A 48,415-nucleotide genomic window follows, 5' to 3' on the forward strand; every position below is an offset into this window, starting at 1 on the left:
ACTGTCATCTCCTGCTCTTTGTTTTATTTTGGAAAACTGAAAAATATAGGGTTTAAACGGTGATGATATTTAAATTTAGTAGGTTTAATAATATTCATATCAATCATTTCATCGATGGTCTGATAAAAGCAGTCGGGTGTGATATGTATCCATTCTTGCTGTGCAATATACGTAATACGATAAAAATAAGGAAAAAAAATGCTCTGTCTGGCGTATGCGAAGCGGTTAATGTAAGCAACCAGAATACATTGTAAATAGTATTATTCATATTCAGTCTTTCAACAGAAGATTTATTCTTTTGAAGAAAAGTGGAGCGTTTTTGTTTCATAAAGAAATCCTTTTTTTGGTTAAATTTATTACTCGTGTGGAGAAAAAAGTTACCATGCTGTAATGTTTTTAAAATGGAATTCCGTCTGCAGGATATTTTCTTCTGGAGTTTTTAACCGGCTTTGTTTTACTTCCTGCACGATAAAAGTTAAACGAATTGGAAAAGTCTTCTGTCTCCAGTCTGGACTTTCTGAATTTATCCATCAGATCTTCATTGAAACGACGAGGGATTCCCTTAACGCATAAATTTGAATTCAGGTATACCTCATTATCTATGGTGTCACGAATAAGTATTTTCCTCCCAAATAATTCTTTAAATGCACGTGAAACATTAGATTTATTAAGTCCAAGCTCTCTGGCTGTACGAGACTGTGAAAAATCAGGAATAATATTGCCATAATCAATGGCTGAGAAGAGATAAAGAACAATTCTAAATGCTGTGGGCGTCAAATCCATTCTGGCGAGTGTCGCCATATTACCTTTAAAGATCATTGAGAAATCGTCCCTGAAGGACGTCTTTTTATAGCTGGTTGCTTTAATTTTTATTTCTTCCAGATCTTCGGGCATAACCTCTAATGCTTCTGCAATAATGGATTTTTGTTCTTTAGTTAATACAACACTTGTGATTGACATAATGGCTCCTTTTTTATTGTTATGATTACAGATATGGCATATTTAATTTATTTGTCAACGGCTTTGGTAGTATTATTTTAATTATATTTTATTTGAATTTTTTATCCGTTATTTGGTGGTGGTAATAGGTTGTAAAATTTAAAACAAGGGGTGCTAAATTTAACCATCACCTGTTATGTGATTGATAATTTTTGGTGCTGAAATTAATAACGGCAGATTTTGTGTAATTATATGATTTTATTTGGTAATTTTCGATTTTGATCTGCAAGATAAAAGAGTGATAAAGAAATAAGAAACCACAGTTTTGCATTAGATCGATACTCAAGGCCTTGGTGTACCTGATGAAAACACTTTTATTATTGCTTTTCTTAAATAATATCATTTCTTAAGTGAAGCCTGCGCAACTGTGTGTTGCGCCATTGGGCTTCAGAACATTGCTATAGTGTTTTCTGTTAGTATAAATACGCTTCGCGCACGAGTTCACAGTACTGAGGTTAACTGTCATTACAAATACGCTTCGCGCAGAAGTTCAGACGAATGGGGTTAGCTGTCAGCACAAATACGCTTCGCGCAAAAAAATCAGGAGGCTGAGTTGATCGGGAAAGCGAACACAGATACATGATTTGCCCGTTTGCTGACTACGGCTCACGCCGGGACCCTTCGGAAAAACCCTTTCTGCTTCAGCGAGTGAGTGCTGCGTGCACTCAGCGGCGCTGCCAGGGAGATAAAATTACGGTTTTTCAACTGTTTGGTAAAAATAATTAAGATTTATCGGTAGTCGGGGCGTAAGCCAGTGCGTAGCAAGCTCTCAAAAAATATTCCTGTGGGTTTCTTATCTGCAATAGGGAAATAACTTAGATAATTGAAATATGAAATAGTAATACAGTCGGGAAGACACAACATTAGCACAGTAAAAGCTATTTTTATTTATGGGGGAATAAAATATATATCAATAATAAAATATTTTCATTTTACTATTGATTTTAATTTTTAAGATGATATTACTTAATTATAAAAACAAAAGTATGGAGGGAATTATGAGTGCTATTAATGTTTTATCTCAGGAGGAAAAATTTATACATATTGTTGATAAGTTTATAACCCATAATCACAACAGCGTTAATAACAATGTCTTTTATAAAAAACTTTATGTTCTCTTCGCAGGGTATCATCTGAAGTATTTTTATTCACGGGCGCAGTACCGCAATTCATGTTATCACGTTGATAATATTATGCAGATGTTTACAGGAGTCGTTTCAACCCTGAACACAACTCTGCTCAGGAAGCTTGCAAATAGCGACACGTTGCTGCATTGCCTGAATTCACTCGTGAATTATATTTCAGGCAATCTGGATGAAGCAGAGCATATTTATGCTGATTTGCTGGCACAGTATGAAAAGAAACGCATTACAGGCTCTCTGGCTTATACTCCTCCTGGCTCAGTGATCAGGAAAAGACTTTGACAGCGACAGCGGCGTGGATAGACATGGGATACTGGAGATAAATGGAGCAGGCGTATCCGGCAGGACACCAGATGCAATAAAAAAGGCAGGGCCATCCATTCGGTGTCCCGCCTGTCGTGATGGTTTTACGGTGGGTTTACTTATCAACGATCTGCCAGCCATCATCCGTTTTGACAAGGGTTACAGCAGCAGTACGCTTTTCGTTATCGACAATAGCTGTCACATTGCATTTATAGCTTTTATCAGATACTTCTACGCAGTCATGCTTTTTGACTGATTTTAATTCGCGCAGTGCGTCTTTTGGGACATCTTTGCCTGCTATAGATTTCACGAAAGCATTCGTCTGTTCCACGACCTTATTCATGGCCGTGTAAATATCCTGTTCGGAGGGTTCGCTGTTACAGCCACTCAGCAACAATGCAGCGGCAACAAGTGTGATAACGGCATAGATTTTCATAAATAGATCCCTGGCTGTAAGGTGAGTTATTGAATCAGACCCGTATTCATTCTGCTTTTATTTTCAGAGAACGACCACTTGCTGACCGTTTCTCCTTTAAATTCTATTTCCAGCGTTTTGGCTTGCGTCTGTGAGCCTCCTGTCAACAGCCCAACAACGGGAATGAATGTGGTGGCATCAAACTGATTGTTATCCATTGAATAAGTCCATTCTTCATTACCACTGTCCAGGGTAGTTCGGGTGTTCGGTTCACCTAAGCGGGCAGTAATTTCAGATTTCGTCGTTTTGTTTTTAATGATTTTTGATTGCAGACTTTGTGATGTTTCATTTTTAAGAATCTGGTTTCCTGAGTTAGAACAACCAGAAATAAAGAAAGCAGAAATAAAAAATGCTGTAGCAATGAATCTGTGCATAAACTCCCTCATTTTATTGTTTTATAAAGCGTTAAATCAATCTCGTTGAATAAACAGAATTCTGTCTGCATAAACTTTTTTAAGCTGGTACTTAAGAATAAATATACTGCCAAAAAAAACGATGACAGAGACGATAAAATTTTCAGTCCATGAGCCTGCGAAGTAAGCCAGGAGCATCACAGCGATCCCGAACAGAATGGCTACAGTGACAGGGCATTCACCGTAAACCACTTTTGCATGGCACCCGGTGCAAATTTTTACACCGTGAGGACTTTCTTTAAAACAAAAGGGGCACTGGACGATATGGTTACTCATTGCGACTCCCGGAGTTGATTTAAGCTGATGTCTTTTTGAGCATTTTCGATGAAAGAATCGCTTTAGTAAAATTGCTTGTACCGATCGATGATTGTTGTGTGATAGGTGGTGGCTATCATATGCAAATTATCGATCTATAAAAACGATCAATAATTTATTGACTATCATTGGGTTATGGACTAGCAAACTTTATGGTGTGAGAAGCTGGTTATTGCTAACTGATTGTTCCTGAGGAGAATGAGATGCTGTCACAGGAACAGGTGTCAACAGTTGCAAATGAAGAATCCTGCGAAAAGGATGGGCAGTGGCATGCAGCAGTGACATTCCTCTGCGTCTGAGAAGTACAACAAGATGGCCGAGCAATATAAGCCACGAATACAGACGACGCTGGCGGGGTATCTTACGAGCTGTATTGTGCAGTTTGCTCCTGAGCTGGATGAGGCCCACTGTCTCCTGTTGTCTTTCCAGACTAATTTTTTCTTCAAGCTGATGGATTTTCTCCAGAATCGTTTCCCGGTTTGCAACCTGTTCTTCAGACTCGCATGATGGCACTGGCACTGGCACTGGCACTGGCACTGGCACCGGCACCGACGCAGTTGTGGGTTCTGTTGGCTTCCGTGCTTCTTTCAGTAAAGTCAGATGTTCCGGCGTAAAATCAACCAGTGCTTGCAGGGAAGACCAGCCATATTTTTTACCCAATTGAGAGGCTTTAAAGGCGATGCCCTGGTACTGAAATGAAAATCCATTCATTTTACCCGTTGTGGCGATATTGGGTTTGCAGCTCACGCCTTCCTGTTCCAGTAAGCGGACAAATGTTAGTAAATCGGGGCGGTGGGTTAATGCATTGTCGATAAGGGCCTGCAACTGTGACTTAGGGCAGGGAGCCGCAGTTCGTTCAGCCATCATCAGTTCGTTGCGGGAGGGCTTCCTTTTATCCTGACGGCGACTACCGGTTACACCCGTAGTTTCGGTGAGACCGTGTACTCTCTCCAGCTCGCTGATAATCCGGGTACTGATGAGGTTTTCATTTTTACCAAGGTATAATTTCCCACCGACCATGTTAATTCTGTTAGCTATTATATGGATATGCTGCCCGTCAGAATCATCGTGCATGATATAGCAGCGAAGATGGGTTTCAGTGAATCCCATGCGGGTCATATAATCGTCAGCGAATGCCGCCCATTGTCTGACTGACAGTGTTTCTCCCTTTGGCAGACGAAGCGAATTATGCCAGACAGGTTTGGCGACATCGGGACGCAGCAGTCGGGTGCCTTCAAATTCACTGATAAGCTCAGCAGCAGTGCTGCCCGTCATATTGCCACCGATAACATAAGGCGTAATTTTGTGGTGAGAACCTGACTTCAGGCTATAGAGAACCACACCTGTGAATTGTTTACCCCTTTTTATTTTCTGCATGCCTTTCATCGGCCTGGCTCCAGAAATGTTGAAGGAATAAGGTGATCCCTGAGAGTTTTGATTTGTCTGCGCAGGGCGAAGAGTTCTGTACGGGTCAGCTCGCTGTCAGGGCTTTTGCTGTCGAGATGATTCAGCAGGTGGTTTAAATCCTGTGAAAGGCTGCCAAGTTTAATCCATGCTTCACGATTGATTTCTGGCAGAATCGGCGGGAGTTTATTCAGGGAAGCCATCCTGAGCCATTCTCCTTTTTTATACTGACCTCTTTTACTGTCGAGAATAATTAACTCTTCTTCATTTAATCTGACACTGATGCAGTGATGTCGTATTTCATTCTCAGGAAGGTTGTCAGTATGGAATTTTCCGCGTTTTGATACTCTGGTTATATCATCATCATTACTCATGTCACTGTTCATAGTTATCCTTTTATTTCATCTTTATTACTATAGATAACCGATGAAGTGAATAAGTCAAGTTGTTACGGGGTAAATAATTTAATTATTTGGATTAAAAAAGGTATACCATTTGACAAATAGTATACCCACGAGGACATATCAGATTAGTGGTCATTAAATGAAACCTTTCAGACTAAGAAAAGGGTTGTTTACTCCAGAGTTTTAGAGTCTTTTTCGCACAGGTGCACGGGGGATCTCAGGCTTCATTTCTTTTAACAGGTCTTTTTTCTCTCTTCCTGCGATATAAGAAAAAATCTTATCGGAGTCAGAACGCTGTCTGAGTATATCGTCGTCCATTCGGATTCCATTTCGAATAAACCATTTCACTCTCTCTATGCCGGTGTAGATACCAATATGCTCATTGCGACAATTATAAAACTGTGTGTGCTTGATTTCGATATGTTGTTTTATTTCGTTAAAGATTGATCTCATGTCTTTAACATATAATTCAACTGTACAATGCTCTGCAAGCATGAAATTAATACCATTTTGTTTGAGGAATTTAATAAGCTCTAAAGAGTCATAAGTGATATGTCTGATTAAAACAGGTGTGCTATCGATTTTTTCTATATGTCGGATAAGAGCACTGACGTTTGATTTGTAATGCCACTTTCCATTGTCCACAGACAAATCGAGTACTGATTTACCATTATGATCAGTGTGATTAATATTACAGCCTTTTTCTATCCAGTAGTCAAAAGCATCTATGGAATAGAGGTTGTAGAGTACAGTCTGGCCTTCAATATCAATACTGTTGATATCAGCACCTGCATTAATAAGAATTTCTGCACATTTTATATTATAGCGTTTCTGGTGAAGGCAGGATTGGCCTTGATTATTCTTGTGCTGAATATTAATGCCTGAATGGATTAACAATTCCAGAACGTTTGGATTAGTGTTACAAAACAGTGCATTATTACCATAACTGTCTATGTGGTTTAGTTCTATGCCTGCTTCAATCATTGCTTTGACAGCGTCTAATTGGTCGCAATAGAAAAGGGCATTTCTACCACAATAATCAACAGCATTAATATTTATTCCTGAATTTATGCAATTCATAACTTCCTCTCTCGTCTCACTTTGGATTAATATGTTTATCATTTGTTTAGTCATGTTTCTCTCCTTTTTAGGCTGCGAATTTGTTATAAATTTCATTGTTAGCACTATACTCTTTGATTTTTACGATATCGTCATAGATCCGTGAGAATGAAAACCATGAGATCTCTTTAACTTCTCTCTTCTTGTTTTGATAAATGATATTGCACCCGCGAAACTGAAATGCATTGTTGAAGGTGTCATTGTTTGCGTTTCTGAGAAAATGTACAAATGATTTAATTGTCTCTTTCTTGCTTACGTTGTAAGAGAGAAAGGTATGAATAGAAAAGAGGGTTAAGATATTTCTCTGAGTAATCATATGCCTGGAAAAGTAACAAAAGTAAAAATCCCGCTCTTCACTTACTGGTTTTCCGAATACAGAAAATTGTGGGTTATATAATCTATAGAGATCTGCATTCTTTTTGGTTTTGGCAAGGTAGTTTGTCAGTGTTGGGTAATTGTGTTTTTTCATTTTTATTCTCCTTTATTGTTTTGGTGAAATGAATATATATTATCAAATAAATATAAATCAAATTTATTTTTTAATGATGAAAAATACGCAAGCGTTTTCTTTTTATTTAATTAATTTAATTTGATGTTTTATATAAGGAATATAATATTTGTCAAAAAGTGCTGTTTTTATTTATCATTAATAAACTTGTTTGTTTATGGGTGAAATTACATGATTGTCAGGAATAGAGGCTGAAAATATCAGGTGTTGATAGGAGTATAAATTGTGGTATATGCTCTTCAGAGAGCGGGGTAGTATTTTTTCGAGATTTTATATTGCAGGAATATTTTCAGTAACAGTGTTCCATCAATAAAAAATTGCTTCAACTCTATCCATATTATGATTGTTAGAGTGAGGAGGGAAACTGGCTCATATCATCTCAGTTATTCTGTGCTCAGGTATAACTTTTAATTCGAATCAAACTATTGTTCATAGGTGTACCAATAAAGCTAAGAAATTCATATCTGAGAAAACATTTACGGCCTGCTTTCTCCGCTGTTCTGATCGATAGTTGATTTTCAGGGACAATAGTTCCTATAAAAAAGGAGGTATTTTCGGCATGCTGGCAAAGAGTCTACTCCCTTACTCGCGTGTCCAATATTCGCAGGTAAGATCAGTCTCAGCCCGGAACAGTTTGAAAGTCAGAACCTCGCTTAGGGCCGCGTACACATTATGTGGATAGGATCAGAGCACCTACTGGCTCGAAAGAAAAGCGGCGATCATCACGTGATTCTCGCTCAATATTCGTAACCAGTAAGCGCATGCCCTGAATCACTTCAAAGTGTAATTCTCAGGGAGCGAATGACTATATCTCGCTTACATCAGATCTTCAGCTCACTAAGCTTGTCCGCTTAGTGCCAAGAACAGACGTTCACATAAATTTAGTTCCAGATATTCTCAATAGTCAGTTTAAGTATTGACAGCACCACTACTATTTATCCGGGTAATGGCGCTGTTTTTTATTTATTGATATTTCTATATTTTTTAGCTCGGCCAATGTGGCCAGTAGCAAAAATTCAAGTGTATTTGTTAATGGGTTATGATAGACTTGATGGAAGTAAAATTCAGACTTATTATGCTTTTCGCATAGTAAAATTATCATGTTAATTATTTGATAAATATCTTCAAATGATGTTTTTGCGCCAAAACAAATGCCTTTAAGTGCGGAAAATTCATATTTCAACTTTCTGTATGTTGGGCTTGATGCATCGGGTAGTGAAGGGTTATAAACGATTCGATATTCATATTCCTCAGCCCAGTCCTTCCACTTTCGTGTTAATCGAACATCTAAATCATCCCAGTATTTATCTCTTGTGCAGTTACTACCATAACCACGGCTTGCAGTACTTATACGTTTATTTCTGTCAGTAAGCCAATTATAGTCAAGTTCTGAACGAGTTAAATGATATAAAGTCTCGAAAAAATTAAGTTCGACGGGTTCATTTTTATACTCAACTTTTTGAAATTTAGCCCGCCATTTACGACTTCCCAATCCATCAGGTTTATCCCAAGGGACCGTAAGCATAAGACAAGGTTCATTATCATCATTGGGTATTGTATCAAAAATCAAACAAGCACCTTTGTGATTATCTCCATAAGAGCCCCAAATGGCTGAGTTTTTACAAGAAGACATAAAACAAGCGACATACCACGGGCTATGTGTAAGATTAGGCAACTGTTCTACATATAAACTGGGGAAGTCTATGAGTTGCGAGCATTGATTACCCGACCGTTTTTCCACTATACTTCTTTTAAATAGTTCATTTTTATATTTTTGCGCGATAAGAACAAATTTCAATTCAACTTCATCAGACGACTGATTATATTTATTATTATATTTTTGCAATTCTAGAAGAGTTTCGGAAAATTGGAATTCTTTACCCTGAATGATTGACTTGTATTCAGGTACGATCCTATGCTTTGCAAAGACAAAAAACAACCTATCGGTTATAAACGAGTGCATTGCTACAAATTGACAATGTAGCTCTTCTTTAGTTACCTTTCGTTCTTTATAAGAAAGTTCTCGAATGTGCGCTTGTAGCCTATTATTAGCAAGAATCAGCTCTGATACTTCTTCATATACGCGCACTAAAAATTCAGGTGCGCGAGAAAGTACTATGGGGATTGGTTGATGTTCTACGCCTCCCATTCTTTCAATTTGGTGAGTTCCTAAGGCATAGATATAATGCTTAAAGAGGTTAGCCCAAACAATCTCATCACCAGCCCAATAAAGTTTTGTGTAACCTTCGAATGGATCGTTTAAATCTTCTGGGCAAGAGGCAAAAATATAACCTTCTTCCAACTCACCTAGAATAGCTTGTCTAGCTGGCTCTAGACATGTTCCATCTTCGGAAAATTTTCCGGGGGTGGCGGGTTGGCCTAGCAACCGACTAATAGGGCGGAACCTATAAAAAACTCTGGGAATATCCATGCTCATATGTCCACTTTACCATACCAAGAACGCTAGCATTTCAATGTATCACAATCATGCATTTATGGCAGCGCAAGCAAATCAGGCAGTAATAAATTTTGGGCTTCCGCATCTCGCTCACAGCAGACCTTCAGCTAAGTAAGCTCGTCCGATTAGTGGCAGGAGCGGACGTTGCTCATACCCATCGATGCAATGAAAACTAGTACTCATGGGGAAGGCCAGAATGTCCCTGCGTTTTTCAAAGAACGCAGCTAAGAGCACGTATCACCCCAAAAATCTCTGCAAGTGTGACCTTATGAACTGAGCATATCTAAACCTTGCTCTCCACATACCCTTTTCCAATGGACTTAGGCTTTGTTGATGAAATCAGATTCTGAGCGAACATCTCTGTCGCTGGTTGAGTTTTCAGGCAATACATACTCTTTCAGGCATACCTGCCTTTTTCATTTTGTTCTGCGCATGCACCATGGCCATTGCCCCCTCAAACCGGCTATCGGAATCACTCAGCATTTGTAGACCACTGAACAGTTGTTTTACCTTGTATATCAATAATGCCAAATCACACACCAAAAAAAACTAAAAATTAGATTGATAGGAAGTATTCAATGAGAATGGTCTTAAATGCCTTGACTGCCAGTGAGGTTTGGTTTTATATGAGGATCTACGAATTTAAAAGGATAAGTTGAAATGAGCGAAAGGAAAAAAATCGAAGATCAGGCTCTTCTCTATCATTTAACATGTATGGATAATCTCCCTAATATTTTAGACACAGGATTAAGATCCCGTGCGTCAGTAAAAGGCGAGTTTGTTGATGTGGCCGACGGAGAAATAATAACAGGTCGCGAAGCTTAAATTTGCAAACAATGGTTCCCTTTCATTTTTTTACTAAAAATCCATTTGATGGAAGAGTTTTGAAAGACCATAAAGAAAAATCATTTTGCATTATTTCGGTTAGACGAATATTTGCCAGTAAAAATGGTTGGAAAATTATTCCTAAACATCCATTATCCGCCAGTTCTGCTGTCAGCCTCTTAGATTATGAACAAGGGATGACTCAAATTAACTGGGAGCTTATGAATACAAGGGATTATAAAAATGCAGAATGCAAATCTGTATGTATGGCTGAGTGTTTATCAAGTGTAACGGTCGAGCCGGAAAATTTTTGCTGCATCTATGTCAAAAATGACGACGAAAAAAAATATGTTGAAGACTTGATAAAAAAACAAGGGTTAAGTATATTTGTAACAGTCAACTCTTATATGTTCTAATTTTATGATTAAGTATGCAAGCGGAAATCTTCTAACTTCTACATCGCAGGCTCTTGTGAATGCTGTAAACTGCCAAGGAGTCATGGGAAAGGGTATTGCTTTGGCTTTCAAAGAAAGCTTTCCCAATAATTTCGAAGTTTACAAAAGAGCTTGTGGCACTGGTACAATGAAAATTGGACAGGTTTTACTTGTTGAAGAAAAGGGAAAGATAATCGTAAACTTTCCCACTAAGGATAGTTGGAGAAAAAAATCAACATATGATTTTATCTCCCAAGGCCTTGAATCTTTAACAAAGTCCATAGTCGAAAGAAAAATCACATCAATATCAATACCACCTTTAGGGTGTGGTAACGGGGGCCTCGCTTGGAATAAAGTTGAAGCTCTTATTTTGAAAGCTTTTTAAAGTTTAGATAATGTTGAGGTGGTAATTTACCCGCCTGCAACCAATAATCAACTGTCAAAAAATAAAAACATTATTAATGCTAAACATCTTTTGGTTCACTATGCCTATGGGAAATTAAAAGTTAAGCAAAAATTCTCCCTTTATACAGTTTTTTATATTTGCGAATGTATTGAGAAAGCAAATCTTTTCTTATTCGATTTTAAACATGGGCGGCCATATTCTTCTGAGTTAGAAAATGTTATGAAGGATATAGCAAACCTTAAAGTCGAGTTGCAGGACGATTTTGACTCTTTTATTGAAGAATATATTAATACTCATCAATCCAAAGAGTTACAAATCGAGTTTGGTAAGCTAATTTCAACTTTAAAGCCAAGTATCAGTTTGCTCAATGAGCTTAAAAATAAGGTTGATTATACAGATAGCGTACATGTGATCACGAGAATTGCCAATGAAAAAAATCATGGCTTGCACATTGATGATTTCAATGAAAATAAAAATATTGTGCAACAATTAATTAAAAATGGATTAGTAACCGAAGATATCTTTAACGAACTAAAAATAAAGGGAAGTTAGTAGAGCTCTTTTCTATTTTTTTGCTAAAATTGCGCAGCACTTCCTCTTTCGCATTCACTGACAACACAGGCACTCTTACTATAATTTTCCTATCAATTGCGGCGCCATGACTTGTTTGTATAAGTGGTATCATGCTGAATAACTGGGATTGACCTGCTCCCCGTTCATTAATACACCGTGATGTTAATAATGTCTTCTTCAATAACATAAGCACATTCCCATGAAGAAGCTTTTTTCCGACGAACAGATCACCAGCATCCTTTGAGAAACCGAAGCCGGGGTTTCTGCCCAGCAACTCTGCCCAATACACACTATTTCGGACGCTACTTTCTACACTTGGCGCAAGAAGTTTGACGGCATGGAAGTCTCCGAGGCGAATCGGCTCAAGCTATAAGTATCTCAGAAAATCGCGCCAGTAACATTTGAAGCTCCCCTGGTAATCTTATTAAGTCCACTTCCGCTCCTCGCTCATTGCAGACCTTCGGCTCCAGCAGATCGTCCGCTTCGTGCCAGAAGCGGAAGTTGCTTCGTGCTGGGATAGGATGATTACGGAAATGTGTTCATGAGTATTTCATGACGCATGAATTGAATTATAATTCAATTAGATATACTATATTTATAATTAAAAATAGCATTGTAATATTTAAAAGATATATGTTATTGACACGCACTATTTATTCTTTTAAATTTACAAGTGAGGTTTGTATGCGTAGAGTAGTAATTGACACAAATATTTTATATTCCCTGACTGGAGTTTCTGTGAATGAAAAGGTGGTAACTTCGAGTCTTAATGATTTTAAGCTATCCATAACCACCCCATCAATTATAGAGATGGTTGTTAAATTTCAATATGATTTAGATACAATAAAGAAATGCCTCGAACCTATCATAAATGAAAGCATTGAGCTCATTAGCATAGGTCATGCCCCAATTTCGAATGAATATCTTTACATGTTACACTTCGCGAAGGAAATAGAAGAAGTTGCAGATCTCATTGATGAGATTAAAACGTTAAAAATCTCCAGGGAAGCTGAATTCTACAGGTTTATACTTATATTAGTTGTTTCTGGGTTATTTGAGGTTATTAGAGAGGATGGCTACAAATTTTGTGATGAGACACGAAATCAAAAACAATTAATGATGGTGCGTTCTTTATTTGAGTCTAACATGGATCTAATATTAGATTACTTTAAAGATGAAATACGTAATGGATATATGAATGGAAATGAACAACAAGCTGCCCTAGATGCTTTCCAAAGTAAAATAATCATGTTATTAAATGTTTTTCATATAAATTATCACATGATTAAAACCGATACATTTCCTTATAATGAATCCTCGGTGAACCTTGAGAACTTAATCATTAGTTTAGATAGTGATAACTTTAACATAAAACTTAAAAAATACATCGACAATCCTTTATCTTTTGCATCTAAAGCAAAATACAATACGATAATAAATAATTATATGGCAGAAATGAGAAATGGAATGCTAGATTTGAGTGGGCTCACTGAGAAGTCTATGGATTTCCTATTGAATAAGATTGACAGTGCTTATAAAAATGGCAGGAAGTTGCGAAAAAATGACATATTTGATTTCCTGATTGTTATTTCCTTAAACATGCCAGACACTTTGATTGTTACACTTGATAAAGGTTTCCTGAAAGATCTTGAACATCTTGATTATAATAGCTACCAACTTTGTCAAAAGTTAGGCTATATAAAGTGAAACTTTCAGTGAATGTAATGAAACCATTACACCAACTTTTAGATTACTCTGGATAAGACAGCAGTAAGAATAATTGCAGAGGTCCTCTTTTCGCTCATTGCTGCCGGTTAAATACCTCGTATTCAGTATGAGAGGTGATAGTCATAATTGCTGATGAACTGAATTGGCGTAGTGTTCAGGTGTAGCGGGGAATTAAGCGAGGGGCAGTACACTGGCCGCAGGCGCGATCTCACCAGTGGTTAGAACTCAAATGGGGCTCTCCGCCTTTTTTGCGTGAAAACCAAAGCGGTCCTTCGCGTTGGTCGGTCGGCAATCGCTCAATAACTGTCATATACGAAAGCCGATTCCGACCTAGGGAGTGTGCCCTCATCCTTAGTGAGCCATCTCAAATCTCACTCTGAAACAGAATATCTGTGCCCATGAGACATGAAAACTTAAATTGACAATCCCGGCACTCTGCCTTAGAAAAGAGGGAGGGCAAGTTGCGCATTTAAATCTGAAACTAGTCGTTGGCTAGAGAGGGCTCGCTTTCGCAGGAGTTATTTCTGCTGATGTAGACCTAGATGAAATGCTTGAGCCTGCTAAATGAATGCACGAATTTACTGTTATAAAAATATTAATCTTACGCATCCTATGAAAGCCGCATCTTATGATTGACTGCCACCACCTCAAACCAGCTTGTGAGTTTTCTCCCAAAACATGGACGGCTCAGTCGTAGTCAAAGTAAATGGTTTCCTAATCCGCGAAGTGTACACGCCTAATAGCATTTATCTAAAATTTAGGGATAATTATGGAAGATGTCAAAAAGTTGCTCATAGATAATGGGTTGGAGATTTGCTCTAACCCGGTTGACAACGGCCAAGTTTTGAAAGTGTATCATAATGACATATTATGCAAAATAGCAAAGATCGATTCTCATCCAGCGAGGCTGACGGCAGGCTATCAAGGAATGCTCAACGACGTTTATAAAATACAAGCTTATGCTGAGCTCGGTAGCAAAATAGTTAACGAGAAACTGCAAAATGACTCACCGGTTAGAGAGTTTAGATTCGATGATCAAAATCATTTAATTTGTAGCAGCTTATACCTATCAGCAATCACACTATACGGAAAGTGCTTCACATCTGCCGACGGAAGAGTTGCCCAGCTACAAGAAACTCAGGTGTTGAAGAGGATGTCTGAATCTCAGCAAAAAAAACACATGAAATTTATGGATCTTCGACACAACTGGACCGGGCACGGCGGAAAGAGTAATCACGAATTGATGTGTGGGATAGTGGCTTTTTTGCCTAACAACACAGCCCAACCCATTTACCCAGCTTTGAGCATTGGTTTCTCTGTGGCAGGAATCTTCGAAGAGCTTTCGGAGTTGTCCTCTGTTCTGGCTGATGAAATCCAATATCGAAAAGACCTACATTCGGCTGACGTATTTAAGAATGTGGATCAGAAAGAGTATCTGCATAAATTACGGGATGAATCTGATTTTTCTCTTTTTATTGAAACTCCTCAGCCAGAAAAAAAAGTAAAAGTTAAACGAAAATAAAACAAGCGTACTTAACATTTAGGTATGCGTCCGACCAATTCACCCTGTAAGAGACCGTAAGCCTAAAGCGCCCCTGATTTGCTGCTCACAATCAACTCCCAGATTATTGTAGACAATCCAACGCTGCTACTGTCCATCGAGCCTGATACAGGCTCGATGATTCTGCTGCCCAAAGACAGGCACCACGGGTACCAAGTTACCATGCCGAGGCCGAACCGTGTAGACCTAGCCCCATCGATTAATACACCTCAATGTTAGTCATGTTGTTGGAGTTGCGAACTTCCGCTCTTCGCTCACAGCGGACCTTCAGCTCAGTTAGCTTGAACGCTCCGTGCCAAAGTCGACCTTTCTATAGTAATCTGTCACAAAACATTGGGCGCAGTTCAATGGATATGTGCTTACTGGGTCTGGCTGTTCTTTTCTAACCGAAGGGCTGAAAAGCAAGAGGAACTCGGAGAAGCAAGCGCAGCGGCTTCGTAGAGTTAGCCCTTGCTTCTCTTATAATTGGCATTATTCATTCAAGAACAAGAGGATCTTCGCTTGTACAAGCGAAGCTATAATAAAAACAATCAATTAATTATTTTAAAAGTATTACACAAGAACCTATTGACATTCATAAAATACAAGTTATTTATAATGTATGCCATAAATAAAAAGTTTTATGTCATATGTATCCTGCACTATGTGCAGTTAATGTACTACTTGTCCCATATATGGGGATATTGGAAAGGTTACTTTGTTTTGAAGTAGCCTTTCGTCCTTCAATATTAACGATTACTTATTGCTATTACCAAGTCCAGTCGAATCGAAGAACATCTTTTATCTGAAACGACTCCTAATACCCGGTTAAAGCCACAATATCTCTCGCATACGTAGACCAAAGAAAAATTATGATATTAACTATGTGATTTTTTTAGTGTTAAGTTGAATAATTAAATACTGGAGAGTTTTCTGTGCACTACCAATTGCTGGTTCATCTGTTCTGCCGCTGATGTTTCTGACTAATCTCCTGGTGACACAGAACTGTCCCTCTCTACCAGCCTTTATTCGACTCAATGTCCGGCTGCTGATACGCAGTTATCCCTTCGTATCAATGACTGACACTTAAACGTAATGCTTTAGTTGCTGGCGTATCTGACAGCTTCTTCGGCGTGAAGGTCGTTGTGTAAGTATACTTCTTGGTTTATTTAGGCTATATAAAACCATGACTATGACTTGCTGTTTTCAATAAGAGTCTTATCGTCCAAAGAATTTATTCTAGAAATTCTTTTTAACTCATTAAGATAATCAACCTCGTTTTCTAAGAACCAATGAAGAACTTTAGAGTTGCCAAGTAATTTATTAATATATGACTGGATTATAACGAATTTCAACATATCTGAACCATACTCGGTTTGAAGCTTTTTCGTTTCTTCCGAAGTTGTTGCCATTTCTTGTTCCAGACGAAGTATGGTTTTTTTTATGTCCTTTTTATAGGGAGTGTTTTTCCCTTTATTTACTATCATCGATGCCGGTGTTGCATCCAAGATGCTCATTGCAAATTTTTTACTATAATTATCAAAATTAATCATTGTACCGACTGCTTCAATTTGGCGAATTGGCTTCATTTTCCTCAAAACGTCAAATGTAGCCTTAGGTATAGGTTTATCAGAAAGTTTCGCAATTACACTTGGATCTATGCCGTTCATCACATTAGCTTTATCTTTTATGGCATCAACAGATATGCCCAAAGCAGCACTAAGTTTTTCAATTGATACTTTTGCCAGAGACTTAATTATCATTCTATGTTCTTCTACTACATTTATATGATTCACTTGTTTGTTAGGAGTGAAAGCATCATCTATGCTCGAAAGTATACATGGAGCTTTTTCTATACCTAAGTCTTTTAAAGCCTCAACCCTCAAATGGCCATCAAGTATCTTAGTGACATCTTTATCTTTGTCATAGAACACTATTATTGGTTCAATAATACCTAAGCTTTCGATAGAGGTAACTATTTGATAATATTTATGGCTTCGCTTTACGTTTTCTAATAATTCCTTAGATGGAATTAACTTATTAGTTTCCAGGTAAATAAAATTATCGCCAAAACGTATCTGAATCATTTTGATACCTCTTTGTTTACTGGGTTTAATATCTGAGATGGTAGTTCTGAAAGATTCTCTTGTTCAAGTATATGTTGAAAGCTTTTATTCATCATTATGATGTTAAAAATCTCATTTACTATTAGTAGATTGGTTTTTATGAATTTTGAGTTGTTATAAACAGATTTATGTTCAGCGATACTATTTTCATAAAGCTCAATCAACTCCTCTGCAGTCATCCTTTTTGATGGTTTGTGATAATAAAATCCGGCTGCTTTTGCACCTTTATTCCCAACTGTTCTTTGATTTAGAATGTGTTTTATCTTTATAATGTCCCGACTTTTTATTAATTTTTTATCATATGCTTCGGTAAGAATATCTTGTGCTTCCTCAGTTTCACATCTTGCAAATTGCACTGCGAGATATAGAGGCAAATTACCCCGTTCGACTGCTGAGAGAAGTTTATGCTCTCCCTTATCAAGTAGCATATTAATACTGCTCACCCAGTTCGATGAATATCCAGTAATCTCACTTATTTCGGAGTCTGAAAGTCCTCTGATTTTCATGTCTTTAATCACCTGTAATAACTCATTAGAACGTGGTCTTCTCCTTGCAATGTTTTCAACTAAACTCATAACGTAAGCATCTTCTTCTGATACATCTCTTACAATTGCTGGAATAATAGTTTCACCTAATGCAACGAGAGCTTCTATTCTCCCTTGACCACAAATTAAAGCATATTTGAAATCGTCTTCATCAATAGCTCTTACGCTTATAGGTTTGCTTAATCCTCTTTTTTTTATGCTTTCCTTTATTTCTTCATGCACTACCTTATTTCTTGTTCGTGGGTTAAGAAATTTTATTTTTGCAATCTCAATTTGAATTATTGGGAATTCATTTTTTTCAGGCAGCATATAGTTCCCTCACTTTCATGCGAGTAATAATTTGTAGAAGTTTATCAAGATTATCAAATCTATAGAGATCTAATCGAATGTTGTTTGTTTCCGTCATGCACATTTTACTATATTCGTTTTCAATCTTTGGTATGATATAAAAATCAAGAGGTGAAATATTTTGTGAATTCATTCGTATAACAATTGTTATGTCTGCTTTCTGTGAGTTATCAAACCGGACTTTCCATCTAAGTTTACCTGATTTCATATGTATGCATTTAGTAACAAGGACGGAAATTAAAAACTCATCATTGATGTAAAGCATTGGGGCATATTTATACTCGTCTATATGACAGTTACTTTTTAAAATTTCACCTTTAAAATCCTCAATTATCTCTGAGTAAAATGATCTTAGTGCTTCATTTATTTTGAGATAGCTGTAATCATGTTCTGGCTTATAACCAATCAAAGTATATGCTCTTAAAAGACCACCAAATCGCGTTCTATAAACAGAAGATGAAGGGCCTGTATCATCTTCATCAATGATAAAGCCTGATAGTTTTCCATTAGATTCTAATTTTTGTTTTAGTTTTTCTAATAGATCTTCATTAGTCAAATGAATGGATCGGAGCTGAATTATTTCTTGAGCTTTATTATATTTTTTCTTTGAAATAATAGGTTTATATGCCTTGTCACATCTAACCCATTCATGTTTGGGGTTTTTTACAAGCCTACTTTTTAGTTTGGATGAGGTTTTGTTATATATGTTGTTTCCAATATATTTTTCATTTGTCAAAATTTGATGTATTTTTGCACGAGTCCATAATGTTCCATTTTCTGCAGGAATGTTCTGTTCATTTAATCTCTCAGCAATAATAAATTCTGGAACGTTATTATCTATAAAGAGATCATAGATTCTATTTACAATTTTTATTTCATTTTTTGGTCCCGGAATTAATATTACCCTATCTGTTTGAATGCTCTTTCTTTTGCGGAAACTCAATATTTCTTTAGCTATGCCATTTTCGTCTACTAAAAGACGTCTCAGTCCATAACCAGCCATACCGCCTTGATGATAACCAAGCTTTATTAAATTTACTTGCCCTATAAATACCTTTTCAGATAAATTCCTGCTGTGATATGCAGCACTAGATCTTTTTATATTGAGTATAACAGAGGACTCTAAAGGGAAATCTTTAGTGGGTATAGGTTCGGAACAATATATAAGATCTACACCATTTCTCTCAAATAGAAAGGAATAATATGCAGCTTCATCACTATTTTGAAAACGACCAAAACGGCTCACATCATAAAATAATACAGCCTGTATATCTATTTTCTTTTGTTCTACATCGTTAAGTAACTGCTGCAAAGAATGCCTGCCTACGATACTGACTCCGCTCTTACCTGCATCATCGTAGGTATAAGCGATTTCCATATTGTTCTTTTCAGCATAATCTTTGATATATTCGGACTGATTATGTAAAGAATATTGCTGATGGTCGGTAGACATCCTCAAGTACTGTGCGACCCTAACTCTATGATTTTTGTCATTTTCGCTAGCCATGCACGAAACCTCATGGATGATTCAATACAATGTAGAGGATAAAATTGATCAAATTTTAACCGAATTCAACTGTTTTATCATTGATTAGAGCGAATTTGGTAGATCTTCGAGGTGTATGATAATCGAGAAGAGATGTGAATTATTTAGCTGATATGACCGACAGCTTTCGTTATTTGGCCTCAAGGTACCCATTTGTAAATGGCTATGCTTAGTCCACATAGGTTAATGGTGTGATCATTAATTCTTCAAATAAATCAAGATAGTTAACCCATCATGGAAGAGTTATGCGGCAATAACTTTGTATTTTTGAGACGAAACATAGTCACTCCACCATTGCATGAGAACCACACGTTCTGTGAGATACTCTGCACGATTGTAGGCTGCAATTATTTCATCTTTTTTCGAGTGGGCAAGGGCGGCTTCTAAGACATCAGTTCTAAACTTGCCACACTCCTCAGCAGCCGTTCTGGCGATTGATCGCATACCATGAGCTACAAGCTCACCTCCGAAGCCCATACGGATTATAGCCGCATTAGCTGTTTGTTCATGCATGTGATTGAGTGGAGCTTTGATACTGGGAAAAACCCACTCTCTATGCCCGCTGATGGCTTTCATTGAATCCAAGACTCGCAAAGCTTCTTTGCTCAGTGGAACTTTGTGAGGTTTCTTCATTTTCATAAACTCCGCCGGGATGTTCCACATGCCGGTTTCTATATCAATATCTGACCATCTTGTGCGAACAGCTTCACCAGGGCGAACCCATGTGAGAAGTTGCCACTCAATCAGTAGCCTTGTTTCTAAACGGACAGAAGCATTGTTTAGAGCAACCAGGAAGCGGGGGAGTTCGGAAGGGGGTAATGCTGGCATATTCTGTTTTTTTGGCTTGCTGAACCGTTGCCCCAGGTTGTCAGCCGGATTGAATTCTATGAGTTCTTCTGTTGCTGCATAGCGGAAAATTTCATTCAGGCGGGATATGATGCGGCGAAGTGTTTCAAGGACACCTCGTTTTTCTATGGGTTCTAAATGCTGTTTAAGCATTTTAGGGCGAATCTCCTTAATGGGGGTATCACCCAACGTTGGAAAGATATTTCTCTCTAGGCTTCGCCAGATGTCGTTAGCATGATCTTGGGAGATGCCTGACGTTTTGACTTTCTCATCAAGCCACTTCCTGGCTACTGCTTGAAATGTATGTTCCGTGGCATCCTTAAGGGCATTGGCTTTGTGGGTGTTATGAACTTGTGGGTCTATACCATTTGCAAGCAACGACAAGTACTCATCACGTAAAGCTCGTGCCTTCGCAAGTGTAAGGTGAGGATAGGTTCCTAAGCTCACCTTAGTTCGCTTTTTGGTCACAGGCACTGCATATCTGAAATACCAATTTTTCTTTCCTCCCTTCGCCAAGGGGGCGATTCGCAGGAGCAAACCATCGCCGTCAAAAAGGTTAACCTCTTTCTCGGCAGGTTTGGTGCTTTTGATTTCAGTGTCAGTGAGCTTCTTAGCGATTTTTGCCATGTTTGGGACCCTCATGTTTTGGACCCTTCGTGTTGGGTCCCAAAAAGGGTGCCATAACGAGTAGATTCTAGCAATTCTCGGTAGACTATTATAGACGTAAAAAAGCCCGCAAGGCTGGTTCCATGCGGGCTTGATAGACTTCACTGAACTTCAATATATCAAAAATTGGTGGAGCTGGGGGGATTTGAACCCCCGTCCGAAATTACTACATCCTCGGTACTACATGCTTAGTCAGTCTTTACATTCGCACGCCAGCTGCGGACAGACACGCCACTAACGAACTAGCCTGATTAGTTTTAGCACTTCAGCCCCAGGCAGGACATCCGCGCGATCTCTTTTGGGTTTGACCTCTCTTTATCCCCGTCTTAAGAGCGGAAGCTAGGGAGAGAGGGCTCTTAGCAGGGTATTAAGCTGCTAAAGCGTAGTTTTCGTCGTTTGCGACTATTTTTTTGCGGCTTTTTACGAGGCAAACCGCCCCTCGGCATGCACCTTGGGTTTCGCAAATCCCGTCGAATCCAGAATCAGCCCCAATGTGTTGAACTCAGTATACCAGAACTGCCAACGGAGATGCCAGTCCGGAACGTCAAGTTCTTAAATCACTGTAATCTGTATAAAATTTACGCGGGGTTAACGCCCTGCGTGTTTCATGATTCGTGCTTTATCGACCTGCCATTCGCGATCTTTCAGATCTGAACGTTTGTCATGCTGTTTCTTACCTTTCGCAACGCCGATTTTGACTTTGCACCAGGCGTTCTTCCAGTACAGCGAGAGCGCAACGACGGTATAACCTTCCCGGTTGATACGCCCGTAAAGGGATTGCAGCTCGCGCTGATTCAGCAGCAGTTTACGGGTGCGAATCGGATCGCAAACGTAGTGGGAAGAGGCGACAGCCAGCGGCGTGAAGTTCGCGCCGAACAGGAAGGCTTCGCCATCAATCAGGATCACATAGCTGTCGCTGATATTGGCTTTCCCCGCACGCAGGGATTTAACTTCCCAGCCCTGTAAGGAGAGACCAGCTTCGAATTCTTCTTCAATGAAATATTCATGGCGGGCACGCTTGTTGAGCGCAATGGTGGCCGAGCCAGGTTTATGTACTTTTTTCTTCGTCATAAGTGTCGTAAAACCATAGGTCATCTGATTTCAAAAAGTAACCTCATTGCGACTGCGTCCTGTGAGGTCTAACGCGCTATCTTAGCACGAGATGAGGCCTGCCGTTTTTTTAACAAGGGATAAATGTTATTATTTGTTGGTTGTGTGACCATGGAAAAAGCTATGCCTCAGATTAGCCGTACTGCGCTTGTTCCGTTCAGCGTGGAGCAAATGTACCAATTAGTGAACGACGTTAAGTCCTATCCACAATTTATTCCGGGATGTACCGGAAGCCGAGTGCTGGAGGCCGGTCCGACTCAGATGACGGCGGCAGTGGACGTCTCGAAAGCGGGGATCAGTAAAACGTTTACCACCCGTAACACGTTGACGGACAACCAGAGTATTTTGATGCATCTGGTCGATGGCCCTTTCAAAAAACTGATGGGTGGCTGGAAATTTACGCCACTGAGTGCTGACGCGTGTCGCATCGAATTCCATTTGGACTTCGAATTTACCAATAAGCTGATTGAACTGGCGTTTGGCCGGATTTTCAAGGAGCTGGCTGCGAATATGGTTCAGGCGTTTACTGTCCGCGCGAAAGAGGTTTACAGTGTCGCGTAAGATCGCTGTCGAAGTCGCTTACGCATTACCTGAAAAGCAGTATCTACAGCAGGTAAAATTGGACGAGGGCGCAACCGTTGAGGAAGCGATCCGGGCATCGGGTTTGCTAGAACTTCGTCGTGACATTGATCTGGCTAAAAACAAAGTCGGTATTTACAGCCGGCCCGTTAAGCTCGGCGATGTGGTGAATGATGGGGATCGCGTTGAGATTTATCGTCCGCTGATTGCTGATCCAAAAGAGCTGCGTCGTCAGCGTGCGGAGAAGGCAGGGAAGTAGAATCTCTTTTGCTAACCTCAGCAGAGATAATAAAAAAGGTGCTCAATGAGCACCTTTTTGCATTTTTCGATTCTGAAAACTTACTCTTTGGTGAGAGCAGGTTTGTTGTCAATGTTCGTTAACACACCGCTGCTGTTAAAGGTCAGCGTGAGCGTCTGCTGCGTTACGCCTTCATGACCAGGCTGCTGACGGAAAACGTAGAACCAGGTATTGGTGCCGAATGGATCGGACATCATCGGGGTTCCCAATGCATAAGCGACCTGCTGTTGTGTCATACCGACACGAACTTTAGACACATCGTTAGGTGTGAGGTAGTTCCCCTGGTTGATGTCAGGACGGTAAACCACTCGCTCCAGAGTGGAACAACCTGCGGTCAACATCAGAAGAACCGCTGCGACAGCGGTCAGCGTTTTACAGCGCATAGTGATTTGATTCCTTTTCGGGCCCGAGCAATACGCGGCTCATATGTTATATGCCGATGATAATAGACCTTGCCCCACTTTGAAACCGGTCTGACGGCGTTTTGTTGTTCTGTATGACCCTGAGATCCCGAAAAAGTTTATGCAGCCAGCAGTTCTTTGGCGTTTGCGAGCGTATTTCGTGTGACTTCGCTACCGCCCAGCAGTCGTGCCAGCTCCTGGAGACGCGCACGTTTATCAAGCGGCTGCATATGGGTTTCTGTCATTTCGCCATCCGTTTCTTTACTCACAAAGAAATGATGATGCCCACAACCAGCCACCTGCGGAAGGTGAGTGACGCACATCACTTGGGTGGATTCACCCAACTGGCGTAGCAATTTACCCACAACGGCAGCGGTTGGGCCGCTGATCCCGACATCCACTTCATCGAAAATGAGTGCAGGCGTTTCCATTTTACGTGCAGTAATCACCTGGATGGCCAGAGCGATACGGGAAAGCTCACCGCCTGATGCCACTTTCGAGATCGCCTGCAAAGGCTGCCCTGGGTTTGTCGTTACGCGGAACTCAACGCGATCTGCACCTTCGGCGGTGAGATGCTGTTCTTCAAATTTAACGTCGATCGCAAAGACGCCGTGTGGCATCGATAATACGTGCATGCTCTCGGTAATGTGCTGACTCAATTCCTGAGCGTACTGCTGGCGTACCTCATGAAGCTGCTTCGCTGTGGCCAGCGCCTGCTGATGGTGAATATTCGCTGCCAGCGAAAGGGTTTCCAGAGAGTCGGCTTGATCGTCAAGCTGCTGTTGCTCATCCAGTAAAGACTGATGGTAATTGGGTAACTCTTCCGGGGTGACGTGGTGTTTACGTGCCAGAGAAATCTGTTTTGAAATGCGTTGTTCAAGTTCAAACAAACGATTCGGATCGAGATCCAGACGCTCACAATAATGGCGCAGCTCTTCACTGGCTTCAGAAATCTGAATCGCCGCTTCTTCAAGCATTTCCATTACGCTTGAGAGTTTACTGTCCAGCCCCACTAACTCAGTCACCTGTTGGCGAACGCTATACAGCTGGCTTTGCAGGTTGACGTCTTCCCCATCGGCCAGCAGATTTAAAGCTTGCTGGCTGGTTGAAATCAGGTGGCCGCTGTTCGCCAGCCGTTTGTACTCTTCGTCGATTTGTTCGAATTCGCCCAACTGCGGCTGAAATTCATTGAGTTCTTTGAGCTGATACTCCAGCAGTTCGGCACGCGCTAAACGTTCCTGGCTTTGCTGTTGGTGCTGGGCCAGCTCACGGCAGCTTTGGTGCCACTGACGATAGTGCTCAGCCATCAGTTGAGTGAGCGCATACTCACCTGCATAGCCGTCGAGAAGGGACTTTTGCTGTTCAGGTTTAATCAATTGCTGATGGGCGTGTTGACCGTGGATTTGGATCAGCAACTGGCCCAGTTCCCGAAGTTGGGAAAGCGGAACCGCAGTACCGTTGATAAAGCCGCGAGAACGACCATCGTTGCTGATTACGCGGCGAAGTAAACACTCACGTCCATCTTCAAGCTGGTTCGCTTCAAGCCAGCGCAGGGCGGCAGGCGTGTCTTTAAGGGAGAAACGCGCGCAGAGATCAGCGCGGTTTGCGCCTGAGCGGACGATATCGCCTTCGGCACGACCGCCAAGGCACAAGCCGAGCGCATCAATGGCAATAGATTTACCTGCACCGGTTTCACCGGTAATAGCCGTCATTCCGCTCAGGAAGTCGATCTCAAGTTCACGAACAATGGCGAAGTTGCTGATGGTCAGTTGTGCCAGCATAATTGTTTTCCTGTATGAAAAACCATAACTGTATTTTCATACAGTATAAACTGGTTTTTTATACAGTAAAGTACTGGATGCAAAAATTAGAACAATTTTTTCGACCAGCCAAGTTTTGAGCTTAATGTATTGAAATAACTGTAGTCTTTTGGGTGGATCAGATTCAAGTGGTAGTCGCAACGACGGATTAATACGTCTTCCCCTTCCTGGATAGGCAGGGCAATCTGGCTGTCGCAGCTAATTTCGAGATCGTTACGGCGATGTGAAAAGCGCAGTCGAATAGTGCTGCTGCTGTTAATCACCAGTGGGCGAGCAGAGAGCGTGTGCGGGAACATGGGGACTAACGTGATCGCGTCCAGCGACGGAGTCAGAATCGGTCCGCCCGCAGAAAGGGAATACGCCGTTGAGCCTGTCGGGGTCGAAATAATTAACCCATCAGAACGCTGCGAAAAGGCGAAAACTTCGTCGATATAGACCTCGAATTCAATCATGTGTGCGACTTTGCCAGGGTGCAGCACAACTTCATTAATCGCCGTGCTGATGCGCTTCTGGCAGTCTTGCTGACAGACCTGCGCTTCCAGCAGAAAGCGTTTTTCGCTGATATAATGACCATCAAGTACATCAGCAAGTTGTTGATGGGCATTGTCAGGGTCGAGATCGGTCAGAAAACCCAGGTTACCGCGATTGATACCAATAACCTTAATATCATAGCGCGCCAGCGTTCGGGCGGCCCCCAGCATGTTGCCGTCACCGCCGACCACGACCGCGAGATCGGCCTGTTGTCCGATTTCCGCCAGCGTGCCGGTTTTCACATTTTTGAGCTGTAATTCCTTGGCAATTTGCTGCTCAACCATCACCTCATAACCTTTCGCGCACAGCCAGCGATACAGCATTTCATGTGTCGTCAGCGCGGTTGGATGACGTGGATGTCCGACAATCCCAATACACTTGAAATGATTATTCATTTTCTGGAGGTCCTTGTGCCGAATGATGGTGACAATGTGCTTTGTTCCCTTGAATCCCGGAAACTGATCCCCATAATAAGCGAAGTTAGCGAGATGAATGCAGAAAAAACGCGGAGAAATTCATGAGTAGTAAAGAACAGAAAACGCCTGAGGGGCAAGCCCCTGAAGAAATTATCACGGAACAGCACGATGAAGTTGAGGCTGTAGAGCCGGACGCGTCTGCTGAGCAGGTGGACCCGCGCGATGAAAAAATTGCGAATCTGGAAGCTCAGTTAACTGAAGCGCAGAATCGCGAGCGCGAAGGTGTGCTGCGTGTTAAAGCCGAAATGGAAAACCTGCGTCGCCGTACCGAGCTCGACGTTGAGAAAGCGCATAAATTTGCGCTGGAGAAATTCGTCAATGAGCTGTTGCCGGTGATTGATAGCCTGGATCGCGCCCTGGAAGTGGCAGACAAAGCGAATCCGGATATGACGGCGATGGTTGAAGGTCTTGAGCTGACGCTGAAATCCATGCTGGATGTGGTGCGTAAGTTCGGCGTTGAAGTGGTTGCTGAGATTGACGTTGCACTGGATCCGAACGTTCACCAGGCCATTGCGATGGTTGAGTCAGAAGACGTTGCTGCCGGTAACGTGCTGGCTGTGATGCAGAAAGGCTATACGCTGAATGGTCGCACAATTCGTGCTGCCATGGTCACTGTCGCGAAAGCGAAGGGCTAATCCGTTCTCCCCTCTCCGACGGAGAGGGGATTTCTCATTCTGCGACGCTGTCCCGCAGCGGTTTAACCGGAATGACTTTCACCTGCTTAATCATATTTTCCTGCACATCCAGAATATCAATATCGTACTGGCTGATACGCACGCGCGTTCCGGCAGCGGGGATCTCTTCCAGCACTTCCAGAATCATACCGTTAATCGTGCGCGCGTCCTCTTCCGGTAGGTGCCAGTTAAACGCTTTATTTAGCTCACGAACGTTGGTGCTGCCATCAATCAGCACCGAACCGTCGTTTTGCGGCGTGACTTCTTCTGCCAGTGACGGCGACATGGACGTTGTAAAATCACCAACGATTTCTTCCAGAATGTCTTCCACGGTAACCAGCCCCTGAATATCGCCATATTCATTTACGACCAGGCCCGCTTTCTTTTTATTTCGCTGGAATTTGACCAGTTGGGTACTGAGCGGCGTACCTTCCGGTATGACATAAATTTCATCAGCCGCACGCAGCATCACCTCTTTGGTGAACTCTTTCTTTTCTTGCATGAGTCGCCAGGCTTCACGCACGCGCAGCATGCTGATGGCGTCATCCAGCGAATCTCGATAAAGAACGATGCGTCCGTGAGGAGAGTGCGTGAGTTGGCGGACAATCGCTTTCCAGTCATCGTTGATGTCGATACCGACAATTTCATTGCGCGGGACCATGATGTCGTCGACGCTGATCTTTTCCAGATCCAGTACCGAGAGCAGCATGTCCTGGTGACGGCGGGAAATTTGCGAGCGTGATTCATTCACAAGCGTGCGCAGTTCGTCTTTGCTGAGTGCGCTGCTGATGGTGACATCCGCTTTAATGCCCATTAAGCGCATCAGCAGACGCGTCACTTTATTGAGCAACCAGACCAGCGGCATCATCAGGATCAGCAACGGTCCCAACAGAAAGCTGCTTGGATAGGCCACCTTTTCGGGATAGAGCGCGGCGATGGTTTTTGGCAGTACTTCGGCGAAAACCAGCACCACGAACGTCAGTACGCCGGTGGCAATTGCCACACCTGCGTTGCCATAAAGACGCATCCCGACGATGGTGCCCAGCGCAGAAGCCAGAATGTTGACCAGGTTATTACCGATCAAGACCAGGCTAATCAGGCGATCAGGCTTGCGTAGCAGCTTTTCAACGCGGCGGGCGGCGCGGTTACCTTGTTTAGCGCGATGACGTAACCGGTAGCGGTTTAGCGTCATCATGCCGGTTTCCGAGCCAGAGAAGTAGGCGGAGATGACCACCATGACGATCAGCGTAACGATCAGCGTGGTGGTTGAGATGTGTTCCAGGGGGAACTCCTTTGTTGCTTAGCTGACGAACTGCTGTATGACGCGGCTACCGAAATAGGCCAGGGTCAAAATGCCAGCGCCTGCGACGTTAAACCAGACGACGCGACGACCGCGCCAGCCCTTGTGATAATGGCCCCATAACAGGACAACATAAACAAACCACGCGATGATAGAGAGCACGGCTTTATCGATGTTCTCAACGCTGAATAAATTCTGCATATAAAACAAACCGGTACACAGCGTCAGCGTTAGCAGCACCACGCCAATCTGCGTGATGTGAAACATCTTGCGCTCTATCACCATCAGCGGTGGCATTTCCTGGTTAAATACCAGCTTTTTGTTTTTTAGCTGGTAGTCAATCCACGCCAATTGCATTGCATACAATGCGGCAATAATCAGCGTTGCGTAGGAGAATAATGACAGCCCGATGTGCACCATCATGCCGGGTGTGGTTTCCAGATGCGTGATGAACTCGTTTGGCACGAAAGTCGCGAAAGCCAGATTGATGAGCGCGAAGGCATAGACAATCGGCAGTAACAGCCACCCGCGATTTTTAGAGGCGACAATGGTCATCACCGTACAAATCATCAGGCTCACCAGCGAACCGACGTTCAGCACGCTCAAATTTTGGACGCTGCCGTCGCCTGGAATAATACGCGATTCCAGGGCAAACGCATGGCTTACCAGTGCGATCACCGCCGACAAAATAGCCATCCGTCGCCAGCCGCTGTTTTTTTGCAACAGGCCAGGAATGATCAGCGCAAGGCTGAAAGAGTAGGCAACAAGGGCGATCAGTGCGAAAACAGGCATATAGGCGTCGACAGTTGTCTGAATAAGAAAGATAAGCAGTATAACGTTACGTGACGCGTGCTCCAACCGTTGCATAACAACAAAGACGCCTTCATGTTATACTCCGGCAAAATTCTGTGTATGTGTCGCTGTGGCGACCCAACGTTTCTACATCAGGCGAGAGACAATGTTTGATAATTTAACCGATCGTTTGTCGCGCTCGCTGCGCAACATCAGCGGCCGTGGACGACTTACCGAAGACAATGTTAAAGAGACGCTGCGCGAAGTGCGTATGGCGTTACTCGAAGCCGACGTGGCGCTGCCGGTCGTGCGTGAATTCATCAATCGTGTGAAAGAAAAAGCGGTTGGTCATGAAGTGAATAAGAGCCTGACCCCAGGTCAGGAGTTCGTCAAAATCGTACGCAACGAGCTGGTTGCGGCGATGGGCGAAGAAAACCAGGTTCTGAACCTGGCCGCGCAACCGCCAGCTGTGGTTCTGATGGCCGGTTTGCAGGGTGCGGGTAAAACCACCAGCGTCGGTAAGCTGGGTAAATTCCTGCGCGAAAAGCACAAAAAGAAAGTGCTGGTTGTTTCTGCCGACGTTTACCGCCCTGCGGCGATCAAACAGCTAGAAACGCTGGCGCAACAGGTTGAGGTCGATTTCTTCCCGTCCGATGTGGCGCAAAAACCGGTTGATATCGTTAATGCCGCGTTGAAAGAAGCCAAACTGAAGTTTTACGACGTGCTGCTGGTGGATACCGCCGGTCGTTTGCACGTTGATGAAGCGATGATGGATGAAATCAAACAGGTTCATGCCGCGATCAATCCGGTAGAAACCCTGTTTGTTGTCGACGCCATGACGGGCCAGGATGCGGCAAATACCGCAAAAGCGTTTAACGAAGCGCTGCCGCTGACCGGCGTTGTCCTGACCAAAGTGGACGGCGACGCCCGCGGCGGTGCGGCGCTCTCAATTCGTCATATCACCGGTAAGCCGATTAAGTTCCTCGGCGTGGGTGAAAAGACCGAAGCGCTGGAACCTTTCCACCCGGACCGTATTGCGTCACGTATTCTCGGTATGGGCGACGTGCTGTCGCTTATCGAAGATATCGAGAGCAAGGTTGACCGCGCGCAGGCTGAGAAGCTCGCGAGCAAGCTGAAAAAAGGTGACGGTTTTGATTTGACCGACTTCCTGGAACAGCTGCGTCAGATGAAAAACATGGGCGGCATGGCGAGCCTGATGGGCAAGCTGCCGGGTATGGGTCAGATTCCTGACAACGTGAAAGCGCAGATGGATGACAAAGTGCTGGTGCGTATGGAAGCTATCATCAACTCGATGACGCTGAAAGAGCGCGCAAAACCAGAAATCATTAAAGGCTCACGCAAACGCCGTATTGCTGCCGGTTGCGGTATGCAGGTGCAGGACGTTAACCGTCTTCTGAAACAGTTCGACGACATGCAGCGCATGATGAAGAAAATGAAGAAGGGCGGTATGGCGAAAATGATGCGTGGGATGAAAGGGATGATGCCTCCAGGATTCCCTGGCAGATAAATCGTGTTTAATGCTCAGTATCAAGATGCTGATTGCATTTTCCCCAGAAATCAGTAAAATTTTCGGGCTTTTAATATGACACTGGGCTCCGTTCCTCGATGGGGCCCAGTGTTTTATTCACACAAGAGGATGTTATGGTAACTATTCGTTTAGCACGTCACGGCGCGAAAAAGCGTCCGTTCTACCAGGTTGTTGTTACTGACAGCCGTAATGCACGCAACGGTCGCTTCATCGAGCGCGTTGGTTTCTTCAACCCGCTGGCTAGCGGTGCAGAAGAAGAAACTCGTCTGGATCTGGATCGTGTCGCTCACTGGGTTGGCCTGGGCGCGACTGTTTCCGACCGCGTTGCTGCGCTGATCAAAGCAGCAAACAAAGCAGCTTAATCTGTCACGGTGGTCATGATGAGCAATAAAGCACCTGTTGAACCGATCGTATTGGGAAAAATGGGTTCTTGCTACGGTATCCGTGGTTGGCTCAGAGTGTTTTCCTCCACTGAAGACGCTGAAAGCATTTTTGATTACCAGCCCTGGTTTATCCAGAAAGGCGGTAAGTGGGAAGAGGTCGAGCTGGAAAGCTGGCGTCGCCACAATCAGGATATCGTGATCAAGCTGAAAGGCGTTGAAGATCGCGATGCTGCGAATCTCCTGACGAATTGCGAAATTGTCGTTGATTCATCGCAGTTGCCAAAGCTTGACGATGGCTACTACTGGAAAGACCTTATGGGTTGCCAGGTAGTAACCACGGAAGGATACGAGCTCGGTAAAGTCATTGATATGATGGAAACGGGCTCAAATGACGTTCTCGTCATTAAGGCAAACCTGAAAGATGCATTTGGCATCAAGGAGCGGTTGGTTCCGTTCCTCGATGGACAGGTTATCAAGAAAGTCGATCTCACTACTCGTACGATTGAAGTAGATTGGGATCCTGGTTTTTAAATTCTCCGGATAAACGGTAAAAGACGGCGCTATGTGGATTGGCATTATCAGCCTGTTTCCTGAAATGTTCCGCGCGATTACTGATTACGGGGTAACTGGCCGGGCAGTAAAAAAAGGCCTGCTGAACATCCAGAGCTGGAGTCCTCGTGACTTCGCGCATGACCGGCACCGTACCGTGGACGAACGTCCTTACGGCGGCGGACCGGGGATGTTAATGATGGTGCAACCCTTACGGGACGCGATTCATACAGCAAAAGCCGCGGCAGGTGAAGGCGCAAAGGTGATTTATCTGTCACCTCAGGGACGCAAGCTTGATCAAGCGGGCGTGAGCGAACTGGCGACGAATCAGAAACTGATTCTGGTCTGTGGTCGCTATGAGGGCATAGATGAGCGCGTAATTCAGACCGAGATTGACGAAGAATGGTCTATCGGCGATTACGTTCTCAGCGGTGGTGAGCTACCGGCAATGACGCTGATTGACTCTGTAGCCCGGTTTATTCCGGGTGTACTGGGCCATGAAGCATCGGCAACAGAAGATTCTTTTGCCGACGGGTTGCTGGACTGTCCACACTATACTCGTCCTGAAGTGTTAGAAGGGATGGAGGTACCGGCGGTATTACTGTCAGGTAACCATGCCGAGATACGTCGCTGGCGTTTGAAGCAGTCGCTGGGCCGCACCTGGCTTAGAAGACCTGAACTTCTGGAAAACCTGGCTCTGACTGAAGAGCAAGCAAAGTTGCTGGCCGAGTTCAAAAAAGAACACGCGCACCAGCAGCATAAACATGATGGGATGGCGTAAGCCCCCAAATATCAGTTTACCCAGGATAAGAGATTAAATTATGAGCAACATTATTAAGCAAATTGAACAAGAGCAGATGAAGCAGGACGTACCTTCATTCCGTCCGGGTGATTCCGTGGAAGTGAAAGTATGGGTTGTTGAAGGTACCAAAAAACGTCTGCAGGCATTCGAGGGCGTGGTTATCGCTATTCGTAACCGCGGTCTGCACTCTGCATTCACTGTTCGTAAAATTTCTAACGGCGAAGGTGTTGAGCGTGTCTTCCAGACTCACTCTCCAGTAATTGACAGCATTTCTGTTAAACGCCGTGGTGCTGTACGTAAAGCTAAACTGTACTACCTGCGTGAGCGTACTGGTAAGTCTGCTCGTATCAAAGAGCGTCTTGGCTAAGATTCGCTTAAGCGACATCCTGATAAAGGGGCTGGCCGAAAGGTCGGCCCTTTTTTATGTAAATGAACTCACGATGTTAACCATCCTTTCATAAATCATTTACAATGCTCCCTCTTCACTGGAGGGCAATTGGATAACGCACTGTATCATTCAGCCTTGAAACGCGCAGCGGCCTGGACCGCGCTGTTTGCGATCCTGCTGATTGTGGTTGCTCCTCTTATCTCTATCTCGCTGCAAAAAGATCCCATGAGCACCATGCCTGGCATGCATCACGATATGAATGCTATGCCGATGGACGATCATCATGGTGATACCCCGCACTCAATGCCAGTCGATCATGCGGAGGCGTGCGGGTATTGTGTGCTGATGGCGCACGTTCCAGGCATGATTTTAGCCCTGGTGGTGGTGCTGAGTGCCGTTCTGCAAAGACTTAGCATAAAGCCACCACGCCCGGTGGTGAGCCACTGGCACTACTTCCCCTGGTTGTATCCTGATACGCGCGCGCCGCCGCGGTGGACTGCTTTTTCCCGTTAAAAATAAAACGCACACCTGATTGGGTATGCCGATAACTTTTTACCTGCACAAAGGAAAAGTATGACCACCTGTACTCCGCGCGCAGCATGGGGAAACCTGCTGCGTCGCCTGCATTTTTACATTGGGCTATTTGTCGGCCCGTTTATCTTCTTTGCCGCGCTGACCGGAACCTTGTACGTCGCTACGCCGCAGCTTGAGAGCTATATGTACAAGCATGCATTGTACGGAGAAACGTCTGGTGAATCGCAGTCTTTGGCTGAGCAAATTGTGGTGGCCGAGAAAGCGGTAGGTAACGACTTACGTCTTCACGCCGTACGTCCCGGTTTGGTCAGCGGTGAAACCACTCGTGTGATGTTTACCGATCCGCAGCTGGGGCCGTCAGAGCATCGGGCTATTTTTGTTGATCCCGTAAGTCTTGCGGTCCGTGGCGATATGACAGTGTATGGAACCAGTGGGATTCTGCCGCTACGCCAGACTATCGACTATCTGCACAGATCACTGATGCTGGGTGATGTTGGCCGTTTATACAGCGAGCTGGCAGCGTCATGGATGTGGATTGCCGCGTTGGGAGGTATTGCACTGTGGTCTTACACTCGCCCAAAACGGCGCATCAATAATCGATTTCAGAACCGCCGTCGCGTGCATGTGACGTTAGGTTGGGTGCTGTTGGGTGGCATGCTGCTGTTTTCCGCCACCGGGCTGACCTGGTCTCAATGGGCGGGAGGAAACGTTGATAAATTGCGCTCTGAAATGAATTGGTTAACGCCTCAGGTCAATACCAAACTGCAGGGACCGGCGGAAGAGGTTGATCCTCATGCCGAACATCACGGGCATTACAGTGCGATGATGATGTCTGAGATGGCAATGGATCTGACGCTTTTCGACAACGTTCTGAATGCCGCAAGATCAGCGGGCATTGATGCCAGCAAGCTGGAGATCCGACCGGCAAAAATGGCCGATCGGGCGTGGACCGTGACGGAGATCGATCGTGGCTGGCCAACGCAGGTGGATGCGGTCGCTATTGATCCGCATTCCATGCAGATCCTGGATCGCACCCGTTTTGCGGATTTCCCGCTCATGGCGAAACTGACCCGCTGGGGTGTTGATTTCCACATGGGGATTCTCTTTGGGCTGGTAAATCAGCTGGTGCTGATCGCTTTCGGTATCGCTCTGTGCGTGTTGATTGCCTGGGGATATCGAATGTGGTGGATGCGACGCCCAACGCAGTCGGCAAGCAACCCCGTATTGACCCTTTGTCAGTGCTGGATGGCGTTGCCAGTGAGCGGACGGATTGTCTCGCTCATGATCAGCATGGCGTTGGGGCTGGCAATGCCAGTGATGGGATGCAGTCTGCTGCTCTTTGTGGTCATTGACTGGTTGCGCTGGCGCGCGCAGTCGACGTTATCACTGGCTGAATCAGCAAAGTAATCGGTTAAGGCGTGCTGATCACCACCGCAACACGGCGGTTTTCAGCGCGTCCTTGTGAAGTGCTATTGCTGGCGACCGGGTATTTTTTGCCTAATCCCTGCGTAGTGAGATTGCTGCGCGGGATATTTGCCCCTTTAGCCCAGGCATCAGCCACCACGTTTGCCCGCTTTAACGACAAGGATTGGTTGTAACTCTCTTCACCGTAGTTGTCGGTATGTCCATCCATCCGGGCGTGCGTCAAGCCCGTTCCCGCCAGGTGTGAGGCCATCGACTGAATTTGTTGCTCGCTTTCGGCTCTGAGTTGCGACTCATTTTTGCCGAACAAAATTTTGTCAGAGAGACCGAGTGACCAGTCACCGTTCATTTCATTGAAGCCGTAAGACTTCATCGCAGCGACTTGTTCTGGCGTAAATTTTCCCTGATGGGGGGCATGACAGCCCGCCAGAATAGTTGATGCTAATAAAACCGGAGCGAGATATCGCCTGAACATAGCGTATTCCTTTTTAAGATATTATTTTTGTGCGCTGGTTTTTCACCAGATACATATTACGGTCGGCTTGCTCCAGTAATGCCTCTACTGAGGTATTTTCCCACGTTAGAGCAAAGCCAATGCTGAGTGACATGTTTGCAGTGTGCCCGTTATGAAGATCGTACGGACGGAGGAATTGCTGCGAAAGGGCAGCACAAAGTTGTTGGACGTCTGTTGCCGAATGGACGCCGTACAGAATCATGGCAAATTCATCTCCGCCAAGGCGGTACGATTGATGACGTTTCGCGCCAAACTCAACCATGCGGTTCGCCACTTCAATCAACACACAATCTCCGGCCGCATGACCCCATGTGTCGTTAATAAGCTTAAAGTCATCGCCATCAAGGAACAGCAGAGCGGAGTTGGTTTGCGCAGAGGCGTCTTTCATCAGCGCCGCAATGCTGTTGCGGAAGGCGGCACGATTGGCGAGACCGGTCAGGGGGTCATGCATCGCGGTTCGCATCAACTGCGCATTCCTCGCCTGTAGCTTAAGTTGCCACTCTTCCATTTCATCGAGCAGGCTATTAAAGTCCTGGCCGAAGCGATGAAATTCTTCAATTCGCTCTTCTTCCACCCGACGCGAAAAGTTGCGATTCGATTTAACGTCATGCACAACATCAGTGATGTTTTGTAGCGCGTTCACTATTCCGTTGTGCAGAGACTGCGTGATGGACAGGGCGACAAAGGCAGCGATAAGAATACACCCGGTCAGGACGGCGAAAGACATCCAGATAAAGTGGCTGATCAGGCTGTCGCGCGCAGTAATACGCACTTCACCAATAGCATGACCGTTATGTAAGACGGGCTGAATCGCGGGTGTGGGGAACAGCCAGCGGCTGACAAGAGTCCCTAGCGCATCAGGATTATCGTCGGGATTCCACGACCAGTGCGCAAAACGTTTACCCTGTCCGTCGAGCACTTCGGCTACGGCGAACTGCCCCTGTTTGCCCAACATCGCAAGCGTTTCAGTGGCAGCTGTCGCGTCGTTAAACACCAGCGAAGCCTCAAGACTGCGGCTCATTGTGGCGCTGGTTAATTCGAGATTTTTTTGCGCATATTGTTTTAGCGTGACGACCGAGGCAATAGATAATAATAGCCATATCAGGGTCATAGTGATAACGACGCTAATCATACTGATGCGTCTTAACGTTCTTTTAAATGTCGGGCGTGACGTTGAAGTGAATTCCTTATTCATACTTCTTATTCCGGGCAAGCATTAACACTTCTGGATTGACCCTGACACCACTACGGGATAGTGCATCCAGATTTATAGAAAATCGTACTGCGTCTTCATTAATTATCAGGCAAAATGCGCTGCCAATAACGCATTCAGAATTTTGTTCGGCGATTAATAGCAGCGCTCTTCCCTGATAACGGTTTATTAATTCAAGCTGGCTTGCGGGTGATTCGTTACCAAAATAAATAGCATCGCAAGTGGCATCAAGTGCTTCAGATTCACTATGAACAATCAGCGGGCTATAAGGTAAAGGTACGGCCCCACTTTTACTGAGCGCCTGTGTATAGTGTGAAGAGGCAAAAATACAGAGCTTGGGCTGGCCGGAAAGCGAGGGCCAGCGGGTATAACTGACGATTCCAGAGACGATCGCGCGGACCGATTTATCCGTCGGCGTTTGCGCTGCGGCGAGAGTTTTCCCTCCGACCGTCAGAAGTATTAGCGCCAGTGTCAGTTGGCATAAAGAGATCGCAAAATAATGTCTCATCTGAAACCGCCGCACCGCTCTGGAATATATATCTCTCAATATTATCCGCAGACTATCATTTTTTACGTGAGTCGTCATTATGTGAAATTGTTGTTCACGGGACTTAAGTAAAATCTAAAGCAAAATTCGAATGCAACCGCTATGCGATAAGGTCAATTAAGCCTGGAGGCTCGCAAACCTTCATCCATTCCTTTTTGCCAGGATTTACGCAATAAATCCGCATTTTCTGCTGTATCGCAACTGGCGGGGAATATTTTCCCCGAGAGACCCCACGCATAGACAAAGTCTTCAGTACATATTCTTTTCTGGCCATCTGCATAACCACGCAGATATTCACTACGATTCACATCGGGATCGTTAAAGCTATCGGTGAGCGTTTCATTGCTTTTTACCGACGCACCATTCATGGCATCTTCTTTGCCGGCAGTAAACCAGCTGGTGCCGGTCCAGTCTGGCTGGAAGGTGTAGGGATTGATTTGACAGCCTGTCAAAAGCAGTGCCAGCAGGGCGAAAACCAGTGGGCGCATAGTATTCTCCTTTTTGTTCAGCATAGCCTGGCGTTGAGAAGTTTAACTGTAATTTTATGTTTACGATAATGGCGGGGTTATTTTGCTATAAAATGCATAGTGTAAATTAAAATTTACGGAATTTGGATTGAAATCTTTACTGCGTATGGTATTGTGAGCTCACCTCATCGAGGAAAACACTATCGCAAACGAGCATTACAGGATCGCCATCATGCAAAAAGACGCGCTGAACAACGTACATATTACCGACGAACAAGTTTTGATCACTCCGGATCAGTTAAAGCTGGAATTCCCACTGAGTTCTGAGCAAGAAGCGCAAATCGAGCAGTCGCGCCAGACCATCTCTGACATCATTGCTGGTCGCGATCCGCGCCTGCTGGTGGTGTGCGGCCCTTGCTCGATTCACGATCCTGAAACTGCGATTGAATATGCTCGTCGATTTAAAGTGTTAGCCGAAGAGGTCAGCGATAGCCTCTACCTGGTCATGCGCGTCTATTTTGAAAAACCTCGTACCACCGTGGGCTGGAAGGGGTTGATCAATGACCCGCATATGGATGGTTCGTTTGATGTTGAATCCGGCCTGAAGATTGCGCGTCATCTGCTGGTTGAACTGGTCAGCATGGGGCTGCCACTGGCGACTGAAGCGCTCGATCCTAATAGCCCGCAATACCTCGGCGATCTGTTTAGCTGGTCTGCGATTGGTGCACGTACAACCGAATCACAAACTCACCGCGAGATGGCTTCTGGCCTGTCGATGCCGGTCGGTTTTAAAAATGGCACCGATGGCAGTCTGGCCACCGCCATCAACGCCATGCGTGCCGCTGCTATGCCGCACCGTTTTGTCGGGATTAACCAGGCCGGCCAGGTTTGCCTGCTGCAAACTCAGGGTAACCCTGATGGACATGTGATTTTGCGCGGCGGTAAAGCACCGAACTACAGCCCTGCGGATGTGGCGCAGTGTGAAAAAGAGATGGAACAGGCGGGACTGCGTCCGGCTCTGATGGTAGATTGCAGCCATGGTAATTCGAACAAAGATTACCGTCGCCAGCCTGCGGTTGCGGAATCCGTGGTCGCCCAAATTAAAGATGGTAACCGTTCTATTATTGGTCTGATGATTGAGAGCAATATCCATGAAGGTAATCAGTCGTCTGAACAGCCGCGCAGTGCCATGAAACACGGTGTATCCGTTACGGACGCCTGTATCAGTTGGGAAGCGACAGACGCTTTGCTGCGTGAGATCCACAAAGATTTGAACGGTCAACTGGCGACGCGTCTGGCTTAAGAGGTTTTTATGGTTGCAGAATTGACCGCACTGCGCGATCAAATTGATGAAGTCGACAAGGCGCTGCTGGATCTTCTGGCACGCCGCATGTCGCTGGTCGCTGAAGTCGGTGAAGTGAAAAGCAAATACGGTTTGCCGATTTATGTGCCGGAGCGTGAAGCGTCAATGCTGGCGTCCCGACGCGATGAAGCGCAGTCCATGGGGGTTTCCCCTGATTTGATTGAAGATGTACTGCGTCGCGTGATGCGTGAATCCTACTCCAGCGAGAACGACAAAGGATTTAAAACCCTGTGTCCGTCATTGCGCCCAGTGGTAATTGTGGGCGGCGGCGGACAGATGGGCCGTCTGTTCGAAAAAATGCTGACGCTTTCTGGTTATCAGGTGCGCATTTTTGAAAAAGAGGATTGGGCACGCGCGACAGATTTGATGGCTGATGCGGGCATGGTTATCGTCAGCGTGCCGATTCATGTCACTGAGCAGATTATTGCGAAGCTCCCACCGTTACCGGATGACTGCATTCTGGTTGATCTGGCGTCGGTGAAAAATGGTCCACTCCAGGCGATGCTGACGGCGCACAAAGGCCCGGTATTGGGGTTACACCCAATGTTTGGCCCGGATAGCGGCAGTCTGGCGAAGCAGGTGGTCGTGTACTGTGATGGTCGTCAGCCCGAAGCCTATCAGTGGTTCCTGGAACAGATTCAGGTATGGGGCGCGCGTTTACATCGCATCAGTGCTGTTGAACACGATCAGAACATGGCGTTTATTCAGGCACTGCGCCACTTTGCGACCTTTGCCTATGGTTTGCATCTGGCGGAAGAAAACGTTCAGCTTGAGCAACTGTTGGCGCTTTCGTCACCCATCTACCGTCTTGAACTGGCGATGGTGGGGCGTCTGTTTGCGCAGGATCCGCAACTCTACGCGGATATTATTATGTCGTCAGAGAATAATCTGGCGCTGATCAAACGTTATTACCAGCGTTTTGGTGAGGCTATCGCATTACTGGAACAAGGCAACAAGCAGGCGTTTATCGACAGTTTCCGCAAGGTCGAGCACTGGTTTGGGGATCACGCGAAACGTTTCCAGAATGAAAGCCGTACTCTGTTGCGCCAGGCGAATGATAGTCGCCAGTAGCCCAGTGATGTATATACTGAAAGCCAGCTTAGCTGGCTTTTTTCATTTTTGGGGATGGGTCATGGTTGAACCGCACGTTCTGTTTGATTACACCGGGCATTTACCTGAATGCCCGACCTGGAGTGAGGGCGAGAATGCGCTCTACTGGGCGGATATTCTGGAAGGGGAGATTCATCGGTATCATCTCCCGTCGGCTGCTCACTCTGTTCTCTCTTTCCACGAAGAAGTCGGGTGCTTTGCATTACGCGAGAAGGGCGGTTTTATCGTGGCAATGCGTAACGCTATCTGGCTTACCGACAAACACGGTTTGCTCCAGCGTAAAGTCTGCGATAACCCTTCCAATCCTCAGCTAGCACGTTTTAACGACGGTGGTACCGATCATCGTGGACGTTTTTACGCGGGCACATTCTGGGGGCCTGGCGATTATAACGGCGCCATGCTGATGCGCATTGAAAACGACCTGACGCCTAAAGTTATTCAGTGTGATATTCACGGGCATAACGGCCTGGCGTTTAGCCCGGACCACCAATGGATGTTTACCTCGGATACGCCAAATAGCGTGATTTACCGTACGCCCTTAAATGAACATGGCGAGCCGGGAATGCGTAAAGATTTTCGCCGGTTTGAAAAGGGGGAGGGCATGCCTGACGGTGCGGCGATGGACGTTGAAGGGGGCTACTGGAGCGCACTGTTTGATGGCTGGCGTATTGCGCGTTTTTCACCGCAGGGTGAACAACTGGAAGAATACCGACTGCCGGTGCGTTGTCCGACGATGGTTTGCTTTGGCGGTGATGACATGAAAACGCTGTTTATCACGACGACGCGAGAAAATATGGACGCTGAAGAAGTGGCTAAATATCCGCTTTCTGGTGCGATCTTCACCCTGCCAGTTAACGTGGCAGGAATGAAGAAAAGCCCGTTCGTCGAACGTTAAACCGGATCGACCGGTACCACGTTTTCGCCTGGATAGCAGCCCAATACCTTCATTGAACGGGTGATTTCACCCAATTCACGCAGGGCTTTCTGCATGGAAGCGGACTCCAGGTTGGCCTGGATATCGAGATAAAACATCTCTTCCCACGGATTACCGTTGATTGGGCGGGACTCTAGCTTGGTCATGATCAGATTGTGATTCCGCAGAACCAGCAGCGCTTCTACCAACGCACCGGCCTGCTGACCCGTTGCCATAAGCAACGTTGTTTTGGCGGGCACCTGTTCGGATACGTTAATGGCTTTGCGCGCCAGGACCACGAAGCGGGTGATGTTTTGCGTTTGATTTGCCAGGTTTCGCTCCAGTACCTGCAGGCCGTACAGCGCACCACCGGCTTCACTGCCCAACGCTGCAACGGTCGGCGAATTAGCCTGCGCGACTTTCTCCATCGCTGCCGAGGTGCTCTCGGTGTACTCAATTTTCCAGTTCGGGTAACGGTTCAGGAACTGACTGCACTGCTGGAATGGCTGCGGGTGGCTATAAACCGTGTTGACCTGGCTGAGATCGGTTGAACCCGAAACCAGAACGCAATGGTCAATAGGGATATTCAGCTCGCCAACCAGCGACAGACTGGTGTGCTGGAGCAGGTCGTAGACATCGTTAATCGCGCCGGAGCTGGTGTTTTCAATCGGGACGACGGCGTAATCAGCTTGCCCGGTTTCGACCTGATTAAAGATATCGGCGAATTTTGCGCAGCCGCTTTCAATGAATTCTTCGAAATGACGTGCCGCATACTGGCGCGCTGCAAGATGGGAATACGATCCTTTTGGCCCGAGGAAGGCCACGCGCGCTGAGTGCGGATTGGTTTGATTCAAATGCTGTTGCAGCAACGCCTGCTGGGTGAGAACGGAATCTTCGATGATGAGCTGAAAAAGGCGAGTGATGTAGTGAGCATCCAGATGATGAGCTTTACCAAGCTGAATCAGGCGTTCCAGCAAATCGCGCTCGCGATCGATGTCTCGCACCGGGCGGTGGGAATCCAGCTTGGCTTTACCCACTTCAACTGCAAGCGCACGGCGTTCGGCCAGCAGCGCCAGTAGTTTCTCGTCCAGCGCGCTGATTTTTACTCGCAGATCCAGTAACGGGTTTTCCGATGTCATAGCGTTGCCTATTTCGTTTATTGTTATCATAAAAAAGGCCTCCCGGTTTGGGAGGCCTTGTTGTTCGTCTTCGCATTCTTTATCACACGACGAAACGCCTCCCATTCAGGGGAAGGTAAAAAAGAATGCGAAGAAAAACGGGGTATATTTCATGAATTCATCCTGTGAGTGATAGCTCTAAAGTACCCGTACTGTTTTCATTCTGTCAATAAAAAACGCGCCCGAAGGCGCGTTGGCGGTACACTCAATTTAAAGGATTACTCTTCTTCAACTTCTTCCGCTAAGCTTGCGTCTTTCACCGATGTAGCGGCGCGACGGGCTTCGCCTTTGTGTTGCACTTTATTGAGCTGCCGTTCCAGCTTGTTGATCAAATCGTTGATAGCCGTATACATATCTTCGTGTTTAGCGCTGGCGACCAGATGGCCGTTAGGTGTATTGATAGTTGCATCAGCGGTGAAACCCTTCGGTTCCTTAGACAGAATGATATGCGGGTTAATCAGGTGTGTTTGCCATTTATCCAGTTTGGCGAGACGGTCTGCGACGTGCTGGCGGATTGCCGGAGTAATTTCCATTTGTTTACTGGTAATGTTCATTGTCATAAAAGTTACCTCTTGTCTTTCCGTCTTAGTGATTCCAGCATACCTTTCCCAATGTCAAAATGTGTGATCTAAATCACGTATTTTTGTCACTTTTTGTCAGGGAACCTTTTTTGTGAGCCTCGACAGGAAGACGCGTTTTTTTCCTTGTCGAAGTGCGGATTTGCAGCCATAGTTGATAGGATTGGTCGGGGCTATAGCGCCCCAGCAAGCGATGAAATGAATAAAAAAACGGCAGCCCATGGGCTGCCGTTTTACATAGCGTAAAGCAATTAGGTATTGTTGCTGTTCGCGGCAATGATCATCGCTACTTTTTCTGCCTGAGCGTTCATCTGCATCTGGCGATAGGCATTTTCCATCAGCTTCAGTCCGTCGCGGGTCGCCTGAGTGTCAGGATAATCACGCAACATTCCTTCTACGCGGTTCACGACTGCCACCCATGCACCACGGCGGGTATAGTATTCGGCAACGGAGTATTCATACTTAGCCAGACGATCTTTCAGGAACACCAGACGCTTGGTCGCATCGGTGGTGTACTGGCTGTTTGGATAGCCGCGTACCAGTTTTGAGAAATCGTTGAAGGCATCGCGCGCGTGCTGCGGGTCGCGGTCAGAACGATCCACACCGAAGAAACCTTGCAGAGCGCTGTCATCCAGCGCCATGTTGGTTAGGCCACGCATATACATGACATAATCAATGTTCGGATGAGTCGGGTTCAGACGCATGAAGCGATCGATCGTTGCCTGAGCCAGCGGCAGATCGGCATTTTTATAGTAGGCGTAGATAAGATCTAACTGTACCTGCTGGGAATAAGGACCAAATGGATAACGATTATCCAGCGCTTCCAGTTGCGTTATGGCCTGTTTCCAGTTACCGTCCTGGAGTTTTTGCTGAGCAGTCGCATAGATTTCATTCGGCGGATTGTCAGGGACCTGTTCATTTGAACCGGAGCAGCCCACCAAAGCCAGGCTCAACGTGGCCGCTGCCACCAGATATTTCATGCGCGTCATGACGTTTTGACTTTCCTCAAATGTTTGTCCGGGAGAATCTCTTTCCTGCTCCCGATTAAGACCAGCTACAATAGCACACTATATTATACGGCAAAGCCGTAAAACCCAACGTTAAACGAAGAAGCAGTCTATGGCACAACGAGTAGAACTCACCGCAACAGTCTCCGAAAATCAGCTCGGTCAACGCTTAGATCAAGCTTTGGCCGAAATGTTCCCTGATTATTCGCGTTCACGCATAAAAGAATGGATTCTTGACCAACGAGTGATGGTCAACGGCAAAGTTTGGGACACGCCAAAAGAGAAAGTGTTAGGTGGGGAAGTGGTCGCCATCAATGCTGAAATCGATGAAGAAGTCCGTTTTGAAGCACAAGATATCCCGCTTACCATCGTCTATGAAGATGATGACATTCTGGTGATCAACAAGCCTCGCGGCCTGGTTGTCCACCCGGGAGCGGGTAATCCTGATGGTACAGTGCTGAATGCGCTGCTCCACTACTATCCACCGATTACCGATGTGCCTCGTGCAGGCATCGTGCATCGTCTGGATAAAGACACAACCGGTTTGATGGTCGTCGCAAAAACCGTTCCGGCGCAAACGCGCTTGGTGGAATCGTTGCAGCTGCGTGAAATCACCCGTGAATATGAAGCGGTCGCGATTGGTCACATGACCTCAGGCGGTACGGTAGAAGAACCGATCAGCCGTCATCCGACCAAACGCACGCACATGTCAGTGCATCCGATGGGGAAACCCGCGGTAACGCATTACCGCATTATGGAACATTTCCGCATTCATACGCGTTTGCGTTTGCGTCTGGAAACGGGCCGTACTCACCAGATCCGTGTGCACATGTCGCACATTACGCATCCGCTGGTGGGTGATCAGGTTTATGGCGGACGCCCGCGTCCACCTAAAGGCGCTTCTGAAGAATTTATCAGCACCCTGCGTAAATTTGATCGTCAGGCTTTACACGCCACTATGCTGCGCCTCTATCACCCGATTACAGGCATTGAAATGGAATGGCATGCGCCTATTCCTCAGGACATGGTCGAGCTCATCGAAGCGATGCGTGCAGATTTTGAAGAGCATAAGGATAAAGTGGACTGGTTATGACCAAACTGATTGTCCCGGCGTGGCCACTACCTAAAGGTGTGGCTGCCTGTAGTTCTACCCGAATCGGCGGCGTGAGTCAGAATGCGTGGGAGTCACTGAATTTAGGTGCGCACTGCGGCGATAACCTTGACCATGTTGACGAAAACCGCAAGCGGATGTTTGCGGCGGGGCATCTGCCTTCAAAACCGGTTTGGCTTGAGCAGGTGCATGGCACTGACGTATTGAAGTTAACGGGCGAGCCCTATACCTCAAAACGTGCGGATGCTTGCTACAGCAATACTCCCGGGACAGTTTGTGCCGTTATGACTGCCGACTGTTTGCCTGTTCTGTTGTGCAATCAAGCCGGTACAGAAGTTGCAGCAGCGCATGCCGGATGGCGTGGGCTGTGTGCTGGTGTTCTGGAAGAGACCGTGGCATGTTTTGCGGATCGTCCGGAGAACATGATTGCCTGGCTTGGTCCGGCAATCGGTCCACAGGCCTTTGAAGTCGGCCCTGAAGTGCGCGACGCTTTCATCGCAGAAGATGCGCAGGCGGCGAGTGCGTTTAAGGTAAAAGGGGATAAATTTCTGGCTGATATTTATCAACTGGCTCGCCAGCGTTTAAACAATGTCGGCATCACGCACATCTTCGGCGGCGATCGGTGCACCTTCACAGAAAAGGGTGATTTTTTCTCTTATCGTCGCGACAACACCACTGGTCGTATGGCAAGTTTCATTTGGCTGATATAACCTATAGAATCAAGACGATCCGGCACGCGCCGTTTTCTTTTCGCATAATTCAGGTCATTAACCTTGAATAATTGAGGGATGACCTCATTTAATCTCCAGTAGCAAATTTGACCTGTTATGGGAGGAGTTATGCGTCTGGATCGTCTTACCAATAAATTCCAGCTTGCTCTCGCCGACGCCCAGTCACTCGCACTGGGGCGCGACAACCAATTTATCGAACCTCTTCATTTAATGAGCGCCTTGCTGAATCAGGAAGGGGGATCGGTACGTCCTTTACTCACGTCTGCTGGCATTAATGCTGGCCAGCTACGCACCGCCATCGATCAGGCAATCGGTCGTTTGCCGCAGGTAGAAGGCACCGGTGGTGACGTTCAGCCATCACAGGACCTGGTGCGTGTACTGAATCTTTGCGACAAGCTGGCGCAAAAACGTGGGGACAACTTTATTTCGTCAGAACTCTTCGTTCTGGCTGCGCTTGAATCACGCGGCACCCTGACCGATCTGTTGAAATCGGCCGGAGCCACAACCGCCAACGTGAGTCAGGCGATTGATCAAATGCGTGGAGGTGATAGCGTGAACGACCAGGGAGCCGAAGACCAACGTCAGGCTTTGAAGAAATTTACCATTGATCTGACCGAACGTGCCGAGCAGGGCAAACTCGATCCGGTCATTGGTCGCGATGAAGAGATCCGTCGAACCATCCAGGTGCTGCAACGCCGCACCAAAAATAACCCGGTGCTGATCGGTGAGCCAGGTGTGGGTAAAACCGCTATCGTCGAAGGTTTGGCGCAGCGAATTGTTAATGGTGAAGTGCCAGAGGGCTTGAAAGGTCGGCGTGTTTTAGCGCTGGACATGGGCTCGCTGGTGGCCGGTGCAAAATACCGCGGTGAATTTGAAGAGCGTCTGAAAGGGGTTCTGAACGATCTGTCTAAACAGGAAGGCAATGTCATTCTGTTCATCGATGAATTGCACACAATGGTCGGGGCAGGTAAAGCCGATGGCGCTATGGATGCGGGCAATATGCTCAAACCCGCTCTGGCGCGCGGTGAATTGCACTGCGTGGGTGCCACCACGCTTGACGAGTACCGACAGTATATAGAGAAAGATGCCGCGCTTGAGCGTCGTTTCCAGAAAGTGTTTGTCGCCGAGCCGACAGTTGAAGACACCATTGCTATTTTACGTGGCCTGAAAGAGCGCTATGAGCTGCACCATCATGTGCAAATTACTGACCCGGCGATTGTCGCGGCGGCAACGTTGTCGCATCGCTATATTGCCGACAGACAACTGCCTGATAAAGCTATCGACCTGATTGATGAAGCTGCATCCAGCATTCGTATGCAGATAGACTCGAAACCGGAAGAGCTTGACAGGCTGGAGCGTCGAATCATTCAGCTCAAGCTGGAACAGCAGGCGCTGAAGAAAGAGTCTGATGAAGCGAGTAAAAAACGCCTTGATATGCTTAATGAGGAGCTGGACGACAAAGAGCGCCAGTATTCCGAGTTAGAAGAGGAGTGGAAAGCGGAGAAAGCGTCACTTTCAGGAACGCAGACTATTAAGGCCGAACTTGAGCAGGCGAAAATTGCAATTGAACAAGCTCGTCGCGTAGGCGATCTGGGACGGATGTCAGAGCTGCAGTACGGCAAAATTCCTGAGCTGGAAAAACAGCTCGAGTTTGCCATGCAGTCTGAAGGTAAGACGATGCGGCTGCTGCGTAACAAAGTGACCGATGTCGAAATTGCCGATGTGCTGGCGCGTTGGACCGGTATTCCTGTCGCCCGCATGCTCGAAGGTGAACGCGATAAACTGCTGCGTATGGAGCATGATCTCCATCACCGCGTGATTGGCCAGAATGAAGCTGTCGAAGCGGTATCGAATGCCATTCGCCGTAGCCGCGCGGGGTTGTCTGACCCAAATCGTCCTATTGGTTCGTTCCTGTTCCTTGGGCCTACGGGGGTAGGTAAAACGGAACTGTGTAAAGCGCTGGCGAACTTTATGTTTGATAGCGATGACGCGATGGTGCGTATCGACATGTCGGAGTTTATGGAGAAACATTCCGTCTCGCGTTTGGTCGGGGCGCCTCCGGGATATGTGGGTTATGAAGAAGGCGGCTATCTGACAGAAGCTGTGCGCCGCCGTCCTTATTCCGTCATCCTGCTGGATGAAGTGGAAAAGGCTCATCCGGATGTCTTCAATATATTGTTGCAGGTATTGGACGATGGTCGACTGACGGATGGGCAGGGGAGAACTGTCGATTTCCGTAATACGGTTATCATTATGACTTCGAACCTGGGTTCTGATTTGATTCAGGAACGATTCGGCGAACTTGATTACGGCCATATGAAAGATCTGGTAATGGGCGTTGTGAGCCACAGCTTCCGTCCAGAATTCATTAACCGTATAGATGAAGTCGTGGTCTTCCACCCTCTGGGTGAGAAACACATTGCTTCTATTGCTCAGATTCAGTTGCAGCGTTTATATAAACGTCTTGAAGACCGTGGCTATGAAATACACATCTCTGACGATGCTCTGAAGCTGCTTAGCGAAAATGGTTACGATCCAGTGTATGGTGCTCGACCTTTGAAACGGGCTATCCAGCAGCAGATTGAAAACCCATTGGCACAACAGCTCCTGTCCGGGGAACTGGTTCCAGGGAAAATCATTCGTCTGGAAGTGAACGAAGACCGAATCGTCGCAGTGCAGTAAGATATAAAACAGCAAAACGAGCCCCAAGGGGCTCGTTTTTGTTTGGTAATTAAGCTGTGTCGTTTATTTAAAAAGCAAGTTGCCTGGAAAGTAGGCGCTTGATAAAAAATTTTTACTTTATACTTGCGGCCTCAGAATAACTCCCTATAATGCGCCTCCACTGACACGGAACAACGGAATACAAGCCGCCGGGTCAGCGGGGTTCAGCGATGAACGCCGGCAGAGAAAAGCGAAAATAAACGCTTGACTCTGAATGAGGAAAACGTATTA

The 48,415-nt window shown here is 45.3% G+C and carries 48 protein-coding genes, 1 other RNA gene, 2 pseudogenes and 1 other annotated feature; of the genes and pseudogenes, 23 read left to right on the forward strand and 28 right to left on the reverse strand.

Features of this window, described 5'->3' with window-relative positions:
• Positions 1 to 396 precede the first annotated feature (396 nt).
• Positions 397 to 960 carry a LysR family transcriptional regulator gene (locus tag ACKI5T_RS11165; protein ID WP_180260636.1) on the reverse strand — a complete coding sequence of 188 codons (564 nt, stop codon included), beginning with the start codon at positions 958 to 960 and terminating at the stop codon, positions 397 to 399.
• A gap of 1,037 nt (positions 961 to 1,997) precedes the next feature.
• On the opposite strand from ACKI5T_RS11165, the gene ACKI5T_RS11170 reads away from it, so the two are divergent.
• The gene (locus ACKI5T_RS11170) at positions 1,998 to 2,423 is read left to right on the forward strand and encodes a hypothetical protein (protein ID WP_159514733.1); all 426 of its coding nucleotides are present in this window, start codon (positions 1,998 to 2,000) and stop codon (positions 2,421 to 2,423) included.
• A gap of 136 nt (positions 2,424 to 2,559) precedes the next feature.
• Here the strand turns inward: ACKI5T_RS11170 and ACKI5T_RS11175 are convergent, their stop codons facing one another.
• The 8 genes from ACKI5T_RS11175 to ACKI5T_RS11210 form a co-directional block, all read right to left on the reverse strand.
• Positions 2,560 to 2,880: a cell wall-binding protein gene (locus tag ACKI5T_RS11175; RefSeq protein WP_159514732.1), complete on the reverse strand. Its 321-nt coding sequence runs from the start codon at positions 2,878 to 2,880 to the stop codon at positions 2,560 to 2,562.
• Positions 2,881 to 2,906: 26 nt separating this feature from the next.
• Positions 2,907 to 3,293, reverse strand: a complete 387-nt coding sequence (locus tag ACKI5T_RS11180; protein WP_159514731.1) for a hypothetical protein — start codon at positions 3,291 to 3,293, stop codon at positions 2,907 to 2,909.
• Positions 3,294 to 3,329: 36 nt separating this feature from the next.
• Positions 3,330 to 3,608, reverse strand: coding sequence for a hypothetical protein (locus tag ACKI5T_RS11185; RefSeq protein WP_407437432.1), 279 nt, complete (start codon positions 3,606 to 3,608; stop codon positions 3,330 to 3,332).
• Between the two features lie 189 nt (positions 3,609 to 3,797).
• Positions 3,798 to 5,033: a relaxase/mobilization nuclease domain-containing protein gene (locus ACKI5T_RS11190; RefSeq protein WP_407437434.1), complete on the reverse strand. Its 1,236-nt coding sequence runs from the start codon at positions 5,031 to 5,033 to the stop codon at positions 3,798 to 3,800.
• A complete protein-coding gene (locus ACKI5T_RS11195) occupies positions 5,030 to 5,437 on the reverse strand; it encodes an ATP-binding protein (protein WP_407437435.1) in 408 nt (135 codons plus the stop codon). Before ACKI5T_RS11195 ends, ACKI5T_RS11190 begins: the two co-directional genes overlap by 4 nt.
• Positions 5,438 to 5,638: 201 nt before the next feature.
• Positions 5,639 to 6,589, reverse strand: a complete 951-nt coding sequence (locus ACKI5T_RS11200; RefSeq protein WP_407437437.1) for an ankyrin repeat domain-containing protein — start codon at positions 6,587 to 6,589, stop codon at positions 5,639 to 5,641.
• A 13-nt stretch (positions 6,590 to 6,602) separates the two neighbouring features.
• Positions 6,603 to 7,043: a hypothetical protein gene (locus tag ACKI5T_RS11205; RefSeq protein ID WP_159514726.1), complete on the reverse strand. Its 441-nt coding sequence runs from the start codon at positions 7,041 to 7,043 to the stop codon at positions 6,603 to 6,605.
• 970 nt (positions 7,044 to 8,013) lie between these two features.
• Positions 8,014 to 9,513 carry a DUF2971 domain-containing protein gene (locus tag ACKI5T_RS11210; protein ID WP_407437439.1) on the reverse strand — a complete coding sequence of 500 codons (1,500 nt, stop codon included), beginning with the start codon at positions 9,511 to 9,513 and terminating at the stop codon, positions 8,014 to 8,016.
• 741 nt (positions 9,514 to 10,254) lie between these two features.
• Here ACKI5T_RS11210 and ACKI5T_RS11215 point away from each other — a divergent pair.
• From ACKI5T_RS11215 to ACKI5T_RS11240, 6 genes and pseudogenes are all read left to right on the forward strand, one after another.
• A pseudogene (locus ACKI5T_RS11215) lies at positions 10,255 to 10,781 on the forward strand (DarT ssDNA thymidine ADP-ribosyltransferase family protein).
• Between the two features lie 4 nt (positions 10,782 to 10,785).
• Positions 10,786 to 11,184 carry a macro domain-containing protein gene (locus tag ACKI5T_RS11220; RefSeq protein WP_407437441.1) on the forward strand — a complete coding sequence of 133 codons (399 nt, stop codon included), beginning with the start codon at positions 10,786 to 10,788 and terminating at the stop codon, positions 11,182 to 11,184.
• 18 nt (positions 11,185 to 11,202) lie between these two features.
• Positions 11,203 to 11,757 carry a hypothetical protein gene (locus ACKI5T_RS11225; RefSeq protein WP_407437443.1) on the forward strand — a complete coding sequence of 185 codons (555 nt, stop codon included), beginning with the start codon at positions 11,203 to 11,205 and terminating at the stop codon, positions 11,755 to 11,757.
• A 220-nt stretch (positions 11,758 to 11,977) separates the two neighbouring features.
• Positions 11,978 to 12,145, forward strand: a pseudogene (locus tag ACKI5T_RS11230) (transposase); the annotation flags it as partial.
• Positions 12,146 to 12,330: 185 nt separating this feature from the next.
• Complete coding sequence (locus ACKI5T_RS11235; protein ID WP_407437445.1) at positions 12,331 to 13,485, forward strand: hypothetical protein; 1,155 nt, start codon at positions 12,331 to 12,333, stop codon at positions 13,483 to 13,485.
• 790 nt (positions 13,486 to 14,275) lie between these two features.
• Entirely contained in the window at positions 14,276 to 15,028 is a 753-nt protein-coding gene (locus ACKI5T_RS11240; RefSeq protein WP_407437447.1) for a hypothetical protein, read from the forward strand.
• 1,208 nt (positions 15,029 to 16,236) lie between these two features.
• On the opposite strand, the gene ACKI5T_RS11245 is transcribed toward ACKI5T_RS11240, so the two are convergent.
• From ACKI5T_RS11245 to smpB, 6 genes are all read right to left on the reverse strand, one after another.
• Positions 16,237 to 17,133: a plasmid partitioning protein RepB C-terminal domain-containing protein gene (locus ACKI5T_RS11245; RefSeq protein ID WP_159514722.1), complete on the reverse strand. Its 897-nt coding sequence runs from the start codon at positions 17,131 to 17,133 to the stop codon at positions 16,237 to 16,239.
• Positions 17,130 to 18,026, reverse strand: a complete 897-nt coding sequence (locus ACKI5T_RS11250) for a ParB/RepB/Spo0J family partition protein (protein ID WP_023337657.1) — start codon at positions 18,024 to 18,026, stop codon at positions 17,130 to 17,132. Before ACKI5T_RS11250 ends, ACKI5T_RS11245 begins: the two co-directional genes overlap by 4 nt.
• On the reverse strand, positions 18,016 to 19,572 hold the full coding sequence (locus ACKI5T_RS11255) for a recombinase family protein (RefSeq protein WP_159514720.1): 1,557 nt from the start codon (positions 19,570 to 19,572) through the stop codon (positions 18,016 to 18,018). The genes ACKI5T_RS11250 and ACKI5T_RS11255 overlap by 11 nt, the downstream gene beginning before the upstream one ends.
• A 282-nt stretch (positions 19,573 to 19,854) precedes the next feature.
• Positions 19,855 to 21,084 (reverse strand): integrase domain-containing protein, encoded by a 1,230-nt coding sequence (locus tag ACKI5T_RS11260; protein WP_159514719.1) that lies wholly within the window; start codon positions 21,082 to 21,084, stop codon positions 19,855 to 19,857.
• A gap of 166 nt (positions 21,085 to 21,250) precedes the next feature.
• Positions 21,251 to 21,613: a transfer-messenger RNA gene (gene ssrA, locus ACKI5T_RS11265) on the reverse strand.
• A gap of 98 nt (positions 21,614 to 21,711) precedes the next feature.
• Complete coding sequence (gene smpB, locus ACKI5T_RS11270; protein WP_407437451.1) at positions 21,712 to 22,194, reverse strand: SsrA-binding protein SmpB; 483 nt, start codon at positions 22,192 to 22,194, stop codon at positions 21,712 to 21,714.
• 162 nt (positions 22,195 to 22,356) lie between these two features.
• Between smpB and ACKI5T_RS11275 the strand changes: the two genes are divergently transcribed.
• Positions 22,357 to 22,794 carry a type II toxin-antitoxin system RatA family toxin gene (locus ACKI5T_RS11275; protein ID WP_041689497.1) on the forward strand — a complete coding sequence of 146 codons (438 nt, stop codon included), beginning with the start codon at positions 22,357 to 22,359 and terminating at the stop codon, positions 22,792 to 22,794.
• Positions 22,784 to 23,071, forward strand: a complete 288-nt coding sequence (locus ACKI5T_RS11280; RefSeq protein ID WP_015960092.1) for an RnfH family protein — start codon at positions 22,784 to 22,786, stop codon at positions 23,069 to 23,071. Before ACKI5T_RS11275 ends, ACKI5T_RS11280 begins: the two co-directional genes overlap by 11 nt.
• A gap of 80 nt (positions 23,072 to 23,151) precedes the next feature.
• On the opposite strand, the gene bamE is transcribed toward ACKI5T_RS11280, so the two are convergent.
• The 3 genes from bamE to nadK all read right to left on the reverse strand — a co-directional run bounded on the left by bamE (position 23,152) and on the right by nadK (position 26,257).
• Positions 23,152 to 23,493, reverse strand: a complete 342-nt coding sequence (gene bamE / locus ACKI5T_RS11285) for an outer membrane protein assembly factor BamE (RefSeq protein WP_015960091.1) — start codon at positions 23,491 to 23,493, stop codon at positions 23,152 to 23,154.
• A gap of 137 nt (positions 23,494 to 23,630) precedes the next feature.
• A complete protein-coding gene (gene recN / locus ACKI5T_RS11290) occupies positions 23,631 to 25,292 on the reverse strand; it encodes a DNA repair protein RecN (protein ID WP_407437453.1) in 1,662 nt (553 codons plus the stop codon).
• 86 nt (positions 25,293 to 25,378) lie between these two features.
• Positions 25,379 to 26,257 (reverse strand): NAD(+) kinase, encoded by an 879-nt coding sequence (gene nadK, locus ACKI5T_RS11295; protein ID WP_407437454.1) that lies wholly within the window; start codon positions 26,255 to 26,257, stop codon positions 25,379 to 25,381.
• A gap of 122 nt (positions 26,258 to 26,379) precedes the next feature.
• On the opposite strand from nadK, the gene grpE reads away from it, so the two are divergent.
• Positions 26,380 to 26,973, forward strand: a complete 594-nt coding sequence (gene grpE, locus ACKI5T_RS11300) for a nucleotide exchange factor GrpE (RefSeq protein WP_407437455.1) — start codon at positions 26,380 to 26,382, stop codon at positions 26,971 to 26,973.
• Positions 26,974 to 27,007: 34 nt separating this feature from the next.
• Here the strand turns inward: grpE and ACKI5T_RS11305 are convergent, their stop codons facing one another.
• Positions 27,008 to 28,294 carry an HlyC/CorC family transporter gene (locus ACKI5T_RS11305; protein WP_071818762.1) on the reverse strand — a complete coding sequence of 429 codons (1,287 nt, stop codon included), beginning with the start codon at positions 28,292 to 28,294 and terminating at the stop codon, positions 27,008 to 27,010.
• Positions 28,295 to 28,312: 18 nt separating this feature from the next.
• Complete coding sequence (locus tag ACKI5T_RS11310) at positions 28,313 to 29,104, reverse strand: inner membrane protein YpjD (protein ID WP_041689707.1); 792 nt, start codon at positions 29,102 to 29,104, stop codon at positions 28,313 to 28,315.
• Positions 29,105 to 29,270: 166 nt separating this feature from the next.
• On the opposite strand from ACKI5T_RS11310, the gene ffh reads away from it, so the two are divergent.
• The 7 genes from ffh to ACKI5T_RS11345 all read left to right on the forward strand — a co-directional run bounded on the left by ffh (position 29,271) and on the right by ACKI5T_RS11345 (position 34,716).
• Positions 29,271 to 30,632: a signal recognition particle protein gene (gene ffh / locus ACKI5T_RS11315; protein ID WP_015960085.1), complete on the forward strand. Its 1,362-nt coding sequence runs from the start codon at positions 29,271 to 29,273 to the stop codon at positions 30,630 to 30,632.
• Positions 30,633 to 30,766: 134 nt separating this feature from the next.
• Positions 30,767 to 31,015 (forward strand): 30S ribosomal protein S16, encoded by a 249-nt coding sequence (gene rpsP / locus ACKI5T_RS11320; RefSeq protein ID WP_059177789.1) that lies wholly within the window; start codon positions 30,767 to 30,769, stop codon positions 31,013 to 31,015.
• Between the two features lie 15 nt (positions 31,016 to 31,030).
• Positions 31,031 to 31,567 (forward strand): ribosome maturation factor RimM, encoded by a 537-nt coding sequence (gene rimM, locus ACKI5T_RS11325; protein WP_041689496.1) that lies wholly within the window; start codon positions 31,031 to 31,033, stop codon positions 31,565 to 31,567.
• 31 nt (positions 31,568 to 31,598) lie between these two features.
• On the forward strand, positions 31,599 to 32,366 hold the full coding sequence (trmD, locus tag ACKI5T_RS11330; protein WP_015960082.1) for a tRNA (guanosine(37)-N1)-methyltransferase TrmD: 768 nt from the start codon (positions 31,599 to 31,601) through the stop codon (positions 32,364 to 32,366).
• Positions 32,367 to 32,406: 40 nt separating this feature from the next.
• A complete protein-coding gene (rplS, locus tag ACKI5T_RS11335) occupies positions 32,407 to 32,754 on the forward strand; it encodes a 50S ribosomal protein L19 (RefSeq protein WP_015960081.1) in 348 nt (115 codons plus the stop codon).
• A 129-nt stretch (positions 32,755 to 32,883) separates the two neighbouring features.
• Positions 32,884 to 33,288 carry a DUF2946 domain-containing protein gene (locus tag ACKI5T_RS11340; RefSeq protein WP_407437458.1) on the forward strand — a complete coding sequence of 135 codons (405 nt, stop codon included), beginning with the start codon at positions 32,884 to 32,886 and terminating at the stop codon, positions 33,286 to 33,288.
• A 60-nt stretch (positions 33,289 to 33,348) separates the two neighbouring features.
• On the forward strand, positions 33,349 to 34,716 hold the full coding sequence (locus ACKI5T_RS11345) for a PepSY-associated TM helix domain-containing protein (RefSeq protein ID WP_407437460.1): 1,368 nt from the start codon (positions 33,349 to 33,351) through the stop codon (positions 34,714 to 34,716).
• 4 nt (positions 34,717 to 34,720) lie between these two features.
• On the opposite strand, the gene ACKI5T_RS11350 is transcribed toward ACKI5T_RS11345, so the two are convergent.
• From ACKI5T_RS11350 to ACKI5T_RS11365, 4 genes are all read right to left on the reverse strand, one after another.
• The gene (locus ACKI5T_RS11350) at positions 34,721 to 35,206 is read right to left on the reverse strand and encodes an OmpA family protein (RefSeq protein WP_407437462.1); all 486 of its coding nucleotides are present in this window, start codon (positions 35,204 to 35,206) and stop codon (positions 34,721 to 34,723) included.
• Between the two features lie 13 nt (positions 35,207 to 35,219).
• Positions 35,220 to 36,440 (reverse strand): diguanylate cyclase DgcN, encoded by a 1,221-nt coding sequence (gene dgcN / locus ACKI5T_RS11355; RefSeq protein WP_407437463.1) that lies wholly within the window; start codon positions 36,438 to 36,440, stop codon positions 35,220 to 35,222.
• Positions 36,433 to 36,966 carry a YfiR family protein gene (locus ACKI5T_RS11360; RefSeq protein WP_407437465.1) on the reverse strand — a complete coding sequence of 178 codons (534 nt, stop codon included), beginning with the start codon at positions 36,964 to 36,966 and terminating at the stop codon, positions 36,433 to 36,435. The genes dgcN and ACKI5T_RS11360 overlap by 8 nt, the downstream gene beginning before the upstream one ends.
• A 152-nt stretch (positions 36,967 to 37,118) precedes the next feature.
• On the reverse strand, positions 37,119 to 37,493 hold the full coding sequence (locus tag ACKI5T_RS11365) for a DUF2799 domain-containing protein (RefSeq protein ID WP_407437467.1): 375 nt from the start codon (positions 37,491 to 37,493) through the stop codon (positions 37,119 to 37,121).
• 211 nt (positions 37,494 to 37,704) lie between these two features.
• Between ACKI5T_RS11365 and aroF the strand changes: the two genes are divergently transcribed.
• The 3 genes from aroF (at position 37,705) to ACKI5T_RS11380 (ending at position 40,840) form a co-directional block, all read left to right on the forward strand.
• Positions 37,705 to 38,775 carry a 3-deoxy-7-phosphoheptulonate synthase AroF gene (gene aroF, locus ACKI5T_RS11370; RefSeq protein WP_133631150.1) on the forward strand — a complete coding sequence of 357 codons (1,071 nt, stop codon included), beginning with the start codon at positions 37,705 to 37,707 and terminating at the stop codon, positions 38,773 to 38,775.
• 9 nt (positions 38,776 to 38,784) lie between these two features.
• Entirely contained in the window at positions 38,785 to 39,906 is a 1,122-nt protein-coding gene (gene tyrA, locus ACKI5T_RS11375) for a bifunctional chorismate mutase/prephenate dehydrogenase (protein ID WP_235133871.1), read from the forward strand.
• 61 nt (positions 39,907 to 39,967) lie between these two features.
• Positions 39,968 to 40,840: an SMP-30/gluconolactonase/LRE family protein gene (locus tag ACKI5T_RS11380; RefSeq protein WP_407437469.1), complete on the forward strand. Its 873-nt coding sequence runs from the start codon at positions 39,968 to 39,970 to the stop codon at positions 40,838 to 40,840.
• On the opposite strand, the gene pheA is transcribed toward ACKI5T_RS11380, so the two are convergent.
• The 4 genes from pheA to bamD all read right to left on the reverse strand — a co-directional run bounded on the left by pheA (position 40,837) and on the right by bamD (position 43,603).
• The gene (gene pheA / locus ACKI5T_RS11385; RefSeq protein ID WP_407437471.1) at positions 40,837 to 41,997 is read right to left on the reverse strand and encodes a bifunctional chorismate mutase/prephenate dehydratase; all 1,161 of its coding nucleotides are present in this window, start codon (positions 41,995 to 41,997) and stop codon (positions 40,837 to 40,839) included. The two genes, ACKI5T_RS11380 and pheA, sit on opposite strands and share 4 nt — an antisense overlap.
• A gap of 28 nt (positions 41,998 to 42,025) precedes the next feature.
• Positions 42,026 to 42,151: a sequence feature (Phe leader region), on the reverse strand.
• Entirely contained in the window at positions 42,103 to 42,150 is a 48-nt protein-coding gene (gene pheL / locus ACKI5T_RS11390) for a pheA operon leader peptide PheL (protein WP_106379811.1), read from the reverse strand. Its footprint overlaps the feature before it by 48 nt.
• Before the next feature lie 103 nt (positions 42,152 to 42,254).
• Positions 42,255 to 42,596: a ribosome-associated translation inhibitor RaiA gene (raiA, locus tag ACKI5T_RS11395; RefSeq protein ID WP_015960070.1), complete on the reverse strand. Its 342-nt coding sequence runs from the start codon at positions 42,594 to 42,596 to the stop codon at positions 42,255 to 42,257.
• Between the two features lie 269 nt (positions 42,597 to 42,865).
• Positions 42,866 to 43,603, reverse strand: coding sequence for an outer membrane protein assembly factor BamD (bamD, locus tag ACKI5T_RS11400; RefSeq protein WP_407437474.1), 738 nt, complete (start codon positions 43,601 to 43,603; stop codon positions 42,866 to 42,868).
• Positions 43,604 to 43,733: 130 nt separating this feature from the next.
• Between bamD and rluD the strand changes: the two genes are divergently transcribed.
• The 3 genes from rluD (at position 43,734) to clpB (ending at position 48,145) form a co-directional block, all read left to right on the forward strand.
• Positions 43,734 to 44,714 carry a 23S rRNA pseudouridine(1911/1915/1917) synthase RluD gene (gene rluD / locus ACKI5T_RS11405; protein WP_015960068.1) on the forward strand — a complete coding sequence of 327 codons (981 nt, stop codon included), beginning with the start codon at positions 43,734 to 43,736 and terminating at the stop codon, positions 44,712 to 44,714.
• A complete protein-coding gene (yfiH, locus tag ACKI5T_RS11410) occupies positions 44,711 to 45,442 on the forward strand; it encodes a purine nucleoside phosphorylase YfiH (RefSeq protein ID WP_407437475.1) in 732 nt (243 codons plus the stop codon). Before rluD ends, yfiH begins: the two co-directional genes overlap by 4 nt.
• A 129-nt stretch (positions 45,443 to 45,571) precedes the next feature.
• Positions 45,572 to 48,145, forward strand: a complete 2,574-nt coding sequence (gene clpB, locus ACKI5T_RS11415) for an ATP-dependent chaperone ClpB (RefSeq protein ID WP_407437477.1) — start codon at positions 45,572 to 45,574, stop codon at positions 48,143 to 48,145.
• Positions 48,146 to 48,415: the final 270 nt, after the last annotated feature.

The sequence above is a fragment of the Lelliottia sp. genome, from assembly GCF_045627565.1.
GTDB lineage: Bacteria > Pseudomonadota > Gammaproteobacteria > Enterobacterales > Enterobacteriaceae > Enterobacter.

What these genes read in the sequence shown, in the direction of transcription:
- ACKI5T_RS11165 (WP_180260636.1), bottom strand. Translation starts at nt 960, where the DNA reads ATGTCAATCACAAGTGTTGTATTAACTAAAGAACAAAAATCCATTATT.
- ACKI5T_RS11170 (WP_159514733.1), top strand. Translation starts at nt 1,998, where the DNA reads ATGAGTGCTATTAATGTTTTATCTCAGGAGGAAAAATTTATACATATT.
- ACKI5T_RS11175 (WP_159514732.1), bottom strand. Translation starts at nt 2,880, where the DNA reads ATGAAAATCTATGCCGTTATCACACTTGTTGCCGCTGCATTGTTGCTG.
- ACKI5T_RS11180 (WP_159514731.1), bottom strand. Translation starts at nt 3,293, where the DNA reads ATGCACAGATTCATTGCTACAGCATTTTTTATTTCTGCTTTCTTTATT.
- ACKI5T_RS11185 (WP_407437432.1), bottom strand. Translation starts at nt 3,608, where the DNA reads ATGAGTAACCATATCGTCCAGTGCCCCTTTTGTTTTAAAGAAAGTCCT.
- ACKI5T_RS11190 (WP_407437434.1), bottom strand. Translation starts at nt 5,033, where the DNA reads ATGAAAGGCATGCAGAAAATAAAAAGGGGTAAACAATTCACAGGTGTG.
- ACKI5T_RS11195 (WP_407437435.1), bottom strand. Translation starts at nt 5,437, where the DNA reads ATGAACAGTGACATGAGTAATGATGATGATATAACCAGAGTATCAAAA.
- ACKI5T_RS11200 (WP_407437437.1), bottom strand. Translation starts at nt 6,589, where the DNA reads ATGACTAAACAAATGATAAACATATTAATCCAAAGTGAGACGAGAGAG.
- ACKI5T_RS11205 (WP_159514726.1), bottom strand. Translation starts at nt 7,043, where the DNA reads ATGAAAAAACACAATTACCCAACACTGACAAACTACCTTGCCAAAACC.
- ACKI5T_RS11210 (WP_407437439.1), bottom strand. Translation starts at nt 9,513, where the DNA reads ATGGATATTCCCAGAGTTTTTTATAGGTTCCGCCCTATTAGTCGGTTG.
- ACKI5T_RS11220 (WP_407437441.1), top strand. Translation starts at nt 10,786, where the DNA reads ATGATTAAGTATGCAAGCGGAAATCTTCTAACTTCTACATCGCAGGCT.
- ACKI5T_RS11235 (WP_407437445.1), top strand. Translation starts at nt 12,331, where the DNA reads ATGACGCATGAATTGAATTATAATTCAATTAGATATACTATATTTATA.
- ACKI5T_RS11240 (WP_407437447.1), top strand. Translation starts at nt 14,276, where the DNA reads ATGGAAGATGTCAAAAAGTTGCTCATAGATAATGGGTTGGAGATTTGC.
- ACKI5T_RS11245 (WP_159514722.1), bottom strand. Translation starts at nt 17,133, where the DNA reads ATGATTCAGATACGTTTTGGCGATAATTTTATTTACCTGGAAACTAAT.
- ACKI5T_RS11250 (WP_023337657.1), bottom strand. Translation starts at nt 18,026, where the DNA reads ATGCTGCCTGAAAAAAATGAATTCCCAATAATTCAAATTGAGATTGCA.
- ACKI5T_RS11255 (WP_159514720.1), bottom strand. Translation starts at nt 19,572, where the DNA reads ATGGCTAGCGAAAATGACAAAAATCATAGAGTTAGGGTCGCACAGTAC.
- ACKI5T_RS11260 (WP_159514719.1), bottom strand. Translation starts at nt 21,084, where the DNA reads ATGGCAAAAATCGCTAAGAAGCTCACTGACACTGAAATCAAAAGCACC.
- smpB (WP_407437451.1), bottom strand. Translation starts at nt 22,194, where the DNA reads ATGACGAAGAAAAAAGTACATAAACCTGGCTCGGCCACCATTGCGCTC.
- ACKI5T_RS11275 (WP_041689497.1), top strand. Translation starts at nt 22,357, where the DNA reads ATGCCTCAGATTAGCCGTACTGCGCTTGTTCCGTTCAGCGTGGAGCAA.
- bamE (WP_015960091.1), bottom strand. Translation starts at nt 23,493, where the DNA reads ATGCGCTGTAAAACGCTGACCGCTGTCGCAGCGGTTCTTCTGATGTTG.
- recN (WP_407437453.1), bottom strand. Translation starts at nt 25,292, where the DNA reads ATGCTGGCACAACTGACCATCAGCAACTTCGCCATTGTTCGTGAACTT.
- nadK (WP_407437454.1), bottom strand. Translation starts at nt 26,257, where the DNA reads ATGAATAATCATTTCAAGTGTATTGGGATTGTCGGACATCCACGTCAT.
- grpE (WP_407437455.1), top strand. Translation starts at nt 26,380, where the DNA reads ATGAGTAGTAAAGAACAGAAAACGCCTGAGGGGCAAGCCCCTGAAGAA.
- ACKI5T_RS11310 (WP_041689707.1), bottom strand. Translation starts at nt 29,104, where the DNA reads ATGCCTGTTTTCGCACTGATCGCCCTTGTTGCCTACTCTTTCAGCCTT.
- ffh (WP_015960085.1), top strand. Translation starts at nt 29,271, where the DNA reads ATGTTTGATAATTTAACCGATCGTTTGTCGCGCTCGCTGCGCAACATC.
- rpsP (WP_059177789.1), top strand. Translation starts at nt 30,767, where the DNA reads ATGGTAACTATTCGTTTAGCACGTCACGGCGCGAAAAAGCGTCCGTTC.
- rimM (WP_041689496.1), top strand. Translation starts at nt 31,031, where the DNA reads ATGATGAGCAATAAAGCACCTGTTGAACCGATCGTATTGGGAAAAATG.
- trmD (WP_015960082.1), top strand. Translation starts at nt 31,599, where the DNA reads ATGTGGATTGGCATTATCAGCCTGTTTCCTGAAATGTTCCGCGCGATT.
- rplS (WP_015960081.1), top strand. Translation starts at nt 32,407, where the DNA reads ATGAGCAACATTATTAAGCAAATTGAACAAGAGCAGATGAAGCAGGAC.
- ACKI5T_RS11345 (WP_407437460.1), top strand. Translation starts at nt 33,349, where the DNA reads ATGACCACCTGTACTCCGCGCGCAGCATGGGGAAACCTGCTGCGTCGC.
- ACKI5T_RS11350 (WP_407437462.1), bottom strand. Translation starts at nt 35,206, where the DNA reads ATGTTCAGGCGATATCTCGCTCCGGTTTTATTAGCATCAACTATTCTG.
- dgcN (WP_407437463.1), bottom strand. Translation starts at nt 36,440, where the DNA reads ATGAATAAGGAATTCACTTCAACGTCACGCCCGACATTTAAAAGAACG.
- ACKI5T_RS11360 (WP_407437465.1), bottom strand. Translation starts at nt 36,966, where the DNA reads ATGAGACATTATTTTGCGATCTCTTTATGCCAACTGACACTGGCGCTA.
- ACKI5T_RS11365 (WP_407437467.1), bottom strand. Translation starts at nt 37,493, where the DNA reads ATGCGCCCACTGGTTTTCGCCCTGCTGGCACTGCTTTTGACAGGCTGT.
- aroF (WP_133631150.1), top strand. Translation starts at nt 37,705, where the DNA reads ATGCAAAAAGACGCGCTGAACAACGTACATATTACCGACGAACAAGTT.
- tyrA (WP_235133871.1), top strand. Translation starts at nt 38,785, where the DNA reads ATGGTTGCAGAATTGACCGCACTGCGCGATCAAATTGATGAAGTCGAC.
- ACKI5T_RS11380 (WP_407437469.1), top strand. Translation starts at nt 39,968, where the DNA reads ATGGTTGAACCGCACGTTCTGTTTGATTACACCGGGCATTTACCTGAA.
- pheA (WP_407437471.1), bottom strand. Translation starts at nt 41,997, where the DNA reads ATGACATCGGAAAACCCGTTACTGGATCTGCGAGTAAAAATCAGCGCG.
- raiA (WP_015960070.1), bottom strand. Translation starts at nt 42,596, where the DNA reads ATGACAATGAACATTACCAGTAAACAAATGGAAATTACTCCGGCAATC.
- bamD (WP_407437474.1), bottom strand. Translation starts at nt 43,603, where the DNA reads ATGACGCGCATGAAATATCTGGTGGCAGCGGCCACGTTGAGCCTGGCT.
- rluD (WP_015960068.1), top strand. Translation starts at nt 43,734, where the DNA reads ATGGCACAACGAGTAGAACTCACCGCAACAGTCTCCGAAAATCAGCTC.
- yfiH (WP_407437475.1), top strand. Translation starts at nt 44,711, where the DNA reads ATGACCAAACTGATTGTCCCGGCGTGGCCACTACCTAAAGGTGTGGCT.
- clpB (WP_407437477.1), top strand. Translation starts at nt 45,572, where the DNA reads ATGCGTCTGGATCGTCTTACCAATAAATTCCAGCTTGCTCTCGCCGAC.